A 46,702-nucleotide genomic window follows, 5' to 3' on the forward strand; every position below is an offset into this window, starting at 1 on the left:
AGGCTCGCGGCGTCGGCGACCACGACCGGAGCCGGGGCGGCGACGGCCACGCTGATCGCGGCCGGCGTCGAGGTCCCACCCGGCCCGGAGGCCGCGTAGGTGAAGCTGTCGGGACCGTAGTAGCCCGGGTTCGGGGTGTAGGTGATGGTCACCGTGCCCGAGCCGGACTGCGAACGCATCCGCGAAGCCCCGCCGTTGACCACGGCAGTGCCGTGCTGCGGCGGATCCACGATCACGACCGAGTCGTAGAAGCCGTCGATCAGGTTCGACACGTCGACGGTGGTCGGCGAACCGGCCGGCGTGGTCGTGCTGGTCGGCTCGACCACCGGCGCCGGGGCGCGGTTGACCGTCAGGGTGACGTTGACGCTGGCCGAGAACGGACCCGAACCGCCGGCGGAGTCGGTGGCCCGCACCGTCAGCGGGAAGGTCCCCTCCTCCATCGGCGTGCCCGAGAGCTCGCCGGTCGAGGCGTTCAGCGTGACACCGGTCGGCAGGGCGCCGGCGGTGACCGAGTAGGTGTAGGGCGGCACGCCGCCGACGGCCTGGAAGGTCCGGCTGTAGGCGACGCCGTAGTCGGCGGCCGGCAGCGAGTTCGGACCCAGGGTCAGGGTCGGAGCGATCACCACCAGGCTGTAGGCGACGGCCGGACCCGGATAGGGACCGGGCGAGGCCGAGCCGTCGCTAGGCGTGACGGAGAAGTTGTAGGTCCCCACCGTCGTGGCCTGGCCCGACAGCACGCCCGAAGCGCTCAGGGTCAGGCCGGGCGGCAGGGCGCCGGCGGTGACCGCGAAGCTGGTAGGCGTGGCGCCGCCCGTGGCCGTGAAGGTCTGGCTGTAGGCGACATAGGCCGTCGCGGTCGGCAGCGAGCCGGCGGCGGGGCTGGTGATGGTCACCACCGGGGCCAGGATGTTGATCGGGAAGGTGGTCGAGCCCACGGCGCCATAGGCGTCGGTGGCGGAGATCACCGCGTTGAACGTCCCCGCCGCGGTCGGAGTCCCCGAAAGGACGCCGGTCGTGACGTTGAGCACCAGGCCCGGGGGCAGGGCAGCCCCCGCGAAGGTGTAGGGCGCCGTGCCGGTCGAGGCCGTGAAGGTCGCGCCGGGATAGGCGACCGCGACGATGCCGTCCACCGGCGCGCCGGCGACCACCAGGGTCGGGGCGGTGACGGTGATCGTGACCGTGGCCGGAGCCGAGGCCCCGCCCGCGTTCGAGGCGGTGTAGGTGAAGGTGTCCGTACCCGAGAAGCCGGCCGTCGGCGTGTAGTCGAAGGCCATGCCGTTGACCGTCGCGGTCCCGTGAGCCGGGGCGGCGGCGACGGCGACCGAGGTCGCCGGGACGCCGCTCAGCGACGGGGTGACCACGTTGGCGGTGCTGTTGGCGGCCACGGTCAGGGAGACCGCGCCCGGGGTCGGCGGCGCCGGCGCGTTCACCGCCAGCGTATAGGGCTGGTCGACGAAGTGCGTTCCGCCGGTCGTGGAGTCCTGGACACGGACGGTGAGGTTGAACGAGCCCACGGCGGTCGGCGCGCCCGAAAGCTCGCCGGTCGAGGGGTTCAGGGTCAGGCCGGCCACCGGGGCGCCGACGACCGTGTAGGTGTAGGGCGCCGTACCGCCGCTGGCGGTGATCACCTGGCTGTAGGCGCTGTGCTGGGTGGCCGCCGGCAGGGCCGACGGGTTCACCACCAGGACCGGAGCCCCGACGGTGACGCTGAAGGGCTGCGCCGGGCTGAAGAACGGCGCGGCGGTCCCCGTGGTGGAGTCATTGGCCCGGATCGAGAAGTTGAAGCTCCCCGAAGCCGTCGGCGTGCCGCTGATCTGGCCGTTGGCGGCCAGGGTCAGGCCCGCCGGCAGCGAGGCCGGGCCGGTCGTCAGTTCGTACGCGTAGGGAGCCACGCCGCCGCTGGCGGCGAGGGTGGCCGTGTAGGGCGCACCGGCCGTCAGGGCCGGCAGGCTGGTCGTGGTCACCGCCAGGGTCGGCGGCGCGATCGTGACCGTGAAGACCGCGCTGCCGAGGAAGGAGCCCCCCGCCGTCGAGTCCGTGGCCGTGACCGTGATGTTGAACGTCCCCGCTTCCGTCGGCGTGCCCGAAAGCGTGCCGGTGGGCGACAGGGTCAGGCCGACGGGCAGGGCGCCCGAGGCCGCGTAGGTGTAGGGCGCGGTGCCGCCGCTGGCGGTCAGCGTGTGGCTGCCGTAGGCGACGCCGGACTGGCCGTTGGGCAGCGAGCCCGAGACCGTGATCACCGGCGCGCCGATGGTCAGGGTGTAGGCGCGCTGGCCCGTGTACGGACCAGCGCCGGTGCTGGAGTCCCGCGCCGTGATGGTGAAGGTGTAGGTCCCCACGGCGGTGGCCGCGCCCGTCAGGCTGTCGCCCGACAGGGTGACGCCCGGGGGCAGGCCCGTACCGACCGAGTAGGTGTAGGGACCGACGCCGTCGGCCGCCGTGAACTGGGTGTTCACCGCAACGCCCGCCGCGACCGAGGTCAGGGTCGGGTTGGTCGGCGAGACCACGATCGCCGGAGCATCGACGACCAGGGTGTAGCTCTGCGTGCCGGTGAACGGCGCGCCCGCGCCCGTCGAGCTGTCGGTGGCGGTGACGCTGAAGTTGAAGTTGCCGCCCGCCGTCGGCGTGCCCGAGACGACGCCGCTCGTGGCGTTGATCGTCAGGCCGGCCGGGAGGCCGGTGGCCGCGTAGCTGTGGGGGGCCGTGCCGCCGGTGGCCGTGATCGGCGCGCCGCTCGCGCTATAGACTTGAGCGATCGTCGCGTTGGGCAGCGTGGTCGACGACAGGGTGATCGTCGGCGCGTTGATGACCAGGGTGTAGGACTGCGTGCCCGAATACGTGCCGCCGGTGGTCGAGTCCGTGACCCGGATCGTGATCGGGAACGAACCCGCCTCCGTCGGCGTGCCGGAAATCCTGCCATTGGCGGTGTTCAAGGTCACGCCGAGCGGCAGCAGGCCGGTGTCCAGAGCGAAGGTATAGGGCGCGTTGCCGCCGGTGGCGGTCACGTCGTCGCTGTAGGCGACGCCGACCGTGCCCGAGAGCAGCGGCGTCGTCGACGGGGTGATCGTCGGCGCGGCCACCGTGATGCTGTAGTTGGCCGAGCCGGTATAGGCGTTGCCGCTGCTGTCGGCGCCGGTGACCGTGAAGCTGTAGGTCCCCGTCGCCGTCGGCGTACCCGAGATGACGCCGCCGACCGGCGGGCTCACGCCGGGAGGCAGGGCGCCCGTGAGCGAGTAGGTGATCGGCGCGATGCCGCCCGTGCTGGTGATCAGCTGGCTGTAGGAGACGCCCGCCTGGCCGTCCGGCAGGGCGCCCGAAGCCGGCGACAGGGCGATGGTCGGCGCGGCGATGTTCAGCGAGGCCGAGGCCGTGCTGGTGTAGCTGCCGTTGCCGCCCGAACTGTCGGTGGCGGTGATGACGACCGTGGCGTTGGTCGCCGTGGTCGGGGTGCCGCTGATGACGCCCGAGGTGCTGATCGTCAGGCCGGCGGGCAGGCCCGTGGCCTGGAAGTTATTATAGGGCGGGTTGCCGCCGCTCATGGTCACGGCCAGGCCGCCGCTGTTGTAGACGTCGCCGACCGTGCCGGTGGAGGCCGGCAGGGTGACCGAGAACACCGGGTCGTTCACGGTCACGAAGACCTGGCCGATGTTCGACGTGCCGCCGGCGTTGGTGGCGACGTAGTTGAAGCTGTCGGTGCCGCGGAAGCCGACCGGCGGGGTGTAGCTCATCAGGCCGGCGCTATCGACGCTGACCGTCGCCCCGTACAGCGTCGCGCCGACCTGATAGCCGGTCGGGCTTTCGGTGGCGTGCGAGGACGCGCTGAAGGTCGTCGCCGTGGCCGAACCGGCGTTGTAGGTCAGACCGTTGATGTTGAAGGACGAGACCACCGGGGCCGGCGGCAGGCCGACCGTCAGGGTCGCCGTGGTGTTGGCGTTATAGGGACCCGCGCCCAGCGAGCTGTCGGTGACATTGACGGTGACGGTGAAGACCCCCTGCGCCGCCGGCGTGCCGCTGATGACGCCGCCAGAATAGGTCAGGCCCGAGGGCAGGCCGTTGATGGAGTTGACGGTGTAGGACGCACGGCCGCCCGAGAAGGTCACGGCCGCGTTGCCGGCGTTATAGACCCGCTCGACCGTGGCCGTGGCCGACGGCAGGGTCACCGTGATCGTCGGATTGCCGATCGTGACGGTGACCGTCGCCGGCGCCGAGGTGCCGCCGATGTTGGTCGCCGTGTAGGTGAAGCTGTCGTTGGCGTTCCGGTAGCCGACGGGCGGCGTATAGGTCGCGATGCCGCTGCTGTTGACGCTGACGCTGCCGCCCTGGGCCGTGGTGGCCGAACCGACCGCGTAGTTGGTCGGCGTGCCGCCCCCGGTAATATAGAGTGACAGGTCGATGTTCGTCGTCAGGTTCGCGCCCGTATTATAGGCGACGATCGACCCATAGGTCTGCGAACTGGCGACCGGCGGCGCGACATAGGTGTACTGGTCGGCCGCGCTGGTGGCGCTGGTCCCGCCCGGCGTGGTCACCGTGATGTCGTAGGTGCCCGCCGAATTGGCCGGCGACGTCGCCGTGATCTGGGTGCCGCTGTTGATCGTGTAGGTGGCGTTCGTCGCGCCGAACTTCACGGCGCCCGTTCCCGGCGCGGCCGCGAAGCCGGTGCCGGTGATGGTCACCGTCGTGCCGCCCGAGGTCGGACCCGCGGTCGGCGAGACCGACGTCACGGTCGGAGCATTGATATAGGTGTACTGGTCGGCCGCGCTGGTGGCGCTGGTGCCGCCGGGCGTGATCACCGTGATGTCGTAGGTGCCCGCCGAATTGGCCGGCGAGGTGGCGGTGATCTGGGTGTTGCTGTTGATCGTGTAGGTGGCGTTGCTGGCGCCGAACCTCACGGCGCCCGTTCCCGGCGCGGCCGCGAAGCCGGTGCCGGTGATCGTCACGGTCGTTCCGCCGCCTGTCGGACCCGCGGTCGGCGAGACCGAGGTCACCGTCGGCGCGGCGATGTAGGTGTACTGGTCGGCGGCGCTGGTGGCGCTGGTGCCGCCCACGGTGGTGACGCGGATGTCGACCGTGCCGGCCGAGCCGGCCGGCGCCGTGGCCGTGATCACGGTGGGGTTGATGACGGTGAAGCCGGTCGCCGCCGTGCCGCCGAAGGTGACGGCCGTGGCGTTGGAGAAGTTCGTGCCGTTGATGGTCACCGACGTGCCGCCGCCCAGCGGGCCGGCGGTCGGCGAGATCGAGGTCACGGTGGGGGGCGCGACGAAGGTGTATCCCGTGGTCGCCGTGCCGCCGGCGGTGGTCACGGCCACCACGACGGCGCCGGCCGCGTGCGCGGCGGTGTTGAAGGTGATCGTGGTGTCGTTCAGCAGAGTGGGCGTCACGGTGGAGCCGTCGACCGTCAGGGTCGCGTTGGTGAAGTTCAGGCCGGTGAGCGTCACGCTGGTGGAGCCCGTGGTGGGGCCTTGGGTCGGCGTGATGTTGGTGATCGCCGGCGGGGCGACCACGCACGAGGCGGTGACCGTGACGGTGCCGTCAGACGTGCCCGAGCCGACGATGCGCGTCTCCAGCGCGTACTCATTGGCCGTCAGCGTGTAGGACACGCTGCCGCTGGCGGTCAGCTGGCTGCCGGTGACCAGGTTGCCGATCGAGGCGCTGGTCGCGCCGCGATAGAGGCGCGACTCCAGGACCGTGCCGGTGATCGTGGTGGTGACCGTGATCACCTCGCCGGGGTTGTCGTCGTATTTTGCCCCGCCGTTGTACCAACTGGCTCTGGCCCCGTGGGTCGAGGCGTCGGTGAGAAGACCGTTCAGCGTCTGGAGACTGGAGGTCATCCGAGCGCTGGTGGAGTTGAGCGTACCGGCGACGTAGACCGTCTGCTGGTCGAGGGCGCCGGCGTTGACCGCGTCGCAGAACGCCGAGGCGAAGGCGGCCGAGGGACCCACCGCGGCCGCCAGCAAGGCGACCATGGCCATGACCAGATAGCGCGCGCGCTGCATGACCGTGCGCTCACGGCCACGCTGCACTTGCGCCTCGCCGGACTGCACTGCAGTCGCGTTACCCCGCATGACGCGGGTCAGCCACCCCTGGAACATCAATTCCCCCAAACCCCAATTATCCACGCGCGGTAGTCCGCCCCGGACTCTCCATCCGCGCGCATTACCAGCCCATTACACGTAGCCGTACATTATGCACAGCCCCAAGGCGTTTCCCGTGTGAATTGTCACATCGCGCGCCAAGAGTGTGTCCCAAAGTTGAGACACCGATACGCGTGACCGGTTATCAAGGGATTTCCGGGACTTGCCGCGCGCCTGGTCGGAGCTGGGGCAGCCGCATGAAACGAGCGTCTTGCGCGCTACGGGCGTCGCTGTATAGCCTGGCAACTCAACATTGTGGGAGGGCCTGACGCCATGGACTTCTATATGGCTATGATCGTGCAGTTCGCGGGTAACTTCGCCCCGCGCAACTTCATGTACACCAACGGACAACTGATCGCGATCTCGCAGAACACCGCGCTGTTCTCGCTGCTGGGGACCACCTTCGGCGGCAACGGCCAGACCACTTTCGGCCTGCCGGACCTGCGCAGCCGCACCTTCGTCGGCCCGGGCCAAGGCCCCGGCCTGCCGTCTTACGTCCAGGGCGAGATGGCCGGCACGCCGACCACCACCCTGAACATCACCAACCTGCCGGCTCACAACCACGCCGCCGTGTTCACCCCGACGGGTTCGCCGACCGTGAACGTCTCGGCTCTGGCCAACGTCGCCAACGGCTCGCAGATCGTCCAGCCGACGGCCGGCGCGCACCTCTGCAACGCCTATGACCCCATCAACCTGACCGAGGCCGGCGTCTACGCCCCGGCCGCCGCCACGGGCACCGCGGTCAACCTGGCCGCCGGCAGCGTCACCGGCATCGGCGGCAGCGTCACCGTCGGCATCACCGGCAACAACGCGCCGTTCGACAACATGCAGCCCTATCTCGGCCTGCAGTCGATCATCTGCGTCGCGGGCATCTTCCCCTCGCGCAACTAATCGGCGGAAATGCAAGGACGCCGGCCCGTGGCTGCCCACGGGCCGGCGTTTTCTATTCCGGATCGGACTTTTCCGGCCGAGCCGGTGTCGTCAGTTGAAGACGGCCTGGTAGACCCGGGCGCCCGGCAGCGGCTTCAGCTGGGTGATCACGATCGTATGCGGACCGCCCTTGCCGCAATCGAACTCGTAGGCGCCATCGATCAGGTTGATGTTCATCGGCGCCTCGAACATCAGCGAGAAGGGCTCGCGGATGTCGTGCGCGAAGCCGGGACGGAAGATCGCCGCCAGGGTGATCTCGACCGGATGCGGAATGGTGGCTACCCGCACCTGCTTGCCCACCCAGGGTTCGAAATCTTCCGGTTTCAGCAGCAGCATGGCATCCCCCTCGTCTGTCTTGAACTTGTCTTGGCGGATCGCGCCTGGAGCGCAACCTATGCGTCGATCTAGCCCATTCACCCGCGAGTCGTCGCGATGAAATCACCCTCCGACATGCCGCCCCTTCCATCCGCGCTTCAGGCCCGCGACGTCGCCGTCCGCGCCATCGAGGACGGCGACGCGCCACTGCTGGCGCGATGGCACGCGGCCTTCCGCGGCGCGGCGTTCCTGGCGATGGGATGGCCGCGGGAGCAGGTCACGGCGATGATGGCCGACCAGCTGCGCCTGCAGCAGATCCATGTCGCCGGCGCCTATCCCAGGGCCGATCGCTGGCTGGTGCTGGCGGGCGATGTTCCGGCCGGGCAGCTGCTGCTGGACCGCGCCCACGCCGACTGGCGGCTGATCGACCTGCTGCTGGCGCCGGAGGCCCAGGGCCTTGGCCTGGGCTCTGGGTTGATGGCGTGGATCCAGGACGCGGCCGCGCGGGCCGGCGCCGCGTCGATCACGCTGGACGTCGGGTTCGACAACGCGCCCGCCCAGGCGCTTTATCGCAAGGCCGGCTTCGTCGAGACGCCGTCGGAGACCGAGATCGCGGTCGCCATGCGCTGGCGTCCGGGCTGAGCCGGCCAGCCTCTTCTCGACATGTCAGGTGGCGCACAAACAAACCCGCCACGCTCAGTTCGATCCTATCCGTGAAGTCCGCCGGCGCCGCCGCGCGCGTCCTGGCGCGCCCTGCGAGGCCGGTGATCCTGGTCCTCCCGTTTCCCCTTCCCAGACAGGCCCGCCCCGCGGTCGACGCCTGCCGCCTGAGCCAGTCCACTAGGCTCACGCCGCCCGCCTGGCAAGACGAATCCCGCTTTCTGCGATGTAGTTTCACAAGGTGAGAATAGCGCGTATCAATATTTTCCAGAATGAAACAATTCGAAATTGAGATGATCGATCATCCTTCATCGCCGCAAAGACTGCTGAATACATGGTTATGTTGTCAAAACTCAGACAACAGAGATTGACAACAGCGCCTCCTCGATAAGATTTTTGACGCCGTCGCAGAGATCAAGAGATCCGCGACGACCGTGAAGACCGCTCTATATCCGCGACGGCGCGAAAACCCCCGCCCGGCCGCGACACGCCGAAGCCCGACGCCGGACATCCGGCGACCGGCCAGCGCTCCGACGCCCGCCGCGTCGCCTGAGCCCCCGGCGTCCGTGCAAGCCCGCATCGACACCCGTTCCGCCGCGCCCTGCCGGTCGCGGCCGCCGCGTCGACGCGCCTTGCCTCCAGCCATCCACCAACACGCTTAAGGGCCGCGCGGCCCCGCGGCGAAAGAAGGCGGGTCACCGCCAGTCTCTCATCGGAGGAAACCCATGAAACACCAACTGCTGGCGACCACGGGCCTTGCCGTCGCCATCCTGGGGATCGGCGCGCCCGCCGCCCTCGCCCAAGCCGAACCGACCGCCGCCACCACCGTCGAGAACAAGGTCGAGGAGATCGTCGTCGTCGGCACCCGCGCCAGCCTGCAAAGCGCCATGGGCCGCAAGAAGCGGGCCGGGACGATCTCGGACTCCATCGTCGCCGAGGACATCAGCCAGTTCCCCGACAAGAACGTCGGCGAGGCCCTGGGCCGGGTGACCGGCGTGCAGCTGGCCCGCGACTTCGGCGAGGGCAACGCGGTGTCGATCCGCGGCGTCGAGCCCGACCTCAACCGGGTCGAGATCAACGGCATGAGCACCCTGTCGACGGCCGGCAACCTGCAGGTCTACGGCGGCGGCGGCCGCTCCAACGACTTCCGCGAGCTGGCCTCGGAGCTGGTCAAGTCGATCGACGTCTTCAAGGGCTTCACCGCCGACATGACCGAGGGCGGCGTCGGCGGCACGGTCAGCGTCACCACCCGCAAGCCGCTCGACTTCAAGAAGCCGACCCTGTCGTTCACCGGCTCGCTGCAGAACCTCGACACGGTCAACGGCTGGAAGCCGCGCGGCAACATCTTCGCCGCCACCCAGCTGCTGGACGGGCGCCTGGGCCTGATGGCCAACGTCACCTACGACAAGGTCAACACCCGCGGCGACTATGTCCGCAACTCGTCGTGGGGCCGGTTCGCCGACTTCGACAACTCCGCCGACAAGACCGTCGACTACTATTCGACCGCCTACGGCCAGGACATCGTCGACCTGGCCAGCGGCGTCACCACCTATGCCGGCTGCTCGTCGCTGGTGACGCCCGACGCCACCCAGATCTCGACCACCAACCTGCGCACTGCCTGCCAGAGCCAGTGGTACGACTACGCCCCGCGCGTGGCCCGCTACGGCGTCTGGACCCGCACCGACGAGCGGATCTCGGCCGAGTTCACGGCCCAGTACAAGTTCACCGACAAGCTCGACGCCTGGGTCAGCTACAACCGCAATGAGCGCAGCCAGCGGCTGAACGACATCAACTACGGCACCGACTTCACCTCGGCCACGCGGCTGCGCAACACCGCCGCCAACGGCACGTCGTGCTCGAGCACCGACACCACGGCCGGCTCGGTGGTCACCGACGCCAACCACAACGTCATCCAGTACACCCTGGGCAACTGCCTCACGACCTCGGGCGCGGGCGGCTACAACGGCTTTGGCATCAGCGCCCGCGACTTCGCCTACGAGTCGACCAGCGACTACTACAACATCGGCGCCAACTATCGCGGCGACCGCCTGCAGATCGAGTTCCAGGCCTCCAGCGCCGAGACCTCGACCGTCTCGCAGACAAACAATGTCAGCGTCAGCTTCGACACCCCCGGCATGACGGTGACGCTGGACCCGTCGACCGGCAATCCGTCCTTCACCTTCGCGACCGGCTACAGCCCCTCGGACGCCTCGGCCATCCGCCAGTGGCAGATCCAGTACCGTCCCTCCAACTCGCAGTCGGAGGAGAAGCAGTACAAGATCGACTTCGACTACGAGGTCGACCTGCCGTTCCTGAAGAAGATCGAGTTCGGCGGCCGCGCCACCGACTTCTCGACCTCGGGCTACGGCTATGGCGGCTACATCATCGACGGCGGCGCCAACGCCTATTCGACCACCGACGACACGGTGATCTACAGCAACGCGGTCAACTCGACGGCGACGATCCTGGCCAGCCAGACGGCCGACCAGACCAGTCCGACCAACGCCTCGGCCGCCTACACGACCGGCTACTGGTCGACGAGCGAGACCTGGTCGCGGGCCTTCTCCAACGCCGTCTTCGCCCAGGCCATGACCCAGCTGCCCGACGCCTTCTACTTCGGCGGCGGCAAGCTGCCGACGACCTGGCTCTATCCGAACTTCAACTCGGTGGCCCAGTACCTCGACACGTCGCACTTCAACCTGAACAACCTGGAAAGCACGACGGGCAACGACGGCAATACCTACGAGCAGATCCCCTACCGGATCCAGGAACAGACCGACGCCCAGTACATCAAGTTCAACTACGCCTTCCCGCTCCTGGGCTACGACGTGAACGGCAACTTCGGCTGGCGTCGCGTCCACACCAAGACCCAGGGCACAGGCGCCCAGACCCGCAGCGAGACCTATGCGGCGACCAACGGCGGCACCTCGACCACCTACGTGCTGAGCAACAGCATCGCCACCATGACCAAGGACTACACGGTGTGGCTGCCCAGCTTCAACGTGGGCCTGTGGCTGTCGCCCAACAAGCTGGCGGCCCGCGCCGGCTTCGCCCAGCTGATGGCCCGTCCGCGCATGGACTACCTGATGCCGACGGTCAGCTGCACCACCGACAACTCGCCCGACGCCAACGGCGAGTTCGACGAACCCAGCTGCACGGCCGGCAATCCGGAGCTGAAGCCCTATCGCGCCAACCAGTACGACCTGTCGTTCGAATACTATCCCAACAGCGACACCCAGATCTCGCTGGGGCTGTTCTACAAGGACATCAAGTCGTTCTACGTCTCGTCCCGCACCCTGATCGGCAAGGTCGACTACTACGGCGACGGGGTGCTGTATAACTACAGCACCTACATCAACGGCGACGGGGCCAAGATCTCGGGCCTGGAGCTGACCGGGAAGACCGCCTTCACCTGGCTGCCGGGGGCGCTGTCGGGCCTGGGGATCGACGCCAACTACACCTACCAGGAAGCCAAGGACGTCGAGCTCTATTCCACCCTGGACGGCTCGCCCCTGCCCTTCCCGGGCCTGTCGAAGAGCAGCGCCAACTTCACGGTCTGGTACGACAAGGGCCCGATCAACGCCCGCCTGGCCTACAACTACCGCTCCAAGTACCTGGTCTCGGCCGCCGACACCTCGGGCCAGCCGGTGTTCCGCGACCCGACCGGCTACCTGGACGGCAAGATCACCTGGAAGCCGGGTCCCCAGGGCCTGTCCTTGTTCGTCGAGGGCAAGAACCTGACCAAGGAGGAGGAACGCTCCACGGCCGGTGACATTCGCCTGACCGAGCTGGGCTACTTCGGCCGCCGGTTCTTCATGGGCTTCACCTACAAGTACTGAGGGTGAGCGGGCTCCCGGGCGACCGGGAGCCTCACCTGACACGGAAAGGGCCTCCCGAGGATCTCGGGAGGCCCTTTTTTTGTTTCGCGTCCCTCGTCCTTCGACAGGCTCAGGATGAGGGACGAATGCAGCCGCTTAAATTGATCCTCACCCTGAGCCTGTCGAAGGGCGAGGATCACGCAGGGCGGCAGCGACCCTAGAACCCGAACTCCGGCTGGGCCGCGCCCGGGTGCTGGGTCTCGGGCAGGTGGCAGGTGAAGGTCGAGCCGGCGCCCGGCTCGCTCTCCAGGGCCACCCAGCCGCCATGCAGCTCGACCAGCGCCTTGACCAACGCCAGGCCCAGGCCCGGACCGCCGCGATCGCGACCGACGAAGCGGTCGAAGATGTGGGCCTGGACGTGGAACGGCACGCCGCGGCCGGTGTCGCGCACGTGCAGCTTGACCTCGCCGAGCGCCCGCTGGGCCGAGATCGTCACCTTGCCGCCCGGCGGGGTCTGGCGCAGGGCGTTCTCGACCAGGTGGTCGACGGTCTGGTTCAGGCGCTTGGCGTCGCCGCGGATCAGGCCGACCTCCTCGTCGCAGATCACCTCCAGCGTCACGCCGCCGATCTCGGCGTCCTTGCCGCCGCGCTGATACGCGCCCTGCAGCAGGTCGACGACGCGGATGTCCTCGATCTCCAGCGCCATCTCGCCGGCGTCGATCTGGGCCATGTCGAGCACGTCGTCGATCGAGCGGGCCAGCTGGGTGGCGGCGGCGCGCACGGCGGCCACGTGGCCCTTGCCGCGCTCGTGCAGGCCCTCGGCGCGCTCGAGCAGTTCCGAATAGCCGATGATCGTGGTCAGCGGCGTGCGCAGTTCGTAGGAGACATTGCCGACGAAGTCGCGCTTGAGCCGCTCGGCCTCGGCCAGGGCGGCGGAGCGGTCGGCCAGGGCGCTTTCCAGGTGGCGGGTGTCGGTGACGTCGGCGAAGGCGATCAGGGTCGCGCCGTCGGGCAGCGGCCGGCTCTGGTAGACGACGATGCGACCGTCGGAGGTGCGCACCTCGCCCGAGGTCGGCGCGCGCATCTGCGGATCGGGATCGGCCACCCGGCCCTTGAGCTCGCGCCAGAAGCTGAGGTCATGAAGGCGGCGCACGCACAGCTCGACCACGCCCTCGAAGTCGCCGGCGGCCTGCAGGGCCTGGGGCGTGACGTTCCAGAAGGTCTCGAAGGCCTCGTTGTGCAGCCGCAGGCGGCCGTCCGAGCCGAACACGGCCACCGCGTCGTTCAGCTTGTCGAGCGTGGCCTGCTGCACCTGGATCAGGGCGTTGTACTGGGCCTTCAGGCGCAGCTCGCCGGTAATGTCGGAATAGAGCAGCAGCATGCCGCCCAGCGGGTGGGGCTGGCGCACGACCTTGAGGGTGCGGCCGTCGGGCAGGTCCCACAGCTCGTCGGCCTGGGGCCCCAGGTCCTCGTAGCGCGCCAGTTCGGCGGCCTTCCACTTGGCGTAGTCCACCGTCTCGGGCAGGCGGCGACGCTGGCGCAGGCGGTCCAGCACCTCGCCATGGGTCGGCCGCTCGGCCAGCCAGGCCGGCTCCAGGCCCCAGAGGTCGGCGAAGGCGGTGTTGTGGAACGACAGGCGACGGCTGGCGCTGAAGATCGCCACGCCGTCGGCGATGTGGTTGAGGGTCTCGTCGTGGGCGGCGACGTGGTTCTTCAGCGTCTCGCGGACGTCCTCGACCTCGGTGACATCGGCGCTGAACACCCCGGCCCCGCCGCCGTCCAGCGGCTTGACGGTGAAGCGGAAAGCCCGGCGGCGGCCGTCGATCGGCGTCCAGCGCACGGCCTCGCGGCGCTCGGCCTTGGCGGCGGCCTCGACGGCCAGGGCGTCGACGGCCCGGTCGAAGGTCTTGTTGTCGCGAGCCGACTGCTGGGCGGTCTCCACGCCCACGGCGCGCAGATAGGCGGCGTTGGCCCAGGTCGGCGCGCCGTCGGCGGCGGCGATCCAGGCCGGCTCGGACAAACCATCGACGAAGGCGGCGAAGCGGGCGGCGCTGGGCAGGCCAAGGTCGCCGGTCTGGGCGGCCAGGCGCAGCCAGGCCAGGGCGCCGGCCGCGCGGCCCTCGACGATGACCCGGCCGCCGGGGCCGCGGGCCTCGAAGGCGCAGGCCTCGCCGCGCTCGAACAGGGCCTTCAGGCGGGCGGCGTGGTCGGGGTCGCCGGCCACCAGGGCCTCGACCAGGGCGTCGGGCGTGGCCTCGACGTTCAGCACCTGGGCGCAGGCGTGCAGGCTGTCGTCGCCCGACACCAGGCGGGCCGCGCCGTCCTCGACCGCCACCAGGGCGTTGTCGAACGCTTCAGCCGAAGCCTGGGCGGCCACCGAGCCGCTCTCCAGCGCGTCGAGGCGCTGGCGCATGCTGGCCAGGCGGGCGTCGAAGGCTCGGCGCTGGGCCAGGGCCCACAGGGTGGCGCAGATCGCCAGGCAGACCGCGCCGGCCGTCGCGGCCAGGATCAGATCGAGCGATGTCATCCGGCGTGTCGCTAGCCCCAGAAGGCGTAAGGGTCGAATCAGATCTGGCAGCTTAGACCGGGCGCGCCGAGAGCGCGATCTGGCCCCTTCCCCCCGCGAGCAATCACGCTATTTCAGGTTCATGACCTGGACCGACCGCCTCGCCCCGTCGCTGGACGACTTCGCCGCCCTGGCCAAGGCCGCCTTCGACGGCCTGCCCGAAGAGTTTCGCCGCCTGACCGGCGACGTGGTCTTCCGCATCGACGACTTCGCCACCGACGAGGTGCTCGACAGCCTGGGCATCGAGGATCCGTTCGAACTGACCGGCCTCTACCAGGGCGTGGACCTGTCGCGCCGCTCGGTGCTGGACGTCGGGGCCCAGCCCTCGATGGTCTTCCTCTATCGCCGGCCGATCCTGGACGAATGGTGCGAACGCGGCGATGTGACCCTCGGCGCGCTGATCGAGCACGTGCTGGTCCACGAGATCGGCCACCATTTCGGCCTGTCGGACGACGACATCCACCGCATCGAGGACGAGGCATGAGCCTTTTCGACACCGAGACCTGGCGCGAGCGGATGGACGAGCGCTGGTTCGAAAGCGGCGTGGCCATCGCCGACAAGGGCGACGTCGCCCTGGTGTCGATCGAGGACGACGCGGTGACCGCCCACGTCACCGGCAGCGCCGGCGACCTCTATGTGGTCGAACTGCGCAGCCCCGCCGGCGAGGGCCGCTGCGACTGCCCGGGGTTCGAGAAGTTCGGCGCCTGCAAGCACCAGGCGGCCGTGGTCGTGGCGACCAACGCCCTGGACGAGCCGGGCCTGCAGGCGGTGCGCGATCGAATGTCGAGACTGCGCGACGGCCTGGCGCTGGACAGTCGCGAGGCGCTGGTCGAACGGCTGGTGGAGCTTGCCCGTCTCCATCCGAAAGTGCTCGCCACGCTAGAGGGCTGACCAGCGATACTCAAAAGATATGGAGCAATACTTTCCAGATATACCTGGAACACCGTCCATATTTTGCCTCAAAATTCGCCCAACGAACGGTGCGTAAATACACAATACCCCCCGTCGCGGGAGTTTGCGATTGAATATCACGGATTCTGCGCAATACTTCCCGCAGATTCGTCGGAGGTCGATGCAACACCGCTGACGACTGGTCAGCAGCGCTCCGTCTACCGGTGCGCGGCCCGGCCAGCCGCGTTGCGAGAGATTGCGTCAGTGTCCATACCGCCCCCCAAGGCCAGCAAGCCGGAGAACAAGGCCCTCGTGGTCGCGTTGTCCGTGCTGCAACTGGCGGTCGTGGTTCTGGTATGGTTGGCGGCCCTGATCCCGGCGGCGCTGGCGGCCCTGGCCGTGCTCCTCTGGAAAAGCGTCCGCCCGACCGTTCGGGGCAAGTTTCCGCCCGCCTGAGTTTCCGCCGAGTCCCGCGCCACACCCATGGAACTGCGCCACGTCCGCTATTTCGTCGCCCTCGCGGAAGAGCTGAACTTCACGCGGGCCGCCGCGCGCCTGGGCATCGGCCAGCCGCCGCTGAGCCAGCAGATCCGCGACCTGGAAAAGGAGATCGGCTACCCGCTGTTCCTGCGCCGGCCGCATGGGGCCGAGCTGACCGAGGCGGGGCGCGCCTTCCTGGCCGAAGCCCGGCTGCTCCTGGAACAGGCCGAACGGGCCAAGGAGGCCGCGCGCCGGGCCGGCGGCGGCCACGTGGGCGCGCTGCGGGTGGGATTCACCTCGTCGGCCAACTTCCATCCGGCGGTGACCGAGGCCTTCGCCGTCTTCCATTGGAAGTATCCCGACGCCAGCCTGATCGTCGAGGAGAGCCACTCGGCGCGCCTGGCCGAGCGCCTGCTGCATTCGGAGCTGGACGCGGCCTTCGTGCGCCCCGGCAACGTCGCGGCCGAGGGTCTGGACCTGCTGCCCCTGGGCGAAGAGCCGCTGATCCTGGCCCTGCCGGCCGGCCATCGCCTGGCCGCCCAGGCGCGCGTGCCGGTGGCGGCGCTGGCGGGCGAGCCGTTCGTGATCTTCTCGCAGGGGATCGGCCGCACGTTCCTGGGCCTGATCCGCGACGCCTGCGCCCAGGAGGGATTCGAGCCGACCATCGGCCAGGAGACGCCGCACATCGTGGCGATGATCAACATGGTCGCCGCCGGCCTGGGCGTGGCCATGGCCCCCGGCTCGATCGCCCAGCTGGCCGTGCGCGGGGTGGTCTACCGCCCGCTCGACGGCGCCGTGCCCAAGGTGCCGCTGGCCATCGCCACCCGCGCCGGCGACGCCTCGCCCCTGGTGCGCAACTTCCTGGCCCTGATCCCGCCGCCGGCGGTTGAGGACTAGGCTGGGACGATGCGGCCGTGCCATAGCTTGGCCGATGATCGAGACCGAAGCTTTGCTGCACATCGCCTTCGACGCCGAGGAGGCCGGAGACTACGCCCGGGCCCGCGAAGGCTATGCGCGCTGCGCCGAGCTGGGCGACATCACCGCCCTGACCAACCTGGCCTACCTGTACGACAACGGCCTGGGCGCCCCGCCCGACAAGGACGAGGCGATGCGCCTCTATCAACGGGCCTGGCGCCGCGCCCGGTGCACGATTTCCGCCAACAACATCGCCATCCTCTATCGCGAGCGCGGCGACCACCGCGCCATGGTCCGCTGGTTCGCGCGATGCGCGGCCGCTGGCGACGATTCCGCCTGCCTGCCCCTGGCCAAGTGCTATCTGGAGGGCGTCGGCGTGCGGCGTTCGATCGAGGCCGCCGTGCGCTGCCTGGCCAGGGTGCTGTCGTCCGACAAGGTCGACGAGGACGATGTCGAGCAGGCCGAGGCCCTGATGGACCAGTTCCGCCCGCGCCTGGCTTAAGACAGCGCCGCCTCCACCCAGGCCGGCACGACCTCGCCGGCCGGGCCGTAAAGCCGCTCGTCGAAGGCGCGGGCGTTGTCGGAGGGTTCGAGGTTGATCTCGCAGGTTCGGATCCCCATCCGCCGCGCCTCGGTGACGAAGCCGGCGGCCGGATAGACCGAGCCCGAGGTGCCGATCGCGACGAAGAGGTCGCTGTCCTCCAGGGCCTCGAAGATCTCGTCCATGAACAGCGGGACCTCGCCGAACCAAACCACGTGCGGTCGGGCCATGCCGCCCGCGCCGCAGGACCCGCAGACCGCCTCCCCGTCCAGCGGCCCGGGATCGGGGCGCACAGCCTCGCAGGCGTGGCAGCGGGTGACGGCCAGCTCGCCATGCATGTGGACGACGGCGGTAGACCCCGCCTTCTCGTGCAGGTCGTCGACGTTCTGGGTGCACAGGAAGAGCCGCCCGCCCCGCGCCGCCAGCTCGCGCTCCAGCCGCGCCAGGGCGAAGTGGGCGGGGTTGGGCGCGGCGGCGGCCAGGTTGGCCCGGCGGGCGTTGTAGAAGGCGCGCACCTTGGCCGGATCGCGGGCGAAGCCCTCGGGCGTGGCGACCTCGGCCAGGTCGTACTGCGTCCATACCCCGCCTTCGTCGCGGAAGGTGCCCAGGCCGCTCTCGGCGGAGACCCCCGCGCCCGTCAGCACAAAGACGTTCAACGCCATGGCGCGGTTTCCCATTCTGGTTCAAGCGGCTGCGGCAAAGGTGACGCCATCGTCATTTTTAATTTGACCGTACCGGAAGTTTGAGTGGACAGTGTTCACTCGAGGAGAGACCCGCGACAGACGGGCCCCGTCGAGCAGCCGAGAGGCCTACAGGAGAGGAGCCGACCGTGACGGACAAGAACATCACCAAGGACGCCATGTACGACGCGGTGGCGCCCGACGACTTCGAGTCCATGCTCGAGCTCGACCGGTACGGAAACCGCTCGAGCGCCTTCGACAAGATCATCTCGGCCACTCACGACCACTTCTGGGACCCGCTCGACAAGGCCTATATCGATTTCGACGAGCCGTTCGACATGGAGAACCAGCCGCTGGTTCCCGAGGACCTCGTCATCGCCCTGTCGACCGACTACGTCTCCAACCACCTCTCCGATCCCAAGCAGCGCACCCGCTTCATCAACCAGTCGGTGCTGCGCAGCTTCTCGTCGATCCTGCACGGCGAGCAGGGCGCGCTGAACCTGTCGGCCAGCCTGTGCCACGTGCTGAAGGACCAGGGCGCGCAGGAATACGCCGCCAACCAGACCCGTGAAGAGGCGCGCCACGTCACCGCCTTCGCCAAGTACATCAAGGCCCGCTGGGGCAAGCCGGTCGAGTGCGGCCCGGCCCTGAAGAGCCTGCTGGTCGAGATCATCGCCGCCCCCGAGGTCTACAAGAAGATCATCGGCATGCAGATGCTGGTCGAGGGCCTGGCCATGGGCGCCTTCGCCACCTTCTTCAAGGAAATCCACGACCCGCTCGGCAAGAAGCTGCTGCAGCTGGTGATGACCGACGAGGCCTTCCACCACAAGTTCGGGAAGATCTGGGCCGACCGCACGGTGCCCAAGCTGTCGCCGGAAGAGCATGCGATCATCGAGGACTGGGCGGCCCACTGCTTCCAGACCCTGCTGTTCAACCTGGTCTCGCCGCACCAGCAGTTGGACCTCTATCGCGAGTTCGGCCTGGATCCCGACAAGGTGGTCGAGGAGTACGGGCAGATCATGACCGACGACCTGCGTCGCGAGCACATGAAGGAGCAGACCAACATCTTCCGCGTGCTGGTGAAGACCCTGCTCAACGCCGGCATCATCACCGACCGCACCAAGGCGTTCTACGCCATGTATGTCGACCTGGAGGAACTGAAGGCCGAGGGCGACCGCATGGTCGGCGACGACATCGCCGAGGAAGGCATCCGCCACCTGCAGGCCATCAACTTCAAGGACCGCGCCGTCCCGGTGACCATCGCCGCGGAATAGGGCGAAGGAGCCCCTCTCTCTTCGAGAGAGGGAGGGGCCCGCCGCGCAGCGGTGGGAGGGTGAGAGGTTTCATTGCCGGCAGGCAAATCCCTCCTCTCCTCCACAGCGCTGAAGGCTGAGAGAGATCGACGATCCGGTTCGTGCGCCTGGTAGGCAGACCAGGATTACAGCGCCTCTTCCGGCATCTTTGTGACCTCTCACCCTCCCATGGCTTCGCCATGGGCCCCTCCCTCTCTCAAAGAGAGAGGGTTTGGGTCGTGGGAACACCGCAGCCTCCCCTTGCGTTTGCCTCCGTTCGGGGGATGAACTTGAGCAGGGCGCAAAGCCCGCCAAGCAGCAAGGTGTCGGAATGCGCGTAAGCCTGATCCTGTCCCTCGCGGCGTGCCTGGCCCTCCCCTCGCTCGCCCTCCCCTCGGCGGCCATGGCCGGCGCCCAGCCGCCGTCCAAGCCGGTGGCGGCGGCCTTCTATTCGGGCAAGTGGTACGAGATCGCCCGCACCCCAAATTCCGGCCAGCGCAACTGCGAGGCCCCCACAACCGAGTTCACGGCCAAGACCGCCGAAACCTTTTCGGTGCGCCAGGTCTGCCGCCGCGACAGCGCCAGCGGCAAGGCCAAGACCTTCAACACCAGCGGCAAGATCCTCGCCGGGTCCGAGAACGCCAAGTTCTCGATGAACTTCCTCGGCGGCCTGAAGAAGCAGGAATACTGGGTGCTCGACCACGCCGAAGACGCCTCGTGGGCGATCATGGCCACGCCCGGCGGCAACTTCGTCTGGCTGCTGTCGCGCAAGCCGGTGATGGACGAGACGGCCAAGGGCGCCGCCTTGGCCCGCGTGAAGGCTCTGGGCTACGAGAAGCTGGTCTTCCCGCAGCAGCCCGAGGCGTGAGGGTGGCCGCCATCCGCCTCGCCGTCGCCGGCGCCTGCGGCGTCGCCCTGCTGGCCCTGGCCGCCTGCGCCGGGGCCGGTCCGACCGGCAACCCTCGCCCGCCGCAGCCGGCCAAGCGCGTGGAGCTGAGCAAGTACCTGGGCCTGTGGTACGAGGCGGCCCGCTACGACTTCCGCTTCGAGAAGGGCTGCGACGGCGTCACCGCCGAATACTCACTGCGCCCCGACGGCCTGGTCGAGGTGCGCAACACCTGCCGCCAGGGCGGCCCCGAGGGCATCGAGAAGGTCAGCCTGGGCAAGGCCAAGGTGGTCGACAAGGCCACCGGCGCCAAGCTGAAGGTGTCGTTCTTCGGGCCGTTCTTCCTGGGCGACTACTGGGTGCTGGACCACGCCGACGACTACAGCTGGGCGATCGTCGGCGAGGGCTCGGGCCGCTATCTCTGGCTGCTGACCCGCGACAAGCCCACCCCCGGCCTGACCCAGAACCTCACCGACCGGGCCAAGGCCATGGGCTATGACGTCTCGCGCCTTAGGGTGACCAAGCACGCCCGCAAGTAGGCGCTCAGTCCTGGCGGCGCGCCTCGCCCGCTTGGGCCTCCAGCAACTGCGCGATGCGCTCCAGGTTGGCGTTGGTGCGGCGGGCCTCGACCAGCAACTCGTCCTGCGTCGCGATCGCCTTCTGCTGAGTCTTGCCGCCCTTGCGCATCATCACCGCGAATATGATCCAGACGACGATCAGCAGCAGGATGGGCAAGAGATTCAGGAAGACGTTCATCATGATGCACTCCACGCGCCGCCCCTCGCGGCGGCGGCAGAGTGACGCCTAAAGCCAAGCTTGCAACTCGAACGAAAAGGGAACAATCTGGCCCCATGGACGTCGTCGTTGACATCAGCCTCACCCCCGCGGCCATGGGGCGCCCGGAGACCACCCTGGCCGTCACCCGCGGCGCGGCAAGGCTGCTGGTCGACCTGGGCTATGCGCCGCTGGCCGAGGTGACCTTGCCCAACGGCCGCCGGGCCGACCTGATGGCGCTTGGCCCCAAGGGCGACATCGTCATCGTCGAGGTGAAGTCGGGGCTGGACGACTACCGCGTCGACCGCAAGTGGGGCGAGTACGCCCCCTATTGCGACGCCTTCCACTTCGCCGTCGCCCCGCAGTTCCCCGACGGGATCCTGCCGGAGGAGCCGGGCCTGATCGTCGCCGACGGCTTCGGCGGCGCGGTGGTGCGGGCGGCCCCCGTCACGCCGCTGGCGCCCGCTCGCCGCAAGGCCCTGACCCTGGCCTTCGCTCGCCTCGCCGCCCTGCGCGCAGCCGGCGTCGCCGCCGAGCGCCTTTCGATCTGAGAGGCGGCGATCTGAGAGGCGGCTATCCAGGACCCGGCGATCCGAAAATAAATCGCGGACTGCGACATTCTGTCCGAACACAACTCAAGATGACGCGCCGACAGGCATAGAGCTTGCCTGCCGCAAGGTCATGCGCAGACCTGAAGTTGTCTATCCGTCGACTACCCGACCAGTGCAAGATTTTGCATAACGCCGTCACATGGTCGGCGTTACGTCTTCTTTACATCCGCCGCGCCATCACCCCGCCCACAAGCCCAACAAAGGGCAGGGGATTTCAACAGAATGTCGAAAAAGAAACCCGTCGTGGCGCTGGCCGCGACGCTCCTCGCCGTCGCGCCGATCAGCGCCCATGCCGACGCCGCCAAGGACGTGCAGATCGCCGGCCGCGCGCTGACCTTCCTCGAGAACGGTCCCACCGGCAAGGCCGTGCTGGGCGTCGTGTTCGACCCGTCCAAGCCGGCCTCGGTCGCCGAGAAGAACGCCGTCATGGCCGCCATCGGCGGCGGCCTCAACACCGGCACGCTGACCCTGACGGCCAAGCCGGTCGAAGCCGGCGCCGTCTCGGGCGTGGGCGGCGTGGCCGCCCTCTACGTCACGACCGGCGTCAACGCCGGCCCCGTGGGCGCGGCCGCCAAGGCCAAGAAGATCATCACCATCGGCTCGGACGCGTCCTGCGCCGCCAGCGGCGCCTGCGTCATGAGCGTGTCGGCCGACCCGAAGGTCGAGATCATCGTCAACCGCGGCGCCGCCGCGGCCGTGGGCGCGGTCTTCAAGTCCGCCTTCCGCATGATGATCCGCGAAGTCTGATCCGCGCCAGCACAAGAGATATCCCGATGAAAAAGACTCTCCTGGCCGGCGCTTCCGCGGGCCTCCTCGTCGCCGCCGCCTCGGCCGCTCACGCCCAGTCGATCGACTACGGCTCGCTCGAGCAGCTGTTCAACGAACCGGTCACCACCAGCGCCACGGGCGCGCCGCAGCGCTCGACCGAAGCGCCGGTGGACATGACCATCATCTCGGCCGCCGACATCGAGCGCTCGGGCGCCGTCGACCTGCCGACCATCCTGTCGCGCGTGGCGGGCCTGGACGTGACGACCTGGGGCGCCGGCGCCGCCGACGTCAGCGTTCGCGGCTACAACCAGGCCATGTCGCCGCGCCTGCTGGTGCTGATCAACGGCCGCCAGGTCTATCTCGACCACTACGGCTACACCGCCTGGGCCACCCTGCCGGTGCAGCTGACGGAAATCCGCCAGATCGAGGTCGTGAAGGGCCCCAACAGCGCCCTCTTCGGCTTCAACGCCGTCAGCGGCGTGGTCAACATCATCACCGCCAACCCCAAGTTCGACCAGACCGGCGACATCACCGTGCGCGGCGGCTCGGCCCGCTACGGCGAGGTCTCCCTGGCCAAGTCGTTCAAGCTGGGCGAGCGCTTCAGCGCCCGCTTCTCGGCCGGCGCGGCCAAGTCGGACGAGTTCGACAACACCGTCGGCGTGGCCAAGAGCCAGCAGAACGAACCCTCGCGCGTGTCGGCCAACCTCGACACCGTCACCCAGCTGACCGACAAGGCCGAGCTGCGCATCGAGGGCTCGTACTCGAACGTCCAGGTCAGCGACATGCTGTCCAACTACGCCTACTCGCCCAGCAAGTACCTGACGGGCTCGCTGAAGGGCACGCTGACCGCCGAGACCAAGGTCGGCCAGCTGCAGCTCTCCGCCTACCAGAACGACCTGACCGCCAAGCACGTGATCCTCGGCCAGCAGGCGCGGTTCGAGAACAAGATCACGGTCGTCTCGGCCCAGGACCTGTTCAAGATCGGCGCGAAGCACACCATCCGTCTGGGCGGCGAATACCGCCACAACGAGGTCAACACCGCCCCGATCGGCGGCGCGGAGGTCAGCTACGACGTGCTGTCGGCCTCGGCGATGTGGAACTGGGCGATCACCGACAAGCTCGCCTTCACCGCCGCCGGCCGCTACGACAGCCTGGACCTGTCGCGCGAGGGCGCCTTCCCGGCCGGCTCGCCGCCGCTGGGCAACGGCTACTGGGACCGCAAGATCGAGGAGCCGTCGTGGAACCTCGGCCTCGTCTGGCGCGCCACCGACGCCGACACCTTCAAGGCCAGCGCCGCCCGCGGCGTGCAGGTGCCGACCCTCGTTGACCTGGGCGCCCTGCAGGCCCGCGTCAGCGTCGGCCCCTACACCCTGGGCCTGGCCGGCAACCCGACCCTGGAGCCGGCGATCGTCACCAACTACCAGCTGACCTACGAACGCGCCCTGCCCGCCCTCAAGGCCCAGGTCAGCGCCAAGGCCTTCGTGCAGAAGACGCAGGACGTGAAGGGCCAGCCGACCTCGGCCCAGATCGACGTGGCCCCCACGCCCGTCAGCCTGCCGGTGCTCAGCTATCGCAACATCGGCGAGAGCAAGATGACCGGCTTCGAGCTGGCCGCCTCGGGCGAACTGGCCGCCGGCTTCCGCTGGAACGCCGACTGGACCCACACCGAGGTCGACGACGAGCCGCTGGCCGGCTTCTCGCCGGTCCTGCGCTCGGCCGCCTTCGGCGCGACCACGCCGGAGAACCGCGGCAACGTGGCCCTGGGCTGGACCGGCGGTCCGTGGACGGCCGACGCCTTCGTCACCCTGGTCGGCGACCATCAGGCCTATGCCCTGTACGCCGTCGGCGCCAATCCGCGCCTGGTGGACATCGACGCCTATGCGGCGATCGGCGGCCGCGTGGCCCGCACCTTCGAGGGCGACGTCACCGTGGCCCTCAGCGGCCAGAACCTCGGCGACAGCCGCCAGCGCCAGAGCGCCGGCCTGGAAGTCGAGCGTCGCCTGTACCTGAGCGTCAGCAAGCGCTTCTAGGCGCGGGGTCTGGTTGAAACACGGAAAGGGCGGCTCGCGAGGGCCGCCCTTTTTCGTTCCCAAAGATCCTCGCCCTCAAGGGGGAGGTGTCGGCAAAGCCGACGGAGGAGGAAGTCGCTGATGGCCGTCCGCCTCCTCGAAAGCTGAAAACGTCCCCCCCCTCACCACTCGTCCTTTTTCTTCTTCATCAGGGCCAGCAGGCCCGGATAGGGCCCCTGCCCCGTGCGGTAGAGGCACCACTCGTCGTCCTTCTTGCAGGCGCCGTCGAAGAAGTCCTTCTTGGCCTGGTCGATCACCGCGTACATCGGCGCATCGCGCGACTTGACGCCCAGCTTGTCGTCGCAGGCGGCGCGTTCGGCCTTGGTCAGGCGGTAGAGGTCGGCGTGGTTGCAGCCCCCGCCTTCGCGGGCGGCGGTGCGCAGGTCATCCCCGCCAGGCGTGGGCGTTCCGCGCGACTTGAAGCCGGGCGGGGCCGTGGCGGCGCGGGGCGCGGGCGGCGCGGCCGGGGCCGGGCTCGGCGCGGGAGCGGTCGCGACCTGGGCCGGAGGCGGCGGCGGCGCGACGGCGCGGGCCGGCGGGGTCTTGGGCGCGGAAGGCGTCGGGACGGGCGCGGCGGGCGCCTCCACCCGGGGCGCCGGCGGCGGGGCCACGTCCACCAGGTCGACGATCAGGGTCTGCTCGACCAGCGGCGGCATCACCTTGATCCCCGCCAGCAGCCCCACGCCCAGCAGAACGTGCAGGCCGCTCGCCACGATCAGGGCGAGGGTGAAAGGCCTTTTCCGGCGAACTGTCGATCGCCTGCCGGCCATCCCAAATCCCTGCTTGCCGCGACCAACGCGCGACCGACGTCGAGGTAGTGGGGCGATGGGGCGCGGCGATGGCGGCATTGATGCGGCGGCGCAAAGAAAAAGGCCCGGCGTCGCCGCCGGGCCTCCTTATTTCGCCTGGAGGGCGAAAGCGAACCTTAAGCGGCCGCCTTCTCCTTCACGCCAAAGCGGCCGTAGAAGGTCTCGCCCTTGGCGGCCATCTCGCGCAGCAGGGCCGGCGGGGTGAAGCGCGAGCCGTAGGACGCCGCCAGCTGGTCGAGGGTCTCGACGAACTTGGCCACGCCCACGCCGTCGATCAGGCTGATCGGACCGCCGGTCCAGGGCGCGAAGCCCCAGCCCAGGATCGCGCCGACGTCGGCTTCGCGCGGATCGGTGATCACGCCTTCCTCGAAGCAACGCGCGGCCTCGACGGCCTGGCGGTACAGCAGGCGGGTGCGGATCTGTTCGATCAGCGCCTTGTCGGCGTCTTTCACCGTCACTTCGACGAGGTCCGACAGGCCCGGCCACAGGGTCTTGGGGCCGCTTTCCGGATAATCGTAGAAGCCCTTGCCGTTCTTGCGGCCGTAGCGGCCCAGGTCCTCGACCATCTTGGCGATGATCGCGGTGAACGGACGCTCCTCGTACTTGTCGCCGAGGTCCTTCTTCGTCTGGACGGCGATCTTGTGCGACAGGTCCAGCGCGACGTCGTCGTGCATTTCCAGCGGACCGCGCGGCATGCCGGTGGCCCGACCGACATTGTCGATGATCGCCGGCGCGATGCCGTCGCTGAGCAGCTCCATGCCTTCCTGCACGAAGGTGCCGAAGCAGCGCGAGGTGTAGAAGCCGCGGCTGTCGTTGACGACGATCGGGGTCTTCTTGATCTTCAGGACGTAGTCGATCGACTTGGCCAGGGCTTCCTGGCTGGTCTTCTCGCCCATGATGATCTCGACCAGGCCCATCTTGTCGACCGGCGAGAAGAAGTGGATGCCGATGAACGAGGCCGGACGCACCGAGGCTTCCGCCAGGCCCGTGATCGGCAGGGTCGAGGTGTTGGAGCCGAAGATGGCCGTGTCGGCCAGCTGGGCCTCGGCCTTCTTGGTCACGTCGGCCTTGATGTCGCGGTTCTCGAACACGGCCTCGATGACCAGGTCCGAACCCTTGACGTTCTCGTAGTCGGCGGTCGGGTGGATGAGCGCCAGGATGGCCTCGCCCTTCTCCTGGGTCAGCTTGCCGCGCGAGACGGCCTTCTTGACCAGGCCCTCGGCGTAGCCCTTGCCCTTGTCGGCGGCCTCTTGCGACTGGTCGATCAGGACGGTCTCGATGCCGGCCATGGCTTGGACGTAGGCGATGCCCGCGCCCATCATGCCGGCGCCCAGCACGGCGACCTTCTTGACGTCGTAGTGCGGCACGCCGTCCGGACGGCCCGCGCCCTTGCCCAGCTCTTGCAGGCTGAGGAACAGGGTGCGGATCATGCCCTTGGCCTGCGGCGTCATCAGGGTCTTGATGAAGTAGCGGGTCTCGATGCGGATCGCGGCGTCGAACGGAACCTGGAGGCCTTCATAGACGGCCTTCATGATGTTCTGCTGGGCCGGGTAGTTGCCGTAGGTGTTCTTGCGCAGCATGGCGTTGCCCATGATGAACACCTGGGCGCCGGTCGGGGTGTAGGGGCCGCCGCCGGGGATCTTGAAGTCCTTCTTGTCCCACGGCGCGACGGGGTCGCCCTTGGTCTTGATCCAGGTCTTGGCGGCCTCGACTTCCGTACCGGCCGGCACGACCTCATGCACGACCTTGAGGCCCAGGGCCTCGGCCGGCTTCATCGACTTGCCTTCCAGGAGGTACGGCGCGGCGGCCATCACGCCCATCAGGCGCGTCAGGCGCTGGGTGCCGCCGCCGCCCGGCAGCAGGCCGACCTTGGCTTCCGGCAGACCGAGTTGCAGCTTCGGCAGGTCGGCGACCACGCGGTAGTGGGTAGCCAGGACGAATTCCAGGCCGCCGCCGAGCGCCAGGCCGTTGATCGCCGCGGCGATCGGCTTGCCGCCGGTTTCCAGGGCGCGGAAGGCCTTGTTCAGCGCGAAGCCAGCGTCGAAAGCGGCTTGCAAGTCGCCACCGCCCAGGCCGCCTTCGCCGCCCAGTTCACCCAGGTCAGCGCCGGCGCAGAAGCCGGTGGTCTTGCCCGAGGTAATGACCGCGCCCTTGATCGCCGCGTCGGTCTTGATGCGCTCGACCAGCTCGCCGACTTCCTTGATCACCGAGGCGGTCAGGGTGTTCATCGAACGGCCGGGGACGTCGAAGGTGACCAGGGCGATGCCGTCGCCGTCGACCTCGATCTTGAAGTTTTCCATGTGGACTAGTCCTTCAGAATTTGGGTCGTCATCCCGGCCGTAGCGAAGCGGAGAGCCGGGACCCAGGTGAACCGCAGTGCGCCGGCCCCTGGGTCCCGGATCGGCCTACGGCCGTCGGGGATGACGATCTGTGCTTGGATCAGACGCGTTCGATGACCGTGGCGGTGCCCATGCCGGCGCCGACGCACAGGGTGATCAGGGCGGTTTCCTTGTCGGAGCGTTCCAGCTCGTCGACCATCGTGCCCAGGATCATCGCGCCGGTGGCGCCCAGCGGGTGGCCCATGGCGATGGCGCCGCCGTTGACGTTCATCTTGTCGTGCGGGATGTCCAGCGCCTGCATCATGCGCAGGACGACGGCCGCGAAGGCTTCGTTCAGCTCGTAGAGGTCGATGTCGGCGACTTCCATGCCGAGCTTCTTGAGCAGCTTCTCGGTGACCAGCGAGGGGCCCGTCAGCATGATCGACGGCTCCGAACCGATCGAGGCCATGCCCTTGATGCGGGCGCGGGCCTTGAGGCCGAGCGCGTCGCCCATCTCCTTGGTGCCGATCAGCACGCCGGCGGCGCCGTCGACGATGCCCGAGCTGTTGCCCGCGTGGTGCACGTGGGTCATGCGCTCGACCTGCGGGTAGCGCTGGGTAGCGACCGCGTCGAAGGCCATCTCGCCCATGCCCGTGAACGAGGCGTTCAGCGAGGCCAGGGTCTGCATGGTGGTCGAGGCGCGGACGGTCTCGTCGTGGCTCAGGATGTTGAGGCCCAGCTGGTCCTTCACCGGCACCACCGACTTGGCGAACCGGCCCTCGGCCCACGACTGGGCGGCGCGGCGCTGGCTCTCGACGGCGTAGGCGTCGACGTCGTCGCGCGAGAAGCCGTAGAGGGTGGCGATCAGGTCGGCCGACACGCCCTGCGGCATGAAGTAGGTCTTGAAGGCCGACGACGGGTCGGTCGGCCAGGCGCCGCCGTCGCTGCCCATCGGCACGCGGCTCATGCTCTCGACGCCGCCGCCGATGGTCAGGTCGGCTTCACCCGAGATGACCTTGGCCGCGGCCATGTTCACGGCTTCCAGGCCCGAGGCGCAGAAGCGGTTGATCTGCACGCCGGCGACGTTCTCGGCGTAGTCGGCCGTCAGCACCGCGGTGCGGGCGATGTCCGAACCCTGCTCGCCCACCGGGGCCACGCAGCCCAGGACGACGTCGTCGACCTTGGAGGTGTCCAGGCCGTTGCGGTCGCGGATGGCTTCCAGCACCTGGCTGGCCAGCGACAGGGCGGTGATCTCGTGCAGAGAGCCGTCCTTCTTGCCCTTGCCGCGCGGGGTGCGCACGGCGTCGAAGATGTAAGCGTCGGCCATTGAATGGCTCCTTCCTGCGATCTTTTAAATCGTTGTTCCCAAACGGGATTCTTGGACCGCCGGCTCGACCCGGACATCCGTCCGGACCGAGTTGGCGATGAAACAGGCGTGGTGGGCGGCCTCGTGCAGGGCCGCCAGCTTGGCTTCGTCGGGCGCGTCGCCCTCGAAGACGATGTCGGGGCGAAGGGCGACATGGCTAACCCAGTGAGCGCCATGCTCGTTCCGGGTCATCGCGCCTTCGGCCCTGTCGCGATAGGCGCTGATGAAGAAGCCAGCGCGGCGGGCCAGATCGAGGAAGGTCAGCATGTGGCAGGACGCCAGCGCCGCCACGAACATCTCCTCGGGATCGACGCCCGCCGGATCCGACCAGGGCAGCGGCACCACCGACGGCGAAGCCGAGCCGAGCGCCGTCACCCCGCCGTCGAACGACAGGGTATGGGCGCGGCTGTAGCGGCCCCTGGGAAAGTCCGCCCCGGCCTCCAGCTTCCAGTCGACGATGGCGACGTGGGTCGACATGCTACTTCTTCCAGGTCCCGATCGGCGACTTGTGGATCGGCGCGCAGGAGAGGCCCCGCGCCGAAGCCTTGGCCGAATAGACGACGCGCTGGCCAAACTCCGGCGCCGGCAGGCGACAGGGCGTGAAGCCCGGCGTGTTCACGGTCAGCGTCCAGGTGGCGATCTTGGAGCGCAGCAGGTTGTTGCACTGCTCCACGCCCGGCTTGAGCGGCAGGTCGAAGGCGCCGGGCTGCGGGCGCTTGCCCTCCAGCTTGCCGGAGAACTGAAGCGGGCGGCGCCCCTCGGCCTTGACGCAGACCACGGCCGAGCGGGCCGTATCGTTGGGCGGCGGGGGCGGAGCGTCGGCGAACATCATCAGAGCGTCCTCGCGATCAGCAGCTTCATGATCTCGTTGGTGCCGCCGTAGATGCGCTGGACGCGGCTGTCCTTGTACATCCGGGCGATCGGGTACTCATTCATGAAGCCGTAGCCGCCGAACAGCTGCAGGCAGCGGTCGACGATCTTGTTCTCCAGGTCCGTCACCCAGTACTTGGCCATCGAGGCCGTCGAGGCGTCGAGGTCGCCCTTCAGGTGGCGCTCGATGCAGTGGTTGACGAACACCTTGGCGACGGTCGCCTCGGTCTTGCACTCGGCCAGCACGAACTGGGTGTTCTGGAAGGCGATGATCGGCTTGCCGAACGCCTGGCGTTCCTTGACGTAGGCGATGGTCAGCTCCAGCGCCCGCTCGATGGTGGCCATGCCCTGCACGGCGATGTTCAGCCGCTCCTGCGGCAGCTGGGCCATCAGCTGGAAGAAGCCCTGGCCCTCCTCGGTCCCGAGCAGGTTCTCGGTCGGGATCTTCACGTCGTTGAAGAACAGCTCCGAGGTGTCCTGGGCCTCGTGGCCCAGCTTGTCGAGGTTGCGGCCGCGCTCGAAGCCTTCGGCCCCGTCGGTCTCGACGACCACCAGGCTGGTGCCGCGGGCGCCGCCGGCCGGATCGGTCTTGGCCACCACGATGATCAGATTGGCCGTCTGGCCGTTGGTGATGAAGGTCTTGGAGCCGTTGACGACGTACTGGTTGCCGACCTTCTTGGCCGACGTCTTGACGCCTTGCAGGTCGGAGCCGGCGCCCGGCTCGGTCATGGCGATCGCGCCGACCAGCTCGCCGGTCGACAGGCGCGGCAGCCACCGCTGCTTCTGCTCCTCGGTGCCGTAGTGGAAGATGTACGGCATGACGATGGCGTTGTGCAGGCTGGCGCCGAAGCCGTCGACGCCCTTCTTGCCCAGCTGTTCCATCAGCACGACCTCGTGGCGATAGTCGCCGCCGGAGCCGCCGTATTCCTCAGGCGTGGAGAGGCCGAGCAGACCGGCCTCCCCCGCCTTGTTCCACATCGAACGATCGACGCAGTGGTTCTTGCGCCAGGTCGCCACGACGTTTTCAGGCGCGTGCTCGTCGAAGAACTTGCCCACCGCGTCCTCGAAGATCGCGATGTCTTCTTCGGCCATGAAGGCGGGTTTTGCGACGTCGAGCACGCTCATGATCAGAAAGCCTCCGCGGGCAGCGCCATCAGGGTCGCCGAGCCGGTCTTCAGTTTGGCCAGATGCGCCCCTGCGTCAGGCAAGACCCGCTCGATGAAATATCGCGCGGTCGCCACCTTGGTCGTGAAGAACGGGTCGGTGGAGCCTTCGGCGATCTTGGCGTTGGCCGACTTGACCATCAGGGCCCACATGTAGGCTAGGCCGGTCAGGCCGAAGAGGTGCATGTAGTCGGTCGAGGCCGCGCCCGCGTTGTCGGGGTTCTGCAGGCCGTTCTGCATCAGCCACATGGTGCCGTCCTGCAGCTGGGCCTTGGTCGCCGCCAGGGCGTCGATGAACGGCTTCAGCTCGGCGTCGCCGTCGTTCTCGCCGACGAACTGGTCGATTTCCTGGAAGAAGGTCATCACGCCGCGGCCGCCCTTGGCCGCCAGCTTGCGGCCGACCAGGTCGAGGGCCTGCACGCCGTTGGTGCCTTCATAGATCAGGGCGATGCGGCAGTCGCGCAGGTACTGGCTGACCGGGAAGTGCTCGGTAAAGCCCGAGCCGCCGTGCACCTGCACCGCGTTCGAGCAGACCTGGAAGCCGCGGTCGGTCAGGTAGCCCTTCAGCACCGGCGTCAGCAGGCCCATGTAGTCCTCGGCCTTGGTGCGCACCGCTTCATCCGGGTGGGCGTGGGCCAGGTCGCCGTGCAGGGCGGTCCAGAACAGGAAGGCGCGGCCGCCTTCGATGATGGCCTTGTTCTCCAGCAGCAGGCGACGCACGTCGGGGTGGACGATGATCGGATCGGCCGGGCCGTCGGCGTTCTTCGGGCCCGTCAGCGAGCGGCCCTGCAGGCGGTCCTTGGCGAAGGCGACAGCGGCCTGGTTGGCCGCTTCGGCCTGGGCCACGCCTTGCAGGCCGACGCCCAGGCGGGCCTCGTTCATCATCACGAACATCAGCTTCAGGCCGCTGTTCTCTTCACCGATCAGGTAGCCCTCGGCGTCGTCGTACTGCATGACGCAGGTGGCGTTGCCGTGGATGCCCATCTTCTCTTCGAGGCCCACGCACTTGGCGCCCTCGTTGCGCGCGCCGACGCTGCCGTCGGCGTTCGGGAAGAACTTCGGCACGATGAACAGGCTGATGCCCTTCACGCCGGCCGGGGCGCCCTCGATGCGGGCCAGCACCAGGTGGACGATGTTGTCCGACATGTCGTGCTCGCCGGCGCTGATCCAGATCTTCTGGCCGGTGATCTTGTAGCTGCCGTCCGCCTGCGGGACGGCCTTGGTGCGCAGCAAACCGAGGTCCGTGCCGCAGTGCGGCTCGGTCAGGTTCATGGTGCCGGTCCACTCGCCCGTGATCATCTTGGGCAGGTAGGTCTCTTTCTGCGCGTCGGTGCCGCCGGTGTGGATGGCCGAATAGGCGCCGTGGGCCAGGCCCGGATACATCGAGAAGGCCATGTTGGCGCTGCTCGACATTTCCGAGAACGACAGGTTCACGACGTGCGGCAGGCCCTGGCCGCCATAGGTCGGATCCGAGCCGAGGCCCGTCCAGCCGCCTTCGCACAGGGCCTTGTAGGCCTCCTTGAAGCCCGGCGGGGTGGTGACGGTGTTGGTGACCGGGTCCAGCTTGCAGCCGGTCTTGTCGCCGATGCTGTTCAGCGGGGCCAGGACCTCGCCGGTGAACTGGGCCGCGCCCTCGACGATCTGCTCGACGACGTCGATCGAGGCGTCGGCGAAGGCCGGCAGGGCGCCGTACTGCTCGATGTTGAGCACGTCGCGCAGCAGGAACATGTGATCGCGAACGGGCGGCTGATAGGTCATTTAAAGCAGTCCTGATGGGTCGGATCGGGGAGGTGGAACCAAGGCCCGCCCGCCCCGCCGGTCTTGGCGGAAACGGGCGCGGCCTTGAGTGTTTCTGGCCTTACTTGCCGAGCGCCATTTCGGCGCCGTCGAGGCGGGCGCGCAGCAGCTGCTCGTAGTCGGCCGAGCGCGGCAGCAGGTCGGGACGGATCTCGGCCAGGCGCTTCTCCAGGCGGTCGCAGGCCTCGCGCAGCTCGATCAGGGCGCCGTCGATGTCCTCGCGCTGCTGCTCGAGGGCCGAAGCGCGCTCGCGGAACTTCTTCAGCGACCGGGCCATCTGGGCCGCGCCGTCGTCGTTCTCGTCATAGAGGTCGAGCAGTTCGCGGATTTCCGACAGCGACAGGCCCACGCGCTTGCCGCGCAGGATCAGCTGCAGGCGGACGCGGTCCTTGTGGGAATAGACGCGGTTGAGGCCTTCGCGCGCCGGCGTCAGCAGGCCCTTGTCCTCGTAGAAGCGCAGCGCCCGGGGCGTGGCTTTGAATTCGTTGCACAGCTGACGGATCGAGAACGTGCGCTCGGGACGTCGAAGATCGGCTGCCATCGGTACCCTCCCAGGGTGCGGCCGGCCTTCCCGGCCGGGTCATTGGTTATCGCCGTTCACGCTAGACCGGACCTTGCGGAACGTCAACGCTTACGTAAACGTCAACCTTGACCTTGGGGCATAGGTTTACATTCCTATGGCGGGGGCTTAATTTCCTTGCGGTCCCGTCACTTGGACGTGTGGAGGACCCGATGCTCTCGCACGCCGAACTGTGGACCGCGATCGACGCCCTGGCCAAGCGCTTCGACATGAGCCCCTCGGCCATGGCCAAGCTGGCCGGCCTGGACCCCACCGCCTTCAACCGTTCCAAGCGCGGCGACGTCGACACGCGCCCCCGCTGGCCCTCGACCGAGAGCCTGGCCAAGGTGCTGGAAGCCACGGGCGTGGGCTTTTCGGAGTTCGCGGCCCTGACCGAAAGCGCCCAGGGCAAGCGGGCGGGCATTCCGCTGATCGGCCAGGCCCGCGCCGCGCCGGGCCTGTTCGACGAGGCCGGCGCGCCGCGCGGGGCGGGCTGGGAGGAGATGGAGCTTCCGGGGCCGCGGGAGGACGGGCTCTACGCCCTGGAGGTCGAGGGCGACGCCCTGGCGCCGGTCTATCGCGACGGCGACCGGCTTCTGGTCTCGGCCACGGCCGAGCCCCGGCGCGGCGACCGGGTGGTGGTGATGACCACGAACGGCGAGGTGCTGATCAGGGAACTGGGCCGGCTGACGGCCCGGACGATCGAGCTGACCTCGGTGCTGCGCGACGGCGACGACCGGACGCTCGACCGCATGGCGGTGGCCTGGGTCGCCTGCGTGCAGTGGGTCAGCCAGTAACGGCCTGACCCGGCCTTTCTTTCGAGCACTTCTTCATCCGATAACCGCTTCGCACTTATCGGGGAACGCTCGCCTCAGGTGCGCGGGCAGTCGGCGTGGTGGCCGTTGAGCCAGTCGCGCAGGGCGGCGGCGCGGGGATCCTCGCACGACACGTCGACCCGGTAGGAGGCCCAGGTGTCGTTGTGGGCGGCCTCGATGCGGGCGCCGGGGAACTGCGAAGCGATGCCGCCGATCAGGGAGTCGAATTCCGAACGGTCGTGCGGGCGAAGGGTGAAGGAAGCCATCGGACTATTCCTGGTTCTGATGGTTCCCAGGCTAGACTCCGAAGTTCGCACAAACCCTTAATTCGAAATTCAGATTCCGTTCATGAAACGAGGCACGGTGTCGCAGGCCGCTTAGATCCTCCCCCTCTGGGGGAGGTGGCCCGGAGGGCCGGAGGGGGGCCGTTTTCAGCTTTCGCTGACGTCAACCAGCTGCCGAGATACACCCCTCTCCGTCCGCTCCGCGGACACCTCTCCCACAGGGAGAGGGTTTATCTCAGCCCAGCTTCTCCTCGATGAGGGCGATCGTGCGGTCGATGCCAAAGATCGCCGCGAAGGAGCCGAAGCGCGGGCCCTGGCTCTGGCCCAGCAGCACTTCGTAGAGGGCCTGGAACCAGGCGCGCAGCGGGTCGAAGCCGTGGGCCTTGCCGACCTCGAACACCTCGTTCTGGATCAGCTCGGCGTCCTGGGTTCCGGCCGGCATGGCCTTCAGCTTGGCCAGCAGGTCGAGGATCGCGGCGCGCTCCACGTCGGTGGGGGCGCGGAAGGTCTTCGTGGGCTTCACGAAGTCCTCGTAGTAGTTGATCGCGTAGCCGGCCAGGCGGTCGAGCAGCGGCTGGGTCTCGGCCGACGCGCCCGGGATGTAGCGCGACAGGAAGCCCCAGAGGATCTCCTTGGTCGAGGCGTCGGCGGCCGACACCAGGTTCAGCATCAGGCTGAACGACACCGGCGAGCCCTGCTCCGGCGGCTTGCCGGCGTGGATGTGCCAGACCGGGTTGTCCAGCTGCTTGGCCGGCTCCTGGCGGCCGAAGGCGTCCAGCTGCTGCAGGTACTCGTCCGTCGCCTTGGGGATGACGTCGAAATACAGCTTCTTGGCCGACTTGGGGCTCTGGAACATGTAGTACGACAGGCTCTCCGGCGCGCCGTAGCGCAGCCAGTCCTCCATGGAGAGGCCGTTGCCCTTGGACTTGGAGATCTTCTGGTTGTTCTCGTCCAGGAAGAGCTCGTAGTTGAAGCCTTCCGGCGGAACCCCGCCCAGGGCCTTGCAGATGGCGCTGGAGGCCTTGACCGAGTCGATCAGGTCCTTGCCGCTCATCTCGTAGTCGACGCCCAGGGCGGTCCAGCGCATGGCCCAGTCGGGCTTCCACTGCATCTTCACGTGGCCGCCGGTGACCGGGACCTCGACCTTGCTGCCGTCCTCGTCCTCGAAGACGATCGTGCCCTTCTCGACGTTGCGCTCCAGGGTCGGGACCTGCAGCACCTTGCCGGTGGTCGGGCTCACGGGAAGGAACGGCGAATAGGTGGCCCGGCGCTCCTCGCCCAGGGTCGGCAGCATGACCTTCTGGATGGCGTCGAAGCGGGCGAGCGCCGTCAGCAGGGCCTCGTCGAACAGGCCGCCCTTGTAGCATTCGGTCGACGAGACGAACTCGTACTCGAAGCCGAAGCCGTCGAGGAAGGCGCGCAGGCGGGCGTTGTTGTGGGCGCCGAAGCTGTCGTGGGTGCCGAAGGGGTCGCGGACGACGGTCAGCGGCTTGCCCAGGTCCTCGATCAGCGGCTGCTTGTTCTCGATGTTGTCCGGCACCTTGCGCAGGCCGTCCATGTCGTCGCTGAAGGCGATCAGGCGCGTGGGGATGTGGTCGTCGACCAGCGCGCGGAAGGCCTGGCGCACCATGGTCGTGCGCGCCACCTCGCCGAAGGTGCCCAGGTGCGGCAGGCCCGACGGACCATAGCCGGTCTCGAAGATCACGGCCTTGGACAGGGCCGGATAGGCTTTCACCGCCTCGTCGGCCTTGCCGGCGTCGATCAGGGCCTTGGCGGCCTCCTGGTCGGCGCGGTCGGGGAGGCGCACGCGCAGGACGCGGGCGATGGTGGCGCGCGCCTGCTCGAACGGCCAGGAGCGGGCTTCACGGGCGAGGGGGGAGAGGCCTTCAAACATGGCCGCGCGTATAAACCCTGGCGCGGGATGAGGCTAGGGCGTGGGGGTCACAGCAGGCGGCGGGCCGTCAGAACAGGCGGGGATCGAACCGAAACGGCTCTTCGCGTTCGACCCGCACACCGGCGAAGGCCGGATGGCGTGGATTGATGAGGGTGTTGATCTCCTGCGGCACGACCTGGCTGGGCACGCGCAGGCACAGGGCCTCGCCCGCGATCAGGAAGGCGTCGCCGATCGCCACGCTGTCTCGCGGGACGGCTTCGAGCGCCAAGCTCGGCGCATCGTCCGGCACGTGGATCCAAAGCAGGCGATAGTCCAGCGGCAGCAGGTCGGGCGGCAGGTCCAGATGCACCAGCACCTCCAACACAGCGAGGCTCGGGCTGGCGGCGGCGTAGAGCATCGGCCGTCCGGGCGAGTTCCAGCGACCGCCGTAGAGCCGAGCCCCCTCCCCATCCAGGCCGACATGGGCGGCCTTGGCTATGCGGTGGACGATCAAGCCGCCAGGCCGTGCGCGATCTGGCCGAGCAGCCGCTCGACGCCCTGGGCGCCCAGGTCGGTGTCGGCCATCGAGATCGGCGTCTGGCCTTCCAGCGTGCGATTGGGCCGCTCCAGCCAGCGCCAGGCCCGCTCCTGGTCGCCCAGCACGTCCTCGGCGGCCGCCACCATGCGGGCGATCCGCACCATGCGGTCGGACTCGGCCGGATCCAGCGGCTGGTCGGCCTCGCGGCGACGGTTGAAGGTGCGCCGGGGCATCACATAGGGCTCGATCGCCGAGAACGGTTGGTGCGTGGCCGCCAGGAAGCCGTCGACCGCCGCCACCGACAGGCCCTTACGGACCAGCCGGACGACGTCGAACTCCGTCATGAGCGGGCCGGTAACCGCCTCGCCGCCGAGCAGTTCCTGGATTTTCAAGACCGGGGCCATGCGATCCCAACCAAACGCCGCCACTTTGGCGGCGTTTTGAATATAGACCAGCGACCGGCTGTGGACAAGTTCCACACCCCCTCCCTCGTCATCCCGGCCAGAGCGCAGCGCAGAGCCGGGACCCAGGGGACTGGGCGCGGCATTCAGACTGCCCCTTCGCAGAGACAGCCGCACTGCGCCGGCCCCTGGGTCCCGGGTCTACGGCCCGCTACGCGGTCCTTCGCCCGGGATGACGGGCTTGGGGATTACGCCGCCTTCGCGCCCGCCCGGTTCCTGACCAGGTCATCCACCACCGAGGGGTCGGCGAGGGTCGAGGTGTCGCCCAGCGAATCCACGGCGTTCTCGGCGATCTTGCGCAGGATGCGGCGCATGATCTTGCCCGAGCGGGTCTTGGGCAGGCCGGGGGCCCATTGCAGGACGTCGGGCGCGGCGAAGGGGCCGATCTCGTGGCGGACCCAGAGGACCAGCTGCTTGCGCAGTTCCTCCGTTGGCGTCGCGTCGGCCTTCAGGGTGACGTAGGCGTAGACGCCCTGGCCCTTGATGTCGTGCGGATAGCCGACCACCGCGGCCTCGGCGACGGCCTCATGGGCGACCAGGGCGCTCTCGATCTCGGCGGTGCCCAGGCGGTGGCCCGAGACGTTGATGACGTCGTCGACCCGGCCGGTGATCCAGTAGTAGCCGTCGGCGTCGCGCTTGCAGCCGTCGCCGGTGAAGTACTTGCCGGGATAGGTCGAGAAATAGGTCTCGAAGAAGCGCTGGTGATCGCCATAGACCGTGCGCATCTGGCCCGGCCAGCTGTCGGTGATGACGAGATTGCCCTCGGTCGCCCCCTCCAGAACCGCGCCCTCGGCGTCGACCAGTTGCAGCTTCACGCCCGGCAGCGGCTTGGTGGCCGAGCCCGGCTTCAGGGCCGTGGCGCCCGGCAGGGGCGAAACGAGGATCCCGCCCGTCTCGGTCTGCCACCAGGTGTCGACGATCGGCAGGCGGTCCTTGCCGACCACGCGGTGATACCAGAGCCAGGCTTCCGGATTGATCGGTTCGCCGACGCTGCCCAGCAGGCGCAGCGACGACAGGTCGTTCTTGAGAACGTGCTCGTCGCCCTCGCGCATCAGGGCGCGCAGGGCCGTGGGCGCGGTGTAGAAGATCTCTACCTTGTGCTTGTCGACCACCTCCCAGAAGCGCGACGGGGTCGGATAGTTGGGCACGCCCTCGAAGATCAGGCTGGTCCCGCCGTTGGCCAGCGGGCCGTAGACCACGTAGGAGTGGCCGGTGACCCAGCCCACGTCGGCCGTGCACCAGAAGATCTCGCCGGGGCGATAGTCGAAGACCGACTCGAAGGTCCAGCTGGCCCAGGCCAGGTAGCCGCCGGTGGTGTGCAGCACGCCCTTGGGCTTACCCGTCGAGCCCGAGGTGTAGAGGATGAACAGCGGGTCCTCGGCGTTCATCGGCTCGGGTTCGCAAACAGGCGAGGCGGCCTCCCTGACGTCGTTCCAGATCACGTCGCGGCCTTCGACCACCGGCACGTCGGCGCCGGTCCAGCGGACCATCAGCACCTTCTCGACCTGCGGGCATTGCAGCAAGGCCTCGTCGATATTGGCCTTCAGCGGCACCTTCTTGCCGCCGCGACAGCCCTGGTCTGCGGTGATCACCAGGCGCGAGTCGCAGTCCTGGATGCGGCCGGCGATGCTGTCGGGCGAGAAGCCGCCGAACACGACGGAGTGGATGGCGCCGATGCGGGCGCAGGCCAGCATGGCGACGGCCGCCACCGGAACCATCGGCAGGTAGATGGTGATCCGGTCGCCCTTCCTGGCGCCCAGGTCTTTCAGCACATTGGCCATGCGGCAGACCTGGTCGTGCAGCTGGCCGTAGGTGATCTTGTCGGAGACGCCCGGCTCGTCGCCCTCGAAGATCAGGGCGACGTCGTCCTTGCGATGCGGCAGATGGCGGTCGATGCAGTTGGCGCTGACGTTCAGCACCCCGTCCTCGTACCAGCGGATGCGGAAGTCGTCCTTGGCGTAGGAGACGTCCTTGATCCTGGTCGGCGCCTTGATCCAGTCGAGACGGGCGGCGAGATCGCGCCAGTAGCCTTCGGGATCGCTCTCGACCCGGGCCACGGCGGCCTCATAGGCGGCGGCGTCGATATGGGCCTTGCCCGCCCAGTCTTCCGGAACCGGAAACAGCTGTCCGTCGCTCACCACGCGTCTCCCTAACGTCTCTTCAGTCGATCTTGTCGTCGCCAGCGATGTTGCCGCTGCGTCAGTCGTCGTCTTGCGAGCGGGAGTATGCGAAGCGCCGCCTCCCGCGCAAGAAGACCAATTCTGTTTCGTGCGGCAGAATTCTGGTCTTGTTCGATTTGTCGGTTTTGAGGCCGCTAGAGCCCACCCTATCAGCCCGTCATTCCCGCCCTCGTGGCGGGAAACCCTGGTTCAGCCCGCACGGGGGGAGCAAGCGGCGCGCTCGGCGCGCCGCCCCTTCTGCACCTGCGGCGGATAGAGGGGTTCCCGCCACGAGGGCGGGAATGACGGGAGCTAGGTAGCGCCCGCCTAGAAGAAACCCAGCGCCTTGGCGCTGTAGCTGACCAGCAGGTTCTTGGTCTGCTGGTAGTGGTCGAGCATCATCTTGTGGGTCTCGCGGCCCACGCCCGACTGCTTGTAGCCGCCGAAGGCGGCGTGGGCGGGATAGGCGTGGTAGCAATTGGTCCACACCCGGCCGGCCTGGATGCCGCGCCCGAAGCGGTAGGCGCGCGAGCCATCGCGGGTCCACACCCCGGCGCCGAGGCCAAAAGCGGTGTCGTTGGCGATCTCCAGCGCCTCCTCTTCCGTCTCGAAGGTGGTCACGGCCAGGACGGGGCCGAAGATTTCCTCCTGGAAGATCCGCATCTTGTTGTGGCCCTCGAACACCGTCGGCTCGACATAGAAGCCGTCGGCCAGCTGGCCCGGCAGCACGGTGCGCGAGCCGCCGGTCAGCAGCCGGGCGCCTTCGTTGCGGCCCACGTCCATGTAGCCGAGGATCTTGTTCAGCTGCTCCTCGGAGGCCTGGGCGCCGATCATGGTCGAGGGGTCCAGCGGATTGCCCTGCACCACCGCCTGCACGCGCTTGAGGGCCTTCTCCATGAACCGGTCGTAGATCGACTTCTGCACCAGGGCGCGGCTGGGGCAGGTGCAGACCTCGCCCTGGTTCAGGGCGAACATCGCAAAGCCCTCGAGCGCCTTGTCGAGGAAGTCGTCGTCCTGCGCCGCCACGTCGGCGAAGAAGATGTTGGGCGACTTGCCGCCCAGCTCCAGCGTCACCGGGATCAGGTTCTGGCTGGCGTACTGCATGATGAGGCGCCCGGTGGACGTCTCGCCGGTGAAGGCGATCTTGGCGATGCGCGGGCTCGACGCCAGCGGCTTGCCGGCCTCCAGGCCAAAGCCGTTGACGACATTGACCACGCCGGGCGGCAGCAGGTCGCCGATCAGCTCGAACAGCACCATGATCGAGGCCGGGGTCTGCTCGGCGGGTTTCAGCACCACGCAGTTGCCGGCCGCGATGGCCGGGGCCAGCTTCCAGCAGGCCATCAGCAGCGGGAAGTTCCACGGGATGATCTGGCCGACCACGCCCAGCGGCTCGTGGAAGTGGTAGGCGATGGTGTCGTGGTCGATCTCGGAGATCGAGCCTTCCTGGCTGCGCAGGCAGCCGGCGAAGTAGCGGAAGTGGTCGATGGCCAGCGGCAGGTCTGCGGCCGTGGTCTCGCGGATCGGCTTGCCGTTGTCCCAGGTCTCGGCGTTGGCCAGGACGGCGAGGTTCTCCTCCATGCGGTCGGCGATCTTCAGCAGGATCCGCGAACGCTCGGCGACGCTCGTCCTGCCCCAGGCGTCCTTGGCGGCGTGGGCGGCGTCCAGGGCGCGCTCGACGTCGACCGCCTGCGAGCGGGCGATCTCGCAGACCTTGCGGCCGGTGATCGGCGAGGCGTTGTCGAAATAGCGGCCGTCGGCCGGGGCGACCCACTGGCCGCCGATGAAGTTGTCGTAGCGCGCCTTGAACGGCGGGCGGGATAGCGAGTCGATGAACGCGGGCTTGGTCATGGCTTCCTCCGTCGCGCCGTGTTCGGCGTCATGGGGAGGAGGTTGCGCCCGGATTCTTGATGTGGCGCGGGGGCGCGGCGGAGACGGGCGCGGGGTGTCTCAGGTTTGCGACAGATGGGGCGGCCTCTTAGGGACCCTCTCCCAGAGGGAGAGGGAGGGGCCCAGGCGAAGCCTGGGAGGGTGAGGGGTTTCAGCGTGTCAGGTTGAAGCGCGGGGCCGTGGTCTTTCCGGAAAGGGTGTAACCACTCACCCTCCCACCGCTTCGCGGCGGGCCCCTCCCTCTCTCAAAGAGAGAGGGTTTCAGGAGCGCCCCAGCCCCAGGCGGTTGATCTTCCGATGCAGCGTCGCCCGGCTCACCCCCAGCGCGCTGGCCGCCGCGGACACGTTGCCCCCGGCCGCGCCCAGCGCCCGGCGCACGGCGGCGCGTTCGGCGTCTTCCAGGTCGGCGCCGCGGTCGGGCGAGGGCATCCCCCGCCGCAGCTTGTCGTCGGTCAGGTCCAGGGCCTGGCGGGCGGCGCGGGTGGCGCCGATGACCACGTCGTCGGCGTCGACGGCCAGCATCGGGGTCGAGGCGCGGTCGGCGCGGCCGTCGGCCAGCAGCACGATGCGCGCGCCGGGGAAGGCCTCGCGGAAGGCCTTGGACTCGATACGACGCGCCGCGTCGTTGACCACCGCCTCCATCAGCCCGGTCATGCCGTCCAGACCCGGCCGGCAGGACGAGACGTCCAGCGCGCCGGCCAGCCGCCCCTGCGGGTCGAACAGCGGCGCGACGGTGCAGCTAAGGCCGATGTTGCGGGTGTGGAAGTGCTGGTCGCGATGGATGGTCAGGGTGCGCTGCTCGGCGATGCAGGTGCCGATGCCGTTGGTGCCCTCGCGCGCCTCGCTCCACACAGCCCCGGTCCACAGGCCCCAGCGGTGGAACACCGGATCGTCGGCCGCCGCGCCCCGGCGGTCGACAGGGACGCCGGCGCTGTCGGTCAGCAGCACGCAGGACCCCTGCGCCCCCACCGCCTGGAACAGGGCGTCCAGCGTGTCGGACGCCGCCGCGCGCAGGGCGCCCATGCGCTCCTGGACCTGCGAAAGCTCGCGTTCGGTGAGGGTGTCGGGGGCCTTGCGGTTTTCGGGGTCCAGGCCGTGCAGGACGAGGCTGCGCCGCCACGAGGCCGCCACCGGCGACAGGGCGGGCCCCGCGCCGTCGAGCACGGCCAGCACGTCCCGGGCGTGGGCTTGAGCCATCAGCGGCCTCCTCCCCGGCGCCCGTCGATGACGCCAGGAAGGCACCTTGCGCGCGGTAGGCGTCCCGGGGCAAGCACGCGCAGGTCGAGTGCGCCGTCGCCCGGCCGCACGCCGTTCGGGCAGATTGGGGGTCGGCGAAGCCCGACTTCGGGCGTAAAGCGCTGGAAAAGCCGGTCGCAACGCCGGCCGCCGACGTCTTTCGGAGTACCCCGCCATGCTGCTCGCCCTCTCGACCTGGCCAGAGATCGAAGCCTTCCTCCAGCGTTCGAAGACGGTGATCGTGCCGATCGGCTCCAACGAGCAGCACGGCCCCACGGGCCTGCTGGGCACCGACTGGCTGTGCCCGGAGATCATCGCCCACGAGGCCAGCAAGCGCTCGGACGAGGTGCTGGTGGCGCCGACCTTCAATGTCGGCATGGCCCAGCACCACCTGGCCTTCCCGGGCACCATCTTCCTGCGCCCGTCGACCTTCATGGCCGCCATCGGCGACTGGACCCGCTCGCTGGGCGCCCACGGGTTCGAGAAGATCTATTTCCTCAACGGCCACGGCGGCAACGTCGCCACCATCGAGGCGGCGTTCTCGGAGATCTACGCCGAATACAGCTTCCGCAAGGAGCGCTGCCCCTTCGCCATGAAGCTGAAGAACTGGTGGGACCTCGACGGCGTCAACGCTCTGGCCATGCGCCAATTCCCGGTCGGCCACGGCAGCCACGCCACCCCGTCCGAGATCGCCGTGACCCAGTGGGGTTATCCGGACAGCATCAAGACGGCCGAGTACGAGCCCAAGATCGCTCCCACCGGCCCGATCCGCGAGGCCCTGGACTTCCGCGCCCGCTACGCCGACGGCCGCATGGGCTCGGACCCGGCCCTGGCCACGCCCGAGAAGGGCGGCGAGCTGGTCGAGCAGGCGGTCGTCTCGCTGATCAAGGACCTGGCGGCGTTTGGCGCGGAAGAGCGGCCGTAGCGCCAAATCCCTCTCTTTTTGAGAGAGGGAGGGGCCCGCCGCGCAGCGGTGGGAGGGTGAGAGGTTTCACCGTCGACCGGTGAAGGGCGATTGTTTTCGCCTATAGAGCTTCCGCCTTCCTCGCCCCTGTGGCGAGGAGCCATGGTTGGGCCAGGCTGGGCGTTTTCGGACGGGACGCCGCCGGTGTGGCCGCCCAGCCCTGAACGATCTGGGCGGCTGAAGCCTGGGCCCTAGGCACAAGGCCTAGGGAAGCGGGTTTGGGTAAGTCCGCGCTCCATCCGGCGAGCGTGTAACCTCTCACCCTCCCACGCCGTCGGCGTGGGCCCCTCCCTCTCTCGCAGAGAGAGGGCTTTCCTAGATAACCCCCGCCCGCAGCAGGTCGTGGACGTGCAGCACGCCCACCGGCTTGCCGGACTCGACGACGAACAGCACGGTGATCCGGCGCTCGTTCATCACCTTCAGGGCCTCGGCGGCCAGGGCGTGGGGGCCGATGACCAGCGGACCCTTGGTCATCACCTCGCCGGCGGCGTGGGTCATCAGGCCGTCCATGTGGCGGCGAAGGTCGCCGTCGGTGATCAGGCCGACCAGGGCGCCGGCCGCGTCGACCACGCCGACCGCGCCGAAGCGCTTCTGGCTCATGACCAGCAGGGCCTCGCTCATCGGCGCGCCCTCCCCGATCAGCGGCAGCTCGCCCTCGCCATGCATCAGGTCGGCCACGGTGCGCAGCATCGCGCCCAGCTTGCCGCCGGGGTGGAAGACACGGAAGTCGCTGGCGGTGAAGCCCCGGCTCTCCAGCAGCGCCACGGCCAACGCATCGCCTAGCGCGATCTGCAGGGTGGTCGAGGTGGTCGGGGCGTTGACTTCCGCCGTGGCCTCCGGCGCGTCGGGCAGCAGCAGCAGCACGTCGCCGGCCTGGCCCAGCTGGCTGGTGGCGACGGCGGTGACGGCGATCAGCGGGATCGAAAAACGCTTGCAGTAGGCCAGGGTGTCGGCCAGTTCGCGCGCCTCGCCCGACTTCGACAGGGCCAGCACCACGTCGTCGGGACCGATCATGCCGAGGTCGCCGTGGCTGGCCTCGGCCGGGTGGACGAACATCGCCTGGCTGCCGGTCGAGGCCAGGGTGGCGGCGATCTTGCGCGCCACGTGGCCCGACTTGCCCATGCCGGTGCAGACGATGCGGCCCTTGGCGTCGTGCATCACCTGGACGGCGCGGGTGAAGGCCTCGCCCAGGCCGTCGGCCATCTGCGAGAGGGCCTGGGCCTCGATGCTCAGCACCCGGCGGCCCACGGCCACGGCGTCGGAAATCGTATCGGTCATGTGGTCAGAAACTCCGTGCGCAGCCCATATCAGGCCCCGCGCGGTTGATCGACCCCGGGGCTGGCCCGATCCCCGGTACGAAGCAGTCATCCTTAAACCCGTTTTTCCCCGCGAAGGCGGGGACCCAAGCAGAGCCCGCGGATCGCTCACGGCCGCGCCTTCTCCCGAAACGCAGCTTGGATCCCCGCCTTCGCGGGGAGGCTCGGAGGAAAACGGCCAGAACTACTGAGTGCCGCCCAGCGCCTAGCGCGGGATCTCGGCGGTCTTGACCAGGGCCACCTGGCGATAGACCGCCGCGACCTCGAAATAGCGGCCGAAGGCGGCGTGGAAATGATCCACCGCCTGCTTCACGCCCGGGCCGCCGATCTCGCTGATGTCGTGCCAGTAGTCGTCGAGCACCATCATGCCGCCCACCTCCAGCAGGCTGGCGCAGCAGCACAGGTCGATCATCACCGCCAGGGCGGTATGGCTGCCGTCGACATAGATCAGGTCGAACTTGCGGCCGGACTCCAGCATCTTGGGCAGCTCGTAGGTCGAAAAGCCCTTGTGGGTGTCGACCTGACCGAAGGTGGTGCGGGCCATGTTGCGGTGGAAGCGCGGCTCGACCGCCAGGTACTTCTCTTCCGGGTTCAGGCCTTCGTCGAACCACGGGTCGATCACCGTCACGTCGAGGCGCTCGGGAAACATCCAGTCCATGAAGGCCAGGTTGCGCCCCTCGTAGGCGCCGATCTCCATGTAGCGGACCTTGGGCCCGCCCGCCGGGCGCCTGGCCATGAAGTCGCGCAGCAGCGGGGCCACGAACGGGATGTTGTTGGCGGCCCAGGCCGAGGTGAACTCGAAGCCCTTGGTCTCGCAGTCGGCGGCGAAGGCCGCGGCGCTGTCGTTGTCGCGGGCCTTGCCCAGCATGGTCCGGGCCAGCTGCGGGGCCAGGCGCGGATTGATCTTGCCCAGCGAGCGCAGCTTGGCGCCGGCGCCGCGGGCGTCGACGGCGTCGGTCAGTTCGGCGTCGAAAGCGCCGGTGGGGGCGCCAGTGGGGGCGGGAGTCGATCCGTCGGCCATGCCTGGCTCCTCTCAAGGTCGAGAGAGGTTAGCCGACCATCGGTTAAGGAAGGGTCAGGCCGCCAGGACCTGACCGTCCTCGACCCGGATCGGCCAGACGGTCAGGAACTTGCCGCCGCACGGCCCCGCCACGCAGGCGCCGTCGGCGATGCGAAACAGGGCCGCGTGGCCGGCGCACAGGATCAGGTCGTTCTCGCGGGTGAGAAAGCGGCCGTTGATCCCGGCCAGCGGCCAGCCGGCGTGGGGGCAGCTGTCGACATAGCCGAACACCCCGCCGTCCTTGCGGACGACGAAGCCTGCGAACATCGCCTGCCCTTCACGGTAACGGAAACCCGCCGCGCCCGGCTCGGGGATGTCGGCCAGGGCGCAGATCGCCTGGCCGGGCGCGGGGCGGGCGGGATTGTCGTCCATCAGGAGCGTCAGACCGAACCGACGGCCAGGCGCCAGGGATTGATCTCGACGCTCTCGAAGACGCCGGCGGCGGTGTAGGGGTCGTTGTCGGCCTGGGCCTGGGCGACCGACTTGTCGTCGGCCTCGACCACCAGGATCGAGCCGATCGGGTTGCCGGCGTCGTCCAGCAGGGCGCCGGCCAGCTTCAGGTTGGCCGACTGGGCCAGGTACTCCAGGTGCTTGGGGCGCACGGCCAGGCGGGTTTCGAGGGCGCCGGGCTTGTCCTTGCAGACGATGGCGTAGAGCGGCATGGGCGTTCCTTCCTGAAGATCCTCCCCCTCTGGGGGAGGTGGCCCGGAGGGCCGGAGGGGGGTGTGGCTCTGATGGATCCTCCCCCCGTGGGGGAGGTGTCGGCGCAGCCGACGGAGGGGGGAGTGACCGCCGAGACGGCCAGCGCCTCGAAAGCTGAAAACGGGGGGGGGGGGGGGGGGGGGGGGGGGGGGGGGGGGGGGGGGGGGGGGGGGGGGGGGGGGGGGGGGGGGGGGGGGG

40 protein-coding genes and 2 pseudogenes (1 of these 42 cut by a window edge) are annotated in these 46,702 nt (G+C 68.8%); 18 read left to right on the plus strand and 24 right to left on the minus strand.

Features of this window, described 5'->3' with window-relative positions; all coding sequences use genetic code 11:
• A protein-coding gene (locus V6S85_RS21355) for a putative Ig domain-containing protein (RefSeq protein WP_334350161.1) crosses the window boundary here: on the minus strand, positions 1–6,089 show its 5' portion. 1,939 nt of this gene lie to the left of the window's left edge; 6,089 of the gene's 8,028 nt are visible here — the first part of the coding sequence; the start codon lies at positions 6,087–6,089; the stop codon falls past the left edge of the window.
• Between the two features lie 315 nt (positions 6,090–6,404).
• Between V6S85_RS21355 and V6S85_RS21360 the strand changes: the two genes are divergently transcribed.
• Positions 6,405–7,022: a phage tail protein gene (locus tag V6S85_RS21360; protein WP_082656615.1), complete on the plus strand. Its 618-nt coding sequence runs from the start codon at positions 6,405–6,407 to the stop codon at positions 7,020–7,022.
• 90 nt (positions 7,023–7,112) lie between these two features.
• On the opposite strand, the gene V6S85_RS21365 is transcribed toward V6S85_RS21360, so the two are convergent.
• Complete coding sequence (locus V6S85_RS21365) at positions 7,113–7,397, minus strand: DUF6916 family protein (RefSeq protein WP_101718595.1); 285 nt, start codon at positions 7,395–7,397, stop codon at positions 7,113–7,115.
• Positions 7,398–7,493: 96 nt separating this feature from the next.
• Here V6S85_RS21365 and V6S85_RS21370 point away from each other — a divergent pair, with 96 nt between their 5' ends.
• Together V6S85_RS21370 and V6S85_RS21375 are read left to right on the plus strand one after the other, a co-directional pair.
• Positions 7,494–8,018, plus strand: coding sequence for a GNAT family N-acetyltransferase (locus V6S85_RS21370; RefSeq protein WP_334350162.1), 525 nt, complete (start codon positions 7,494–7,496; stop codon positions 8,016–8,018).
• A 743-nt stretch (positions 8,019–8,761) separates the two neighbouring features.
• Positions 8,762–11,875: a TonB-dependent receptor gene (locus V6S85_RS21375; RefSeq protein WP_334350163.1), complete on the plus strand. Its 3,114-nt coding sequence runs from the start codon at positions 8,762–8,764 to the stop codon at positions 11,873–11,875.
• Between the two features lie 196 nt (positions 11,876–12,071).
• On the opposite strand, the gene divL is transcribed toward V6S85_RS21375, so the two are convergent.
• Positions 12,072–14,381: a cell cycle protein kinase DivL gene (gene divL, locus V6S85_RS21380; RefSeq protein WP_334350164.1), complete on the minus strand. Its 2,310-nt coding sequence runs from the start codon at positions 14,379–14,381 to the stop codon at positions 12,072–12,074.
• A gap of 121 nt (positions 14,382–14,502) precedes the next feature.
• Between divL and V6S85_RS21385 the strand changes: the two genes are divergently transcribed.
• The 5 genes from V6S85_RS21385 to V6S85_RS21405 all read left to right on the plus strand — a co-directional run bounded on the left by V6S85_RS21385 (position 14,503) and on the right by V6S85_RS21405 (position 17,208).
• On the plus strand, positions 14,503–14,904 hold the full coding sequence (locus V6S85_RS21385) for a metallopeptidase family protein (RefSeq protein ID WP_116564113.1): 402 nt from the start codon (positions 14,503–14,505) through the stop codon (positions 14,902–14,904).
• Entirely contained in the window at positions 14,901–15,311 is a 411-nt protein-coding gene (locus V6S85_RS21390; RefSeq protein WP_116564115.1) for an SWIM zinc finger family protein, read from the plus strand. Before V6S85_RS21385 ends, V6S85_RS21390 begins: the two co-directional genes overlap by 4 nt.
• 264 nt (positions 15,312–15,575) lie before the next feature.
• Entirely contained in the window at positions 15,576–15,767 is a 192-nt protein-coding gene (locus V6S85_RS21395) for a hypothetical protein (RefSeq protein WP_243410440.1), read from the plus strand.
• A gap of 27 nt (positions 15,768–15,794) precedes the next feature.
• Positions 15,795–16,688, plus strand: a complete 894-nt coding sequence (locus tag V6S85_RS21400; protein WP_116564117.1) for a LysR substrate-binding domain-containing protein — start codon at positions 15,795–15,797, stop codon at positions 16,686–16,688.
• 34 nt (positions 16,689–16,722) lie between these two features.
• Positions 16,723–17,208: a tetratricopeptide repeat protein gene (locus tag V6S85_RS21405; protein ID WP_116564119.1), complete on the plus strand. Its 486-nt coding sequence runs from the start codon at positions 16,723–16,725 to the stop codon at positions 17,206–17,208.
• Here the strand turns inward: V6S85_RS21405 and V6S85_RS21410 are convergent.
• Complete coding sequence (locus tag V6S85_RS21410; protein WP_334350165.1) at positions 17,205–17,909, minus strand: SIR2 family NAD-dependent protein deacylase; 705 nt, start codon at positions 17,907–17,909, stop codon at positions 17,205–17,207. The two genes, V6S85_RS21405 and V6S85_RS21410, sit on opposite strands and share 4 nt — an antisense overlap.
• A 167-nt stretch (positions 17,910–18,076) precedes the next feature.
• On the opposite strand from V6S85_RS21410, the gene V6S85_RS21415 reads away from it, so the two are divergent.
• The 3 genes from V6S85_RS21415 (at position 18,077) to V6S85_RS21425 (ending at position 20,644) form a co-directional block, all read left to right on the plus strand.
• The gene (locus V6S85_RS21415) at positions 18,077–19,201 is read left to right on the plus strand and encodes a ferritin-like domain-containing protein (protein WP_116489128.1); all 1,125 of its coding nucleotides are present in this window, start codon (positions 18,077–18,079) and stop codon (positions 19,199–19,201) included.
• A 349-nt stretch (positions 19,202–19,550) separates the two neighbouring features.
• Positions 19,551–20,087, plus strand: a complete 537-nt coding sequence (locus V6S85_RS21420) for a lipocalin family protein (protein WP_334350166.1) — start codon at positions 19,551–19,553, stop codon at positions 20,085–20,087.
• 2 nt (positions 20,088–20,089) lie between these two features.
• Positions 20,090–20,644 carry a lipocalin family protein gene (locus V6S85_RS21425; protein ID WP_334350167.1) on the plus strand — a complete coding sequence of 185 codons (555 nt, stop codon included), beginning with the start codon at positions 20,090–20,092 and terminating at the stop codon, positions 20,642–20,644.
• A 4-nt stretch (positions 20,645–20,648) separates the two neighbouring features.
• On the opposite strand, the gene V6S85_RS21430 is transcribed toward V6S85_RS21425, so the two are convergent.
• A complete protein-coding gene (locus V6S85_RS21430) occupies positions 20,649–20,864 on the minus strand; it encodes a hypothetical protein (protein ID WP_116564125.1) in 216 nt (71 codons plus the stop codon).
• Positions 20,865–20,956: 92 nt separating this feature from the next.
• On the opposite strand from V6S85_RS21430, the gene mmcB reads away from it, so the two are divergent.
• The 3 genes from mmcB (at position 20,957) to V6S85_RS21445 (ending at position 24,288) form a co-directional block, all read left to right on the plus strand.
• A complete protein-coding gene (gene mmcB, locus V6S85_RS21435) occupies positions 20,957–21,430 on the plus strand; it encodes a DNA repair putative endonuclease MmcB (RefSeq protein WP_334350168.1) in 474 nt (157 codons plus the stop codon).
• A gap of 369 nt (positions 21,431–21,799) precedes the next feature.
• Positions 21,800–22,237 carry a hypothetical protein gene (locus V6S85_RS21440; RefSeq protein ID WP_442885724.1) on the plus strand — a complete coding sequence of 146 codons (438 nt, stop codon included), beginning with the start codon at positions 21,800–21,802 and terminating at the stop codon, positions 22,235–22,237.
• A gap of 26 nt (positions 22,238–22,263) precedes the next feature.
• Positions 22,264–24,288: a TonB-dependent receptor plug domain-containing protein gene (locus tag V6S85_RS21445; RefSeq protein ID WP_334350170.1), complete on the plus strand. Its 2,025-nt coding sequence runs from the start codon at positions 22,264–22,266 to the stop codon at positions 24,286–24,288.
• Positions 24,289–24,449: 161 nt separating this feature from the next.
• Here the strand turns inward: V6S85_RS21445 and V6S85_RS21450 are convergent, their stop codons facing one another.
• Both V6S85_RS21450 and V6S85_RS21455 read right to left on the minus strand, forming a co-directional pair.
• On the minus strand, positions 24,450–25,097 hold the full coding sequence (locus tag V6S85_RS21450; RefSeq protein WP_334350171.1) for a hypothetical protein: 648 nt from the start codon (positions 25,095–25,097) through the stop codon (positions 24,450–24,452).
• Between the two features lie 155 nt (positions 25,098–25,252).
• Positions 25,253–27,436, minus strand: coding sequence for a 3-hydroxyacyl-CoA dehydrogenase NAD-binding domain-containing protein (locus V6S85_RS21455; RefSeq protein WP_334350172.1), 2,184 nt, complete (start codon positions 27,434–27,436; stop codon positions 25,253–25,255).
• A 29-nt stretch (positions 27,437–27,465) separates the two neighbouring features.
• Between V6S85_RS21455 and V6S85_RS26670 the strand changes: the two are divergent.
• A pseudogene (locus V6S85_RS26670) lies at positions 27,466–27,560 on the plus strand (hypothetical protein); the annotation flags it as partial.
• Positions 27,561–27,575: 15 nt separating this feature from the next.
• Here the strand turns inward: V6S85_RS26670 and V6S85_RS21460 are convergent.
• The 6 genes from V6S85_RS21460 to V6S85_RS21485 all read right to left on the minus strand — a co-directional run bounded on the left by V6S85_RS21460 (position 27,576) and on the right by V6S85_RS21485 (position 33,191).
• Positions 27,576–28,781 carry an acetyl-CoA C-acetyltransferase gene (locus tag V6S85_RS21460; RefSeq protein ID WP_116569013.1) on the minus strand — a complete coding sequence of 402 codons (1,206 nt, stop codon included), beginning with the start codon at positions 28,779–28,781 and terminating at the stop codon, positions 27,576–27,578.
• A 24-nt stretch (positions 28,782–28,805) separates the two neighbouring features.
• Positions 28,806–29,297: an OsmC family protein gene (locus V6S85_RS21465; protein WP_334350173.1), complete on the minus strand. Its 492-nt coding sequence runs from the start codon at positions 29,295–29,297 to the stop codon at positions 28,806–28,808.
• Position 29,298: 1 nt separating this feature from the next.
• Complete coding sequence (locus tag V6S85_RS21470; RefSeq protein ID WP_431830652.1) at positions 29,299–29,652, minus strand: hypothetical protein; 354 nt, start codon at positions 29,650–29,652, stop codon at positions 29,299–29,301.
• Positions 29,652–30,815: an acyl-CoA dehydrogenase family protein gene (locus V6S85_RS21475; protein WP_058348047.1), complete on the minus strand. Its 1,164-nt coding sequence runs from the start codon at positions 30,813–30,815 to the stop codon at positions 29,652–29,654. The genes V6S85_RS21470 and V6S85_RS21475 overlap by 1 nt, the downstream gene beginning before the upstream one ends.
• 2 nt (positions 30,816–30,817) lie before the next feature.
• On the minus strand, positions 30,818–32,611 hold the full coding sequence (locus V6S85_RS21480; protein WP_334350174.1) for an acyl-CoA dehydrogenase C-terminal domain-containing protein: 1,794 nt from the start codon (positions 32,609–32,611) through the stop codon (positions 30,818–30,820).
• A 100-nt stretch (positions 32,612–32,711) separates the two neighbouring features.
• Positions 32,712–33,191: a MerR family transcriptional regulator gene (locus V6S85_RS21485; RefSeq protein ID WP_101718614.1), complete on the minus strand. Its 480-nt coding sequence runs from the start codon at positions 33,189–33,191 to the stop codon at positions 32,712–32,714.
• Between the two features lie 191 nt (positions 33,192–33,382).
• Here V6S85_RS21485 and V6S85_RS21490 point away from each other — a divergent pair, with 191 nt between their 5' ends.
• A complete protein-coding gene (locus V6S85_RS21490; protein ID WP_334350175.1) occupies positions 33,383–34,006 on the plus strand; it encodes a S24 family peptidase in 624 nt (207 codons plus the stop codon).
• A gap of 74 nt (positions 34,007–34,080) precedes the next feature.
• Here V6S85_RS21490 and V6S85_RS21495 read toward each other — a convergent pair whose 3' ends face one another.
• The 6 genes from V6S85_RS21495 to adh form a co-directional block, all read right to left on the minus strand.
• On the minus strand, positions 34,081–34,290 hold the full coding sequence (locus tag V6S85_RS21495; RefSeq protein WP_058348051.1) for a hypothetical protein: 210 nt from the start codon (positions 34,288–34,290) through the stop codon (positions 34,081–34,083).
• A gap of 253 nt (positions 34,291–34,543) precedes the next feature.
• Positions 34,544–36,202 carry a lysine--tRNA ligase gene (locus tag V6S85_RS21500; protein WP_334350176.1) on the minus strand — a complete coding sequence of 553 codons (1,659 nt, stop codon included), beginning with the start codon at positions 36,200–36,202 and terminating at the stop codon, positions 34,544–34,546.
• A gap of 67 nt (positions 36,203–36,269) precedes the next feature.
• The gene (locus V6S85_RS21505; protein ID WP_116569008.1) at positions 36,270–36,695 is read right to left on the minus strand and encodes an RES family NAD+ phosphorylase; all 426 of its coding nucleotides are present in this window, start codon (positions 36,693–36,695) and stop codon (positions 36,270–36,272) included.
• The gene (gene parS, locus V6S85_RS21510; RefSeq protein ID WP_116569007.1) at positions 36,692–37,123 is read right to left on the minus strand and encodes a type II RES/Xre toxin-antitoxin system antitoxin; all 432 of its coding nucleotides are present in this window, start codon (positions 37,121–37,123) and stop codon (positions 36,692–36,694) included. Before parS ends, V6S85_RS21505 begins: the two co-directional genes overlap by 4 nt.
• A 245-nt stretch (positions 37,124–37,368) precedes the next feature.
• A complete protein-coding gene (gene acs, locus V6S85_RS21515; protein ID WP_334350177.1) occupies positions 37,369–39,321 on the minus strand; it encodes an acetate--CoA ligase in 1,953 nt (650 codons plus the stop codon).
• 345 nt (positions 39,322–39,666) lie between these two features.
• Positions 39,667–41,187, minus strand: coding sequence for an aldehyde dehydrogenase (gene adh, locus V6S85_RS21520; RefSeq protein WP_334350178.1), 1,521 nt, complete (start codon positions 41,185–41,187; stop codon positions 39,667–39,669).
• A gap of 223 nt (positions 41,188–41,410) precedes the next feature.
• Here adh and V6S85_RS26675 point away from each other — a divergent pair.
• Positions 41,411–41,485: pseudogene (locus V6S85_RS26675) on the plus strand (hypothetical protein); the annotation flags it as partial.
• A gap of 2 nt (positions 41,486–41,487) precedes the next feature.
• Here V6S85_RS26675 and V6S85_RS21525 read toward each other — a convergent pair.
• Positions 41,488–42,423 (minus strand): GAF domain-containing protein, encoded by a 936-nt coding sequence (locus tag V6S85_RS21525; protein ID WP_334350179.1) that lies wholly within the window; start codon positions 42,421–42,423, stop codon positions 41,488–41,490.
• Between the two features lie 214 nt (positions 42,424–42,637).
• Between V6S85_RS21525 and V6S85_RS21530 the strand changes: the two genes are divergently transcribed.
• Positions 42,638–43,387, plus strand: a complete 750-nt coding sequence (locus V6S85_RS21530; protein ID WP_334350180.1) for a creatininase family protein — start codon at positions 42,638–42,640, stop codon at positions 43,385–43,387.
• A 354-nt stretch (positions 43,388–43,741) separates the two neighbouring features.
• On the opposite strand, the gene V6S85_RS21535 is transcribed toward V6S85_RS21530, so the two are convergent.
• The 4 genes from V6S85_RS21535 to V6S85_RS21550 all read right to left on the minus strand — a co-directional run bounded on the left by V6S85_RS21535 (position 43,742) and on the right by V6S85_RS21550 (position 46,464).
• Positions 43,742–44,704, minus strand: a complete 963-nt coding sequence (locus V6S85_RS21535; protein ID WP_334350181.1) for a KpsF/GutQ family sugar-phosphate isomerase — start codon at positions 44,702–44,704, stop codon at positions 43,742–43,744.
• A 243-nt stretch (positions 44,705–44,947) separates the two neighbouring features.
• Complete coding sequence (locus V6S85_RS21540; protein ID WP_116569001.1) at positions 44,948–45,763, minus strand: class I SAM-dependent methyltransferase; 816 nt, start codon at positions 45,761–45,763, stop codon at positions 44,948–44,950.
• Between the two features lie 54 nt (positions 45,764–45,817).
• On the minus strand, positions 45,818–46,174 hold the full coding sequence (locus V6S85_RS21545; RefSeq protein ID WP_116569000.1) for a Rieske (2Fe-2S) protein: 357 nt from the start codon (positions 46,172–46,174) through the stop codon (positions 45,818–45,820).
• Between the two features lie 8 nt (positions 46,175–46,182).
• Positions 46,183–46,464, minus strand: a complete 282-nt coding sequence (locus tag V6S85_RS21550; RefSeq protein ID WP_116568999.1) for a YciI family protein — start codon at positions 46,462–46,464, stop codon at positions 46,183–46,185.
• Between the last annotated feature and the right edge of the window lie 238 nt (positions 46,465–46,702).

Source organism: Caulobacter sp. CCNWLW153, assembly GCF_036889365.1.
Classification (GTDB): Bacteria; Pseudomonadota; Alphaproteobacteria; order Caulobacterales; family Caulobacteraceae; genus Caulobacter; species Caulobacter radicis.

Coding starts and splice junctions, on each gene's coding strand:
- V6S85_RS21530 (WP_334350180.1), top strand. CDS start 42,638: ATGCTGCTCGCCCTCTCGACCTGGCCAGAGATCGAAGCCTTCCTCCAG.
- V6S85_RS21455 (WP_334350172.1), bottom strand. CDS start 27,436: ATGGAAAACTTCAAGATCGAGGTCGACGGCGACGGCATCGCCCTGGTC.
- V6S85_RS21485 (WP_101718614.1), bottom strand. CDS start 33,191: ATGGCAGCCGATCTTCGACGTCCCGAGCGCACGTTCTCGATCCGTCAG.
- V6S85_RS21470 (WP_431830652.1), bottom strand. CDS start 29,652: ATGATGTTCGCCGACGCTCCGCCCCCGCCGCCCAACGATACGGCCCGC.
- V6S85_RS21370 (WP_334350162.1), top strand. CDS start 7,494: ATGAAATCACCCTCCGACATGCCGCCCCTTCCATCCGCGCTTCAGGCC.
- V6S85_RS21375 (WP_334350163.1), top strand. CDS start 8,762: ATGAAACACCAACTGCTGGCGACCACGGGCCTTGCCGTCGCCATCCTG.
- V6S85_RS21540 (WP_116569001.1), bottom strand. CDS start 45,763: ATGGCCGACGGATCGACTCCCGCCCCCACTGGCGCCCCCACCGGCGCT.
- V6S85_RS21420 (WP_334350166.1), top strand. CDS start 19,551: ATGCGCGTAAGCCTGATCCTGTCCCTCGCGGCGTGCCTGGCCCTCCCC.
- V6S85_RS21465 (WP_334350173.1), bottom strand. CDS start 29,297: ATGTCGACCCACGTCGCCATCGTCGACTGGAAGCTGGAGGCCGGGGCG.
- parS (WP_116569007.1), bottom strand. CDS start 37,123: ATGGCCCCGGTCTTGAAAATCCAGGAACTGCTCGGCGGCGAGGCGGTT.
- V6S85_RS21475 (WP_058348047.1), bottom strand. CDS start 30,815: ATGAGCGTGCTCGACGTCGCAAAACCCGCCTTCATGGCCGAAGAAGAC.
- V6S85_RS21410 (WP_334350165.1), bottom strand. CDS start 17,909: ATGGCGTTGAACGTCTTTGTGCTGACGGGCGCGGGGGTCTCCGCCGAG.
- V6S85_RS21545 (WP_116569000.1), bottom strand. CDS start 46,174: ATGGACGACAATCCCGCCCGCCCCGCGCCCGGCCAGGCGATCTGCGCC.
- V6S85_RS21360 (WP_082656615.1), top strand. CDS start 6,405: ATGGACTTCTATATGGCTATGATCGTGCAGTTCGCGGGTAACTTCGCC.
- V6S85_RS21365 (WP_101718595.1), bottom strand. CDS start 7,397: ATGCTGCTGCTGAAACCGGAAGATTTCGAACCCTGGGTGGGCAAGCAG.
- V6S85_RS21525 (WP_334350179.1), bottom strand. CDS start 42,423: ATGGCTCAAGCCCACGCCCGGGACGTGCTGGCCGTGCTCGACGGCGCG.
- V6S85_RS21495 (WP_058348051.1), bottom strand. CDS start 34,290: ATGGCTTCCTTCACCCTTCGCCCGCACGACCGTTCGGAATTCGACTCC.
- V6S85_RS21480 (WP_334350174.1), bottom strand. CDS start 32,611: ATGACCTATCAGCCGCCCGTTCGCGATCACATGTTCCTGCTGCGCGAC.
- V6S85_RS21390 (WP_116564115.1), top strand. CDS start 14,901: ATGAGCCTTTTCGACACCGAGACCTGGCGCGAGCGGATGGACGAGCGC.
- V6S85_RS21445 (WP_334350170.1), top strand. CDS start 22,264: ATGAAAAAGACTCTCCTGGCCGGCGCTTCCGCGGGCCTCCTCGTCGCC.
- V6S85_RS21450 (WP_334350171.1), bottom strand. CDS start 25,097: ATGGCCGGCAGGCGATCGACAGTTCGCCGGAAAAGGCCTTTCACCCTC.
- V6S85_RS21500 (WP_334350176.1), bottom strand. CDS start 36,202: ATGTTTGAAGGCCTCTCCCCCCTCGCCCGTGAAGCCCGCTCCTGGCCG.
- divL (WP_334350164.1), bottom strand. CDS start 14,381: ATGACATCGCTCGATCTGATCCTGGCCGCGACGGCCGGCGCGGTCTGC.
- V6S85_RS21550 (WP_116568999.1), bottom strand. CDS start 46,464: ATGCCGCTCTACGCCATCGTCTGCAAGGACAAGCCCGGCGCCCTCGAA.
- V6S85_RS21460 (WP_116569013.1), bottom strand. CDS start 28,781: ATGGCCGACGCTTACATCTTCGACGCCGTGCGCACCCCGCGCGGCAAG.
- V6S85_RS21430 (WP_116564125.1), bottom strand. CDS start 20,864: ATGATGAACGTCTTCCTGAATCTCTTGCCCATCCTGCTGCTGATCGTC.
- V6S85_RS21385 (WP_116564113.1), top strand. CDS start 14,503: ATGACCTGGACCGACCGCCTCGCCCCGTCGCTGGACGACTTCGCCGCC.
- V6S85_RS21535 (WP_334350181.1), bottom strand. CDS start 44,704: ATGACCGATACGATTTCCGACGCCGTGGCCGTGGGCCGCCGGGTGCTG.
- V6S85_RS21405 (WP_116564119.1), top strand. CDS start 16,723: ATGATCGAGACCGAAGCTTTGCTGCACATCGCCTTCGACGCCGAGGAG.
- V6S85_RS21400 (WP_116564117.1), top strand. CDS start 15,795: ATGGAACTGCGCCACGTCCGCTATTTCGTCGCCCTCGCGGAAGAGCTG.
- adh (WP_334350178.1), bottom strand. CDS start 41,187: ATGACCAAGCCCGCGTTCATCGACTCGCTATCCCGCCCGCCGTTCAAG.
- mmcB (WP_334350168.1), top strand. CDS start 20,957: ATGGACGTCGTCGTTGACATCAGCCTCACCCCCGCGGCCATGGGGCGC.
- V6S85_RS21490 (WP_334350175.1), top strand. CDS start 33,383: ATGCTCTCGCACGCCGAACTGTGGACCGCGATCGACGCCCTGGCCAAG.